The 56695-nt window shown below is 68.0% G+C and carries 50 protein-coding genes (2 of these 50 only partly in view); 11 read left to right on the forward strand and 39 right to left on the reverse strand.

Features of this window, described 5'->3' with window-relative positions; translation table 11 throughout:
* From AC06FD_RS18065 to AC06FD_RS18075, 3 genes are all read right to left on the reverse strand, one after another.
* Positions 1 to 394 carry the 5' portion of a response regulator gene (locus AC06FD_RS18065; protein WP_259207777.1) on the reverse strand. 47 nt of this gene lie to the left of the window's left edge, so only the first 394 of its 441 coding nucleotides appear in the window; its start codon is at positions 392 to 394; its stop codon lies beyond the left edge, outside the window.
* Positions 391 to 2211: a sensor histidine kinase gene (locus AC06FD_RS18070; protein ID WP_259207779.1), complete on the reverse strand. Its 1821-nt coding sequence runs from the start codon at positions 2209 to 2211 to the stop codon at positions 391 to 393. Before AC06FD_RS18070 ends, AC06FD_RS18065 begins: the two co-directional genes overlap by 4 nt.
* Positions 2212 to 2417: 206 nt before the next feature.
* Entirely contained in the window at positions 2418 to 2804 is a 387-nt protein-coding gene (locus AC06FD_RS18075) for a BON domain-containing protein (RefSeq protein WP_259207781.1), read from the reverse strand.
* A gap of 168 nt (positions 2805 to 2972) precedes the next feature.
* Between AC06FD_RS18075 and AC06FD_RS18080 the strand changes: the two genes are divergently transcribed.
* Positions 2973 to 4028 (forward strand): oxidoreductase, encoded by a 1056-nt coding sequence (locus AC06FD_RS18080; RefSeq protein WP_478078543.1) that lies wholly within the window; start codon positions 2973 to 2975, stop codon positions 4026 to 4028.
* A gap of 66 nt (positions 4029 to 4094) precedes the next feature.
* Here the strand turns inward: AC06FD_RS18080 and gnd are convergent, their stop codons facing one another.
* The 7 genes from gnd to AC06FD_RS18115 form a co-directional block, all read right to left on the reverse strand.
* The gene (gene gnd / locus AC06FD_RS18085) at positions 4095 to 5000 is read right to left on the reverse strand and encodes a phosphogluconate dehydrogenase (NAD(+)-dependent, decarboxylating) (protein WP_259207785.1); all 906 of its coding nucleotides are present in this window, start codon (positions 4998 to 5000) and stop codon (positions 4095 to 4097) included.
* Between the two features lie 18 nt (positions 5001 to 5018).
* Positions 5019 to 6242, reverse strand: coding sequence for a hypothetical protein (locus AC06FD_RS18090; protein ID WP_478078572.1), 1224 nt, complete (start codon positions 6240 to 6242; stop codon positions 5019 to 5021).
* A gap of 70 nt (positions 6243 to 6312) precedes the next feature.
* Entirely contained in the window at positions 6313 to 7002 is a 690-nt protein-coding gene (locus tag AC06FD_RS18095) for a DUF2242 domain-containing protein (RefSeq protein ID WP_478078544.1), read from the reverse strand.
* Positions 7003 to 7311: 309 nt separating this feature from the next.
* Positions 7312 to 9489 carry a carboxy terminal-processing peptidase gene (locus AC06FD_RS18100; protein ID WP_259207789.1) on the reverse strand — a complete coding sequence of 726 codons (2178 nt, stop codon included), beginning with the start codon at positions 9487 to 9489 and terminating at the stop codon, positions 7312 to 7314.
* A 380-nt stretch (positions 9490 to 9869) separates the two neighbouring features.
* A complete protein-coding gene (lipA, locus tag AC06FD_RS18105) occupies positions 9870 to 10886 on the reverse strand; it encodes a lipoyl synthase (RefSeq protein WP_394164941.1) in 1017 nt (338 codons plus the stop codon).
* An 18-nt stretch (positions 10887 to 10904) separates the two neighbouring features.
* Positions 10905 to 11612, reverse strand: a complete 708-nt coding sequence (gene lipB / locus AC06FD_RS18110) for a lipoyl(octanoyl) transferase LipB (protein ID WP_259207793.1) — start codon at positions 11610 to 11612, stop codon at positions 10905 to 10907.
* The gene (locus AC06FD_RS18115; protein ID WP_259207795.1) at positions 11600 to 11878 is read right to left on the reverse strand and encodes a DUF493 family protein; all 279 of its coding nucleotides are present in this window, start codon (positions 11876 to 11878) and stop codon (positions 11600 to 11602) included. The genes lipB and AC06FD_RS18115 overlap by 13 nt, the downstream gene beginning before the upstream one ends.
* A 193-nt stretch (positions 11879 to 12071) precedes the next feature.
* On the opposite strand from AC06FD_RS18115, the gene AC06FD_RS18120 reads away from it, so the two are divergent.
* Positions 12072 to 13136, forward strand: a complete 1065-nt coding sequence (locus tag AC06FD_RS18120) for a lipid A deacylase LpxR family protein (RefSeq protein ID WP_394164942.1) — start codon at positions 12072 to 12074, stop codon at positions 13134 to 13136.
* Between the two features lie 563 nt (positions 13137 to 13699).
* Here AC06FD_RS18120 and AC06FD_RS18125 read toward each other — a convergent pair.
* From AC06FD_RS18125 to AC06FD_RS18160, 8 genes are all read right to left on the reverse strand, one after another.
* Positions 13700 to 14914: a D-alanyl-D-alanine carboxypeptidase family protein gene (locus AC06FD_RS18125; RefSeq protein ID WP_259210243.1), complete on the reverse strand. Its 1215-nt coding sequence runs from the start codon at positions 14912 to 14914 to the stop codon at positions 13700 to 13702.
* A 75-nt stretch (positions 14915 to 14989) separates the two neighbouring features.
* Entirely contained in the window at positions 14990 to 16228 is a 1239-nt protein-coding gene (locus tag AC06FD_RS18130; RefSeq protein ID WP_259210245.1) for a septal ring lytic transglycosylase RlpA family protein, read from the reverse strand.
* A complete protein-coding gene (gene mltB / locus AC06FD_RS18135) occupies positions 16225 to 17370 on the reverse strand; it encodes a lytic murein transglycosylase B (protein ID WP_449336382.1) in 1146 nt (381 codons plus the stop codon). Before mltB ends, AC06FD_RS18130 begins: the two co-directional genes overlap by 4 nt.
* Positions 17371 to 18886: 1516 nt before the next feature.
* The gene (rodA, locus tag AC06FD_RS18140) at positions 18887 to 19999 is read right to left on the reverse strand and encodes a rod shape-determining protein RodA (RefSeq protein WP_259210249.1); all 1113 of its coding nucleotides are present in this window, start codon (positions 19997 to 19999) and stop codon (positions 18887 to 18889) included.
* Positions 19996 to 22068 carry a penicillin-binding protein 2 gene (gene mrdA, locus AC06FD_RS18145; RefSeq protein ID WP_478078545.1) on the reverse strand — a complete coding sequence of 691 codons (2073 nt, stop codon included), beginning with the start codon at positions 22066 to 22068 and terminating at the stop codon, positions 19996 to 19998. Before mrdA ends, rodA begins: the two co-directional genes overlap by 4 nt.
* A gap of 1 nt (position 22069) precedes the next feature.
* On the reverse strand, positions 22070 to 22555 hold the full coding sequence (mreD, locus tag AC06FD_RS18150; protein ID WP_259210253.1) for a rod shape-determining protein MreD: 486 nt from the start codon (positions 22553 to 22555) through the stop codon (positions 22070 to 22072).
* On the reverse strand, positions 22552 to 23706 hold the full coding sequence (gene mreC, locus AC06FD_RS18155; RefSeq protein ID WP_478078546.1) for a rod shape-determining protein MreC: 1155 nt from the start codon (positions 23704 to 23706) through the stop codon (positions 22552 to 22554). The genes mreD and mreC overlap by 4 nt, the downstream gene beginning before the upstream one ends.
* Positions 23707 to 23835: 129 nt before the next feature.
* Positions 23836 to 24882 carry a rod shape-determining protein gene (locus AC06FD_RS18160; protein ID WP_038686189.1) on the reverse strand — a complete coding sequence of 349 codons (1047 nt, stop codon included), beginning with the start codon at positions 24880 to 24882 and terminating at the stop codon, positions 23836 to 23838.
* A gap of 284 nt (positions 24883 to 25166) precedes the next feature.
* Between AC06FD_RS18160 and AC06FD_RS18165 the strand changes: the two genes are divergently transcribed.
* Entirely contained in the window at positions 25167 to 26105 is a 939-nt protein-coding gene (locus tag AC06FD_RS18165) for a carbohydrate kinase family protein (RefSeq protein ID WP_259210255.1), read from the forward strand.
* Between the two features lie 292 nt (positions 26106 to 26397).
* Here AC06FD_RS18165 and AC06FD_RS18170 read toward each other — a convergent pair whose 3' ends face one another.
* From AC06FD_RS18170 to ubiE, 4 genes are all read right to left on the reverse strand, one after another.
* Complete coding sequence (locus AC06FD_RS18170) at positions 26398 to 27036, reverse strand: HAD family hydrolase (RefSeq protein WP_478078573.1); 639 nt, start codon at positions 27034 to 27036, stop codon at positions 26398 to 26400.
* Positions 27033 to 27764, reverse strand: coding sequence for a hypothetical protein (locus AC06FD_RS18175; protein WP_478078547.1), 732 nt, complete (start codon positions 27762 to 27764; stop codon positions 27033 to 27035). The genes AC06FD_RS18170 and AC06FD_RS18175 overlap by 4 nt, the downstream gene beginning before the upstream one ends.
* A gap of 412 nt (positions 27765 to 28176) precedes the next feature.
* Positions 28177 to 30105 (reverse strand): M1 family metallopeptidase, encoded by a 1929-nt coding sequence (locus tag AC06FD_RS18180; RefSeq protein WP_478078574.1) that lies wholly within the window; start codon positions 30103 to 30105, stop codon positions 28177 to 28179.
* Positions 30106 to 30266: 161 nt separating this feature from the next.
* Positions 30267 to 31028, reverse strand: coding sequence for a bifunctional demethylmenaquinone methyltransferase/2-methoxy-6-polyprenyl-1,4-benzoquinol methylase UbiE (ubiE, locus tag AC06FD_RS18185; protein WP_259210257.1), 762 nt, complete (start codon positions 31026 to 31028; stop codon positions 30267 to 30269).
* A gap of 135 nt (positions 31029 to 31163) precedes the next feature.
* On the opposite strand from ubiE, the gene AC06FD_RS18190 reads away from it, so the two are divergent.
* From AC06FD_RS18190 to AC06FD_RS18205, 4 genes are all read left to right on the forward strand, one after another.
* Entirely contained in the window at positions 31164 to 31616 is a 453-nt protein-coding gene (locus AC06FD_RS18190) for a nucleoside deaminase (protein WP_259210258.1), read from the forward strand.
* Between the two features lie 243 nt (positions 31617 to 31859).
* On the forward strand, positions 31860 to 32147 hold the full coding sequence (locus AC06FD_RS18195; RefSeq protein WP_259210259.1) for a hypothetical protein: 288 nt from the start codon (positions 31860 to 31862) through the stop codon (positions 32145 to 32147).
* Positions 32148 to 32209: 62 nt separating this feature from the next.
* Positions 32210 to 32551, forward strand: a complete 342-nt coding sequence (locus AC06FD_RS18200) for a hypothetical protein (protein ID WP_259210260.1) — start codon at positions 32210 to 32212, stop codon at positions 32549 to 32551.
* Between the two features lie 74 nt (positions 32552 to 32625).
* A complete protein-coding gene (locus AC06FD_RS18205; protein ID WP_478078548.1) occupies positions 32626 to 33075 on the forward strand; it encodes a low affinity iron permease family protein in 450 nt (149 codons plus the stop codon).
* 435 nt (positions 33076 to 33510) lie between these two features.
* Here AC06FD_RS18205 and AC06FD_RS18210 read toward each other — a convergent pair whose 3' ends face one another.
* From AC06FD_RS18210 to smeD, 3 genes are read right to left on the reverse strand one after another with little or no spacing between them, the layout of a single operon-like run.
* Positions 33511 to 34902 (reverse strand): efflux transporter outer membrane subunit, encoded by a 1392-nt coding sequence (locus AC06FD_RS18210; protein WP_394164255.1) that lies wholly within the window; start codon positions 34900 to 34902, stop codon positions 33511 to 33513.
* A complete protein-coding gene (gene smeE / locus AC06FD_RS18215; RefSeq protein ID WP_478078549.1) occupies positions 34895 to 38083 on the reverse strand; it encodes a multidrug efflux RND transporter permease subunit SmeE in 3189 nt (1062 codons plus the stop codon). Before smeE ends, AC06FD_RS18210 begins: the two co-directional genes overlap by 8 nt.
* Positions 38084 to 38095: 12 nt before the next feature.
* The gene (gene smeD / locus AC06FD_RS18220) at positions 38096 to 39283 is read right to left on the reverse strand and encodes a multidrug efflux RND transporter periplasmic adaptor subunit SmeD (RefSeq protein WP_478078550.1); all 1188 of its coding nucleotides are present in this window, start codon (positions 39281 to 39283) and stop codon (positions 38096 to 38098) included.
* Positions 39284 to 39514: 231 nt separating this feature from the next.
* Between smeD and AC06FD_RS18225 the strand changes: the two genes are divergently transcribed.
* Positions 39515 to 40183: a TetR family transcriptional regulator gene (locus AC06FD_RS18225; RefSeq protein WP_259210265.1), complete on the forward strand. Its 669-nt coding sequence runs from the start codon at positions 39515 to 39517 to the stop codon at positions 40181 to 40183.
* Between the two features lie 200 nt (positions 40184 to 40383).
* Here the strand turns inward: AC06FD_RS18225 and hslU are convergent, their stop codons facing one another.
* The 8 genes from hslU to AC06FD_RS18265 all read right to left on the reverse strand — a co-directional run bounded on the left by hslU (position 40384) and on the right by AC06FD_RS18265 (position 47918).
* A complete protein-coding gene (hslU, locus tag AC06FD_RS18230; RefSeq protein ID WP_259210267.1) occupies positions 40384 to 41757 on the reverse strand; it encodes an ATP-dependent protease ATPase subunit HslU in 1374 nt (457 codons plus the stop codon).
* Positions 41758 to 41905: 148 nt separating this feature from the next.
* Positions 41906 to 42457: an ATP-dependent protease subunit HslV gene (gene hslV, locus AC06FD_RS18235; RefSeq protein ID WP_017356659.1), complete on the reverse strand. Its 552-nt coding sequence runs from the start codon at positions 42455 to 42457 to the stop codon at positions 41906 to 41908.
* A 91-nt stretch (positions 42458 to 42548) separates the two neighbouring features.
* Positions 42549 to 43439: a tyrosine recombinase XerC gene (xerC, locus tag AC06FD_RS18240; RefSeq protein WP_478078551.1), complete on the reverse strand. Its 891-nt coding sequence runs from the start codon at positions 43437 to 43439 to the stop codon at positions 42549 to 42551.
* Positions 43440 to 43461: 22 nt separating this feature from the next.
* A complete protein-coding gene (locus AC06FD_RS18245; protein ID WP_259210269.1) occupies positions 43462 to 44139 on the reverse strand; it encodes a DUF484 family protein in 678 nt (225 codons plus the stop codon).
* Entirely contained in the window at positions 44136 to 44987 is an 852-nt protein-coding gene (gene dapF, locus AC06FD_RS18250) for a diaminopimelate epimerase (protein WP_478078552.1), read from the reverse strand. Before dapF ends, AC06FD_RS18245 begins: the two co-directional genes overlap by 4 nt.
* A complete protein-coding gene (gene lptM, locus AC06FD_RS18255; RefSeq protein WP_478078553.1) occupies positions 44980 to 45222 on the reverse strand; it encodes an LPS translocon maturation chaperone LptM in 243 nt (80 codons plus the stop codon). Before lptM ends, dapF begins: the two co-directional genes overlap by 8 nt.
* Before the next feature lie 92 nt (positions 45223 to 45314).
* On the reverse strand, positions 45315 to 45737 hold the full coding sequence (locus AC06FD_RS18260; protein ID WP_259210272.1) for a YbaN family protein: 423 nt from the start codon (positions 45735 to 45737) through the stop codon (positions 45315 to 45317).
* Positions 45738 to 45797: 60 nt separating this feature from the next.
* Positions 45798 to 47918 carry a S9 family peptidase gene (locus AC06FD_RS18265; protein WP_478078554.1) on the reverse strand — a complete coding sequence of 707 codons (2121 nt, stop codon included), beginning with the start codon at positions 47916 to 47918 and terminating at the stop codon, positions 45798 to 45800.
* Between the two features lie 112 nt (positions 47919 to 48030).
* On the opposite strand from AC06FD_RS18265, the gene AC06FD_RS18270 reads away from it, so the two are divergent.
* Positions 48031 to 49218 carry a pyridoxal phosphate-dependent aminotransferase gene (locus tag AC06FD_RS18270; RefSeq protein ID WP_478078555.1) on the forward strand — a complete coding sequence of 396 codons (1188 nt, stop codon included), beginning with the start codon at positions 48031 to 48033 and terminating at the stop codon, positions 49216 to 49218.
* A gap of 675 nt (positions 49219 to 49893) precedes the next feature.
* Here AC06FD_RS18270 and AC06FD_RS18275 read toward each other — a convergent pair.
* The gene (locus AC06FD_RS18275) at positions 49894 to 51987 is read right to left on the reverse strand and encodes a prolyl oligopeptidase family serine peptidase (RefSeq protein WP_259209566.1); all 2094 of its coding nucleotides are present in this window, start codon (positions 51985 to 51987) and stop codon (positions 49894 to 49896) included.
* Between the two features lie 34 nt (positions 51988 to 52021).
* Entirely contained in the window at positions 52022 to 52381 is a 360-nt protein-coding gene (locus AC06FD_RS18280; RefSeq protein ID WP_478078556.1) for a hypothetical protein, read from the reverse strand.
* 161 nt (positions 52382 to 52542) lie between these two features.
* Here AC06FD_RS18280 and AC06FD_RS18285 point away from each other — a divergent pair, with 161 nt between their 5' ends.
* Entirely contained in the window at positions 52543 to 53148 is a 606-nt protein-coding gene (locus tag AC06FD_RS18285) for a lipocalin family protein (protein ID WP_259209569.1), read from the forward strand.
* A gap of 9 nt (positions 53149 to 53157) precedes the next feature.
* Here AC06FD_RS18285 and AC06FD_RS18290 read toward each other — a convergent pair whose 3' ends face one another.
* From AC06FD_RS18290 to AC06FD_RS18305, 4 genes are all read right to left on the reverse strand, one after another.
* Positions 53158 to 53382, reverse strand: coding sequence for a HigA family addiction module antitoxin (locus AC06FD_RS18290; RefSeq protein ID WP_478078557.1), 225 nt, complete (start codon positions 53380 to 53382; stop codon positions 53158 to 53160).
* Positions 53383 to 53413: 31 nt separating this feature from the next.
* Positions 53414 to 54103 (reverse strand): methionine ABC transporter permease, encoded by a 690-nt coding sequence (locus tag AC06FD_RS18295; RefSeq protein ID WP_259209575.1) that lies wholly within the window; start codon positions 54101 to 54103, stop codon positions 53414 to 53416.
* Positions 54100 to 55107 carry a methionine ABC transporter ATP-binding protein gene (locus tag AC06FD_RS18300; protein ID WP_259209576.1) on the reverse strand — a complete coding sequence of 336 codons (1008 nt, stop codon included), beginning with the start codon at positions 55105 to 55107 and terminating at the stop codon, positions 54100 to 54102. The genes AC06FD_RS18295 and AC06FD_RS18300 overlap by 4 nt, the downstream gene beginning before the upstream one ends.
* Before the next feature lie 141 nt (positions 55108 to 55248).
* Positions 55249 to 56145 (reverse strand): DMT family transporter, encoded by an 897-nt coding sequence (locus tag AC06FD_RS18305; RefSeq protein WP_478078558.1) that lies wholly within the window; start codon positions 56143 to 56145, stop codon positions 55249 to 55251.
* A gap of 79 nt (positions 56146 to 56224) precedes the next feature.
* Between AC06FD_RS18305 and AC06FD_RS18310 the strand changes: the two genes are divergently transcribed.
* Positions 56225 to 56695, forward strand: partial view of a YajQ family cyclic di-GMP-binding protein gene (locus tag AC06FD_RS18310; RefSeq protein WP_259209580.1) — the 5' portion only. 12 nt of this gene lie beyond the right edge of the window; the window shows 471 of its 483 coding nt (coding positions 1–471); it begins with the start codon at positions 56225 to 56227; the stop codon falls past the right edge of the window.

Raw genomic sequence — 56695 nt, forward strand, 5'->3', positions numbered from 1 at the left:
GGGTCTGCACCGCACCAAAGAACTGGTCCACGTCCACCGGCTTGACCACGTAGGCATTGACGCCCATGTCCCAGCTGCGGGCCAGGTCGCTTTCTTCGCGCGAGGACGACAGGATCACCACCGGCAGGCGCTTGAGCTCCTCGGTGTTGCGGATCTCGCGCAGCACTTCCAGGCCGTCCATGCGCGGCATCTTGATGTCCAGCAGCAGCACCGCCGGCAGGCCTTCCTCGCGGTTGGCGTAGGCACCGCGGCGAAGCAGGTAGTCCATCGTTTCCACGCCGTCTTCGACGTGCACGATCGGGTTGGCCAGGCGAGCCTCTTTCAGGGCGTCGACAGCCATCTCGGCGTCGGCAGGGCTGTCCTCGGCGAGGAGGATGGTACGAAGTGCGGTCATGCGGCAGGGCCCTTGTTGATTGCGTCGAGCGCAGGGGGAAGCAGGAAATGGAAGGTGGCGCCCGCATCGACGGCCGACTCGGCCCAGATGCGGCCGCCGTGCCGGGTCAGCACGCGGCGCACGCTGGCCAAGCCGATGCCGGTGCCGGGGTAGTCGCTGGCCTTGTGCAGGCGCTGGAACACGCCGAACAGCTTGCCGGCGTACGCCATGTCGAAGCCGGCGCCGTTGTCGCGCACGGTGAACAGGTGGCCACCGTCGGGTTGTTGCTGGTACTCGACCTCGATCCGGGCCGGGTCGCGGTTGGAAGAATATTTGAGCGCGTTGCCAAGCAGGTTCAACCACACCTGCCGCATCATGTTCTCGTCCGAGACCAGGATCGGCAGCGGGGCCACCGTCCACTCCACCTGGCGATGCACGCCGGTCTCTTCGGCCTCGCTCTGCAGGTTGGCCATCAGCATGGCGCGGGTATCGGCCACCAACGACTGCATGTCCACCGCCTGCATGCGCATCGCCGCGCGACCCAGCCGCGAGTAGACCAGCAGGTCATCGATCAGCGCCGCCATGCGCCGCGCCGAATTGGAGATGACGCCCAGGTAGTGCAGGGATTTTTCATCGGCCTGGTCGCCCAGGTGCCGAGCCAGCTTGTCCGAGAACCCGCCGATGTGGCGCAGCGGCGCGCGCAGGTCGTGGGACACCGAGTAGCTGAAGGCTTCCAGCTCGCGGTTCACCTCGGAGACCTGCTCCACCTTGCCCTCCAGCTGGCGGTTCAGTTCTTCCACGCGCTGCTGCACGGCGCGCTGCACGGTGACGTCGCTGACGGTCATCAGCACCACTTCGTCGTCCTTGTCCGGCAGCGGCATGCGCCGGGCATTGATCAACATCGTGCGCACCTGCTCGTCGGCGGTGCGCTGTTCGTGCTCGTAATCCCACAGCTCGCGGCCGCGCAGCAGCACGTCGATCAGGCGCTGGCGCACCACCGCATCGTTCCACGCGCCATCGCCGATGCCGTCAAGGCGCAGCCCTTCCGCCGGCTGCTCCTCGTCCAGGCCGTACAGTTCGGCGAACGCCGGATTGTGCAGCTGCACCTTGAGCTCGCGGTCGAGCAGCACGATCGGCTCGCGCACGGTGTGGAGCACCGAGGCCGCACGCGCGGCCGAGCGCAGCGAGGCACGCTCGGCCGTGGCGCGATGGGCGATCTGGCGGTGCAGCAGCCACAGCACCAGCCCCAGCAGCGCCAACTGCACCGCCAGCGCGGACCAGGAGACGAGCTCGGTCTGCCGCTGCTGCTTCTGGAAGGCCAGGCTGCGCTCGTTCAGCAGCGTTTCCTCGGTGGCCTGCAGTTCTTCGATCAGGCCGCGGATCGGGTAACGGGTGGTCAGGTCCTGGACCAGCTCGCGCTGGTCCGAATCCGGTGTGCTGCGGGCCAGTTGCCGGGCGAGCTCCATGCGCCGCTCCACCATCGACTGGATGCGACCGATGCGGATCAGCTGGTCGGGGTTGTCGCGGGTCAGTTCGGCCAGTCGCGCCAGCCGCCTCGGGATGTCCTTGGCCTGGCCCAGGCGCTCGCGCAGACCCGGCGCATCGACGCCCTTGGACATCGTAAGCGCGGCCGATTCCACATCGCGCACGTCGGCCTGGAGCTGGTACACCGCCACGCCCACGTCCTGGGTATGGCTCACCCAGCGCATGGCTTCGACGTTGTCATCGGCCAGCTTGCGCAAGGTCAGCCACGGCACCACGATGATGGCCACCGCGGCCAGTGCCAGTGCCGGCAAGCGCCAGCGATCCCAGACGTCGTCACTGAAAACCAGCGCCATATTCCCTCTTCAGCTCGCGGTGCCGTTGCCGGCGGTGACCCCATCGCGGCCGCCTCGGCCTCACTGGCGCGCCGGCGCAGGTGAAGCCCTGAATATACCGCAGCGCATTGTGAATAGGGCTGCTGTTTTTTTCTGAACCATTCAAACAGGACGAGGGCGCGCCAGTCGGCGCGCCCTCGTGCAAAACGATCAAACAATCCGCTGGATCAGCGCTTGGCGGCCTTGGCGGCGCCGCCAGCGACCTTCAGGCCGGTGGAGTCGACGCTCTTGACGCCCTTGATACCCTTGGTCACGCGCAGGGCCTTGTCATACTCGGCCTGCGTGGCCACGGTGCCCTTCAGGGTCACCACGCCGTTCACGGTTTCCACCATGACTTCGGTGCCCGGGACATTCTTGCTGGTCAGCAGATCGGTCTTGACCTTGGTGGTGATCCAGCTGTCGGTCACCGGCTCGGCCGAATCATGCGTGTCGGCGTGGGTCATCGCCGCGTGGTCGGTGGTCTTCGGCGGATCCTTGGCCATGGCGGAGGAGGTACCCAGCACCATGCCGAGGGCCAGCGAAGCAGCAAGCAGAGTGCGCGTAGTGTTGGTCATGTTCGGTGTCTCCTTGGGTGTGTGGCCAGTGTCCGGGGAAGCCCGTGTTCGCCACGTGCGCGGAACATAACGCCGCCGTGAACCACTCAGCTTCCTGCACAACCGTTCATGTTCCGCCCTGCGCGCTCAGCCGCTACGCTGGTTGCCCCCGTCTTGATGGAGCTCGCCATGACCACGCCCCTGCAGGTGGGATTGATCGGCTACGGGCTGGCCGGCAGCGTGTTCCATGCGCCGCTGATCCAGCACACCCCCGGCCTGGTGCTGCACAGCATCGTCAGTTCGCAGCGCGACCGGCTGCTGCGCAGCTTCACCGACGTGCGCATCTGCGCCACGCCGCAGCAGCTGTTCGAGGATCCGGCCCTGGACGCGGTGGTGATCGCCACGCCCAACCGCGACCACGCGCCGCTGGCGATCGCAGCGTTGCAGGCCGGCAAGCATGTGCTGGTGGACAAGCCCTTCACCCTGGACGTGGCCGAGGCCGAGGCGGTGGTGCAGGCCGCGCAGGCGGCCGAACGGGTGGTCAGCGTGTTCCAGAACCGCCGCTTCGATGCGGACTTCCTTACCCTGCGCCGCCTGCTCGATGATGGCGTGCTGGGCGAGGTCGCCGAGTGCCACTCGCACTTCGACCGTTATCGCCCGCAGGTACGCGATCGCTGGCGCGAGAGCGATGCCCCTGGTGCCGGCCTGTGGATGGACCTGGGGCCGCACCTGCTCGACCAGATGCTGCAGCTGTTCGGCTGGCCCGAGGCGATCAGCGCCGACCTGGCCGCGCAGCGCGGGGATGCGCGCAGCGATGATTATTTCCACGCGGTGCTGCACTACCCGCGGCATCGCGCGATCGTGCACGCCGGCTCGCTGGTGGCCGCGTCCGGGCCGCGCTTCCGCGTGCACGGCAGCCTCGGCAGCTACCTCAAGGACGGCCGCGATGTGCAGGAAGAGCAGCTGCGCGACGGCGTAGCGCCCGGCGCGCCAGGCTGGGGCCTGGACCCGTTGCATGGCCAGCACGTGGTCGTGGATGCGGAGGACCGCCTGCAGCGCAGCAGCGTGGACAACGTGCCGGGCGACTACCGCCGCCTGTATGCCGCCTTCCGCGATGCCATGCAGGGCGTGGGCGCGCCCACGGTGAGCGCGGTGGAAGCGCTGCAGGTAATGCGCCTGCTGGAGGCCGGGGCCGCCAGCGCGCGTAGCGGGCGACGCATCGAACTGGATGCGCCGCCTGCCTGAGCCGATGGCTCGAGGTTGAAGCGGCCAGGGCGAGCCGGCCACCGGCCGGCGCGCCCTGGGGCGGGCTCAGCGGGTCTTGATCGCGTGGCCGCCAAACTCGTTGCGCATCGCCGCCAGCAGGCGGTCGCTGAAGGAGTTCTTCTCGCGCGAGCGCAGCCGCTCCAGCAGCGACAGGGTGATCACCGGTGCCGGCACGTCCAGGTCGATCGCCTCGGCCACCGTCCAGCGGCCTTCGCCGGAATCTTCCACGTACGGGGCGATGCCATCGAGCTGCGGATTGCGGCCGAGCGCATCGGCGCTGAGGTCCAGCAGCCACGAACGCACCACGCTGCCGTGCTGCCAGGCCTTGGCGACCTGGGCGAGATCGAGGTTGAACGCGGTCTTGTGCTGCATCAGCGCGAAGCCTTCGGCGTAGGCCTGCATCATCCCGTACTCGATGCCGTTGTGGACCATCTTGCAGAAGTGGCCCGCCCCGCTGGGCCCCACGTGCGCCCAGCCGCGATCCTCGCCCGGGGCCAGCGTGCGGAAGATCGCGCCCACCCGCTCCACCGCGGCCGTCTCGCCGCCGATCATCAGGCTGTAGCCTTCCTGCAGGCCCCACACGCCCCCGCTGGTGCCGCAGTCGATGTAGCTCACGTCCTCGCCCTTGACCTGTTCGGCGCGGCGCATCGAATCCTTGTAATACGAGTTGCCGCCATCGATCACCACGTCGCCTTCGGACAGGTGCGGCGACAGCGCGGCAAGGGTCTGGTCGACCACTTCGCCGGCGGGCACCATCAGCCACACCACGCGCGGCACCGGCAGCTGCGCCAGTGCGTCGGCAATCGAGGCACTCACCTCGAAACCGCGGGTGGCGGCGCTGTCACGGGCCGCCTCGCCGGGATCGACGCCGATCACCCGATGGCCGCCGCGATGCAGGCGCTCGGCCATGTTGGCGCCCATCTTTCCCAAGCCGATCATTGCAATATCCATCCATCACCTTCCAGCGTGTCAGTTGTTGTGTTGCGGAGATGCTGCCGGCGGGGAATCGCACTGGCGAAGGCGTGCGTCGATCCAGCGCCGGAACAGCGTGGTATGCAGGTTGTGCAGGCCCAGTTCGAACGCAAACGGCGTGCGCGGGTTGCGGTCGAGCAGGCGTGCGATGTGGTATCCGACAGGACGTATACCGCGAGGATGCACGTAAATCACGAACCCCTGGTAGAACGGATCGTCCAGCAAGGCGTCGAGCTCGGCCAGCAACGGTCGCTGCTCCGGCGGCAGGCCGTTGCGCCAGACCGGGTCGCGCTCCACCAGCAGGCGTTCGAAGCGCCGCGGCCCGGGGCCGGGCATGCGCTGGGCCAGCGCCCAGATGCGCCGGTTGATCGCATCGTAATGGGCGAAACCGCCGTGGGTGCGCAGCGCTTGCGCAGCGGCGTCGCTCACATCGACCACCACGAAGTTCTCGGCCTGGTTGTTGATGTCGTCCAGGTAGCGTTTGTCGAACACGTGTTCGATGAAGCCGGGCGCGCCGACGAAGGCCTGGCGGCCGAGCTGCGCGGTCTTGACCGCCTTGCCGTCGGCAAGGAAGGTGCCCGCGTGGCGACCGAGCAGGATGCTGTCGGTGTCGTGCAGGGTGAGGAAGGTGCCGATCGACACCTCGCCCGGGCTGAACTCGGCATCGAAGGCGGCATCGCCATAGAGTTCGCGCTGGGTCGCCAGCTGCGCCACCTGCCGCCCCACCCCGCATTCGGAGCGCACGCGGCCATCATAGAAGTGCTGCAACGCGGCGCTGTTGGCGCCCGCCGGCTGGTAGCCACGCCCGAAGCTGCGGAAGCGCTGCCAGCCCTGCGCCTGTGCGCCGCGCGCGCCGAACCCGATCCAGCCCAGCTGCAGTGCCGAGAAGCGGTAGCCGGGGTTGTCCTGCAGCTGCGTGGTCGCCCGGCGCGTGGCCTGGCCCAGTTTGAACGTGTAGGCACACAGCGTGGCCGGGTCATCCAGCAGGTCGGTCATGAACGCCGCGCGCTGCGCGGCCGTCCACGCCTGCGGCAGCTGCACGCGCAGGTCGCCGGCACGCTGCGCCTGCTGCAACGTGGCGCGGGTGCAGACCGGGCCACCGTGGATGACCGGCGTACTGACTGGCGCATCGACGAAGCGCCAGCCGAGCGCTTCCAGCAGTCCCTGCGTGCAGGCCGGCACCGGCGCGGCGGCGGCGCTGCCCACGGCGATGCCGAGCAAGGCGGCCAGCACCTGCGGCCAACGGCGCGGCCGACGCGTTACGGTTGCCGAGTGCACCCTGCCCGCCTGCTCAGTGCGCAGGCACCGGGGAATCGGCCGAGGGCGCCGGGCCCGGCTCGGGCACCGCGGCGGGTGCGGCGGTAGCCGGTGACGCGGCCGGGGCCGGCTCGGGCACCGCGGCGGGTGCGGCGTTAGGCGGTGACGCGGCCGGGGCCGGTTCGACCGGCGCGGGGGCCGGCGCGGCCGGCACTACCGGCAGGTACTGCTGCAGGCGATCGAAGAAGCGCCGGTAGAAATCCGCGTCCTGCACGGTGCTGCTGGCCACCTTCACCAGCGAATCATCGTTGCTGCCGAACGGCAGCGACACCGACCCCAACGCGCCCACGCCGACACTGGCCGAGGTGGGGCTTTTCTTCAGCGCGTAACGGTCCTGCACCGCGCTGACGAACACCAGCGCCTGTTCGCCGCGCGGTGCGCAGGAAATGCGCAGCACCAGCTGCTCGTGTTCGTCATCGCGCGGTTGGAAATTCTTGTTGCCTTCCACCGCCGCCGTGTCGGCCCGGGCGATGGCATAGCCCTGGCTGAGCAGCGTGCGGCGTGCCGCCTCGCACGCCTGCGCCGGTGCACCCGGCACGGTGCGCGAATAGGTGTCGCCGGAGTCGAACGACTCGCGGATCAGGGTGCTGTCGGCGGCGCGGCCACCGCAGGCGCTGAGGGAGACGGCCAGCAGGCCCGCCGGGATTGCTTGGGACAGGCGCATGGGCGCTCCTGCAAGGACAGACTTCGCCCAGCTTAGCCCCGTCGGCGTATGCGCCGGGTTTAAACGGCGAAGGGCCGGCGCACTGGCCGGCCCCTCGTTGGTCTGGTGTTCACCGAAACCGCCTCCTCCGCCCCGGGAAGAGGTAGAGCCGAGCCATGCTCGGCTGCTTTGGCTTTGCCTTGCTTTACTTGCCTTGCCTTGCCTTGCCTTGGTCTTGGCCTTGGCTTGGCAAGACTTGCCTATCCATCCATGGCGCGGTCGGTGAGCCAAGCCGAGCATGGCTCGGCTCTACCCCCCTTCAACGCCCGGTCAGTCGGCCCAGCGACCGGCACCGGTCGACTGCGGCAGCACCTGCGCCGACAGCGGACGGTCCTTCTCCAGCAGGTTCACCGCATCGGCCAGGATCGCGGCCGACTCGCGCAGCAACGGGTCCGGACGCTTTTCGGCGGCCTTTTCGCGGGCAGTATCCTTGACGATGTCACGCTCGTTGCCGGTCAGGCCATCGTCGTTGCTGTCATCGGCCAGCGGGTCCAGGTCCAGGCCAAGCTGCTTGCGGATCGCCTGGCGATCGGTGCGCTGCTTGTCCTGCTTTTCACGCTCGGCGCGACGCTCGGTCTCGTTGAGCGAAATGTACTTCTTGGCCTTCTCGGCGCGGAACTGCTCGACGTCCTCGTTCCACCACTGGAACTCCCTGTCGGCGGCGATGCGCGCGGTGTGGCGGCCTTCCAGCTTGGGCAGCAGCGGGCCGAAGTTGCCGTACTGGGTGTGCGGCACGGCGGCGATGCGGGTCCACGGCAACGCGTTGTCGTAGGTGCTCTCGCCATATTCGCTGGCGTCCACGCTGGCCGGGAAGGCCAGGTCGGGCACCACGCCCTTGTGCTGGGTGCTGCTGCCGCTGACGCGGAAGAACTGCGCGATGGTCAGCTTGACCTGCCCGTAGCGCTGGGTCTCCCCGCTCGGCCACCGGTCCAGGTCCACGATGTTCTGCACGGTACCCTTGCCGAAGGTGGTTTCACCGATCACCAGGCCACGGCCGTAGTCCTGGATGGCACCGGCGAAGATCTCCGACGCCGATGCCGAACCGCGGTTGATCAGCACCGCCAACGGGCCGTCCCACGCCACCGCTTCGCTGCGATCGCTGTTGACGGTGACCCGCCCACCGGACTCGCGCACCTGCACCACCGGCCCCTGTTCAATGAACAGGCCGGTCAGCTCGATCGCTTCGTCCAGCGAACCACCGCCGTTGTTGCGCAGGTCCAGCACCACGCCGTCCAGCTTGTCGGCCTTGAACCCGGCCAGCAGCTTGGCCACGTCGCGGGTGGCCGAGGCGTAGTCGGCCGCGTTGCGGCGACGGCCTTCGAAGTCCTGGTAGAAGGTGGGCAGCTTGATCACGCCGACCTTGCGTGCCGGCTCCCCATCCTTGGCCGGGATGCTCAGGGTTTCGCCCTTGGCGGCCTGTTCGGCCAGGCGCACCTTCTGCCGGGTCAGCACCAGCATGTGGTGCTTGCCATCCACGCCCTCTTCGGCCGGGATGAATTCCAGTCGCACCTGGGTATCGGCCTTGCCGCGGATCTTGGCCACCACGTCATCGATGCGCCAGCCGATCACATCCTCCACCGGCCCGGACTTGCCCTGGCCAACGCCGACGATGCGGTCGCCCGCCTTGAGGGTGCCGTTGACCGCGACCGGGCCGCCGGCGATGACCTCGCGGATCACCACCATGTCGTCCTGGCGCTGCAACTGCGCGCCGATGCCTTCCAGCGACAGCGACATGGCCTGGTTGAAGTTCTCGGCGGTGCGCGGGGTGAAGTAATCGGTGTGCGGATCGACCGCGCTGGTGTACGAATTGAGGAAGAACTGGAAGACGTCTTCGCCCTTCAACTCATTGACCGACTTTTCCAGCGTCGCGTAGCGCTTGTCCAGCGTCTTGCGGATCTCCGCCGGCTGCTTGCCCGCCAGCTTCAGACGCAGCCAGTCGTTCTTGACCGACTTGCGCCACAGATCGTCCAGCTCGGCGCTGCTGGCCGCCCACGGCACGTCCTTGCGGTCGTACTCGAACTTCTCGTCGCTGCTGAAATCGAAATCCTGCTTGAGCAGCTTGCGCGCATACCCGATGCGCTCGCCCACGCGCTGCTTGTACACCGCAAACACCTGGAACGCCGGCTCCAGCTCGCCGCCGCGGATGGCGGTGGCAATGTTGGCCTCGAACGGGGCGAAGCGGGTGATGTCGGCCTGGGTGAAGAACTGCTTGCTGCCGTCCAGCGCTTCCAGATAGCGCTTGAACACGTCCTTGGAGGTCGCCGCGTCAAGGGCGCGCGGCCGGTAGGCATAGCGGCTGTCCGACAGCAGTCCGTAGACCAGCTTGGACGTGGTCACCTGGTCGGCCGTCGCCGCCGACGGCAGGGCCGGCGAATCGGCGTAGGCGGCCAGCGCCAGCGGCGCGGTGAGCGCCAGGGCCATCAGGAATGCGGGGGCTTTGAATTTCATCAACTTGCTCATGGCACCTTGCCAAGGGGGAGACTGCGTGCGGATCAGACCACACGACAGTGCCGAAAGTTGCGGGGTTTGTCATCCATCCCCGCGCAACGTGGATTTCCAGCCTAAACCGGGGTCTGTAGCAAATTGTGAATGTGCGCGCAGCGCGGCCACGCCGGGGCGCCAGCGACCGGGGGTCGATGGAAACCGGCGGAACGTGGGGGCAGCATGGAGAAGGCGATCCGGTACCGACCTTCATCGGTACCTGCCGCGATGAGTGCACAGGCGGCGCCCCGGCGTCGCTGGGGGCGCCGGCCGGCGCGGTGCATGCGGCGATGGTGGGAGCGCCTGCGGTTTGCGCGGCAAACCGTGGGACGCGTAAGCACGATCGCTTACGCGACCGCGACCCCCGCGCCCTTGGCCTGCACGTCGGCGTGGTAGGACGAGCGCACCATCGGGCCAGAGGCCACGTGGCTGAAGCCCAGCTCGTAGCCGTAGACCTCCAGCGCCTTGTAGTCCTCGGGCGTCCAGTAGCGCAGCACCGGGTGGTGGTGCGGCGTCGGCTGCAGGTACTGGCCGATCGTGATCATGTCCACGTCATGCGCCCGCAGGTCGCGCATGGTGGCCCGGACCTGGTCCAGGTCCTCGCCCAGCCCGAGCATGATGCCGGACTTGGTGGCGATGGTCGGGTGCTGCGCCTTGAAGTTCTTCAGCAGCGTCAACGACCACTGGTAGTCCGCGCCCGGCCGCACGTTGCGGTACAGGTCCGGCACGGTCTCGATGTTGTGGTTGAACACGTCCGGCGGGTTGGTCGCCAGGATGTCCAGCGCGCGCTCCATCCGGCCCTTGCCGCGGAAGTCCGGGGTGAGCACCTCGATGCGGGTGCCCGGCGACTTCTCGCGGATGGCCCCGATGCAGTCGGCGAAGTGCTGTGCACCGCCGTCGCGCAGGTCGTCGCGGTCCACGCTGGTCACCACCACGTACTTCAGGCCCATGTCGGCCACGGTCTGGGCCAGGCTGGCCGGTTCATTGGCGTCCGGCGGCTTGGGTCGGCCGTGGGCCACGTCGCAGAACGAGCAGCGCCGGGTGCAGACCTCGCCCAGGATCATGAACGTGGCGGTGCCGTGGCTGAAGCACTCGTGGATATTGGGGCAGCTGGCCTCTTCGCAGACGGTGACCAGGCGGTTCTCGCGCAGCTTGGCCTTCAGCGTCTGCACCGCGTTGCCGGAGGGAATCCGGACCCGGATCCAGGACGGCTTGCGCAGCACCGGCGCGTCGGCGAACTGCACCGGCGAGCGGCCGATCTTGTCACCGCCCAGCTGTTTGACCCCGGTCTGCAGCGGCGCGGCGGACGGCGTGTCGCCCTGCACGATCTGCAGGGGAATGATGCGAGCGGTGGTTTCAGTCATGGCCTTGGTCGACGGCGTTCACGCCGCCTCTGTCAGATCGGGCAATTCGGTGGTCGGCTGGAGGTCCAGGCCGAACTGGCGGGCCAGATGGCCCAACAGCACCGGCTTGGCGGCCGCCATGCCGGACGGTCCCCCCAAGTCTACCACCGAGGTCACCTGCAGCCCTTGGTAGCCGCAGGGGTTGATGCGGTGGAACGGTTCCAGGTCCATGGCCACGTTGAAGGCCAGGCCGTGGAAGGTGCAGCCGCGGCGGACCCGGATGCCCAGCGCGGCCACCTTGGCCCCGCCCACGTACACCCCGGGCGCCCCGTCCAGCCGTTCAGCGCCGATATTCCATTCGTCCAGCGTGTCGATGATCGCCTGCTCGATCCGGCACACGTAATCGCGCACCCCGATCCCCAGCCGGCGCAGCTGCAGCAACGGGTAGACCACGATCTGGCCGGGCCCGTGGTAGGTCACCTGGCCGCCGCGGTCCACGTGCAGCACCGGAATATCTCCCGGGGCTAGGACGTGCTCGTCCTTGCCGGCCTGGCCGAGGGTGAACACCGGATCGTGTTCGACCACCCACAGCTCGTCGGCGCTGGCGTCGGTGCGCGCGTCGGTGAAACGCTGCATCGCATGCCAGACCGGGGCATAGGCCTGCCGGCCGAGATCGCGCACGATCGCCGGCTGCGGTGCCCGCGCGCCGGGCTGGGGGGCGGTATCGCAGGCGCCTACAGCGTCCACTTCACTTCCGGGTGCTCGCGCAGCGCGGCGTGCGCGGCGTCGTACTGTTCGCGGTTGTCGGCCTTGAACACCAGCCGCACCGACACATACTTGCCGTTGGACGAGTGTTTCCAGCTGACCCGTTCGGTCAGTACTTCGACGCCGGCCTGCTCGAGCAGGCGCGGCAATTCGCGTTCAAGCTCCTGGCCGGCCGCGCCCATGGCGCTGAGTTCGAACTGGCCGGGGAACTGGAAGCCGTGGTCGGGGTTGTCAGACTTGATCTCCATGACCGCGATTATGGGGACGCCGGCGACCGAACCCAAGCCTTGCATGATCGTGCCCATAGCGGCGCCTAACGCTACGTGAAAATCGGTCTTCACCAACAAAACGCACCAGTGCGTGCGCGGGTCTGTTCACTGCATCACGCGCTCACTACGCTGCTTCGGCATAAAAACAGAACAAATCCTGAGCGGGAATTCCATGTCGTTGAAGCCCTATGCGTTGTCGGCCGCACTCGCCGGCGCCCTGGCGCTCGTCGCCCCCGCGGTCCAGGCCGCCAACCAGTGCGGGCCCGACGCGATGCGCGAGCACCCGCCGCAGGTCAATTTCCGGGTGGACAACGACCTGTTCGGCGGCGCCGACCAGGACCAGGGCTACACCAATGGCGCCCAGATCACCTTCGTCTCGCCCAACCTGGTGGACTACACTGACGACCCCTGCCTGCCGCGGCTGGCGCGCTGGGTCAACCGGCACCTGGAACGGCTGCACCCGGGCGAGTTCGAACAGCAGAACATGATCTTCAGCGTGGCCCAGGGGATCTTCACCCCCACCGATTTCACCCGCAAGGACCTGATCGAGGACGACCGCCCCTATGCGGGAGTGCTGATCGGCAGCTTCGGCTACAACGCGCGGCGCGGCGACCGGCTGCAGACCACGCAGCTGGCGCTGGGCGTGGTGGGGCCGTGGGCGCTGGGCAAGGAAGTGCAGGATGCGGTGCACGATGCGCTGGGCGACGAGAAATTCCAGGGCTGGGACAACCAGCTGCACAACGAGCCGGTGTTCATGCTCACCCACGAGCGCATGCGCCGCTGGCCGGCCGACGCCAGCGAGAACGCCGGCGGCTGGGGCTGGGATGCGATCAGCCACTACGGCGGTGCGGTGGGCAACCTGGCCACCCACCTCAATGCCGGTGGTGAAGTGCGTTTCGGCTGGAAGCTGCCGGACGATTTCGGCAGCACCCCGCTGCGTCCGGCCGGCGAGAACACCGCGCCCACCCGCGGCGGCCGCCCGGCCGGCTGGTCCTGGCACCTGTTCGCCACCACCGACGCGGCCTGGGTGATCCGCGACATCACCCTGGATGGCAATACCTTCCGCAACAGCCACAGCGTGGACAAACGCCACGTGGTGGGCCAGGCCGGCTACGGCGTGGCGGTGATGCGCGGCCGCTGGAAGTTCGCGCTGGCCCGCTACCACAGCACGCGCGAGTTCGACGGCCAGAAGGAAGCGCCGATCTTCGGCAGCTTCACCATCAGCCGGTCGCTGTAAGGCCGAGGCGGGCGTGCGTCAGACGCCGCAGGATGACGGCTGGCGAGGCAGGTAGTGCCGGCCGCTGGCTGGCTCCTCATCATCCCGGAAGCAGGTGCGGGGAGCCGGCGCGGTCGTCGGTGGATCGGGCGCTGGGCGCCCATGCCCTTGGAGGCGAAATAAAGGAGGAGGGGGCGGCCGCAGGCCGACGCCGGGGGACATTCGCCGGAAAGGGCATAGGCGCCCAGCGCCCGATCCACCGACAGCCAGAAGCCTCGCTTCCACCTGCTTACCGCAAGCCGAGCCGCGTCGCGGGCCGGTAGGCTCCCGGGCAAAATAAGGGAGGAGGTCGCCAGGCCGGGGGACACTACCCTGGGTCTACCGGCCGCGCGGGGGCCCTGACGCTGGCGACAAGCCCCACTGAAAAAGTGCCCCGATCCCCAAGCCGCCCGGACCATCCGATCACACGCGTACAGCCGTACGCCCTCTGCAACAGCCCCTGAAAAAAAACGCCCCTCCATCGGGGAAAAGAACCCAAAAAAAGACCGGCTTTCGCCGGTCTTTTTTGATTCAGTGGCGCCGGATCACTCCGATTCCCACCACATCCAGAAGCTGTCCCACAGACGCTTGAAGAAGCCGGCCTCTTCCACCGCGGCCACCGCCACCAGCGGCGCCTCGGCGACGGTCTTGCCGTCCAGGGTCACCTTCAGCGTGCCGATCTGCTGGCCCGCGGTGAACGGCGCCTCCAGCGTCTTGGGCACGTCGATGGTCGGCTTCAGGTCGTTGTAGCGGCCGCGCGGCACGCTCACCAGCAGCGGCTGGGCCACGCCCAGCTGCACCGTGTCGGCCTTGCCCTTCCACACCTTGTGCTCGGCCACGGCCTTGCCCGGCTCATACATGCGGTGGGTTTCGAAGAAGCGGAAGCCCCAGTTGAGCAGCGCCAGGCTGTCATCGGCGCGCTGCTTCTCCGAGCTGCCGCCCAGCACCACCGCGATCAGGCGCTGGTCGCCGCGCTGCGCCGAACTCATCAGGCAGTACCCGGCTTCGGACGTGTGGCCGGTCTTGATGCCGTCCACGCTGCCATCGCGCCACAACAGCAGGTTGCGGTTGGGCTGCTTGATGCTGCCCACCGTGAATTCCTTCACCTTGTTGTAGGCGTAGGTTTCCGGGTAGTCGCGCACCATCGCCCGGCCCAGCAGCGCCAGGTCGTAGGCGGTGCTGTGATGGCCCGGCGCGGTCAGGCCGTGCGCGTTGACGAAGTGCGAGTTCTTCATGCCGATCTTGGCGGCATAGCTGTTCATCAGCGAGGCGAAGGCTTCTTCGCTGCCGGCCACGTGCTCGGCCAGGGCGATCGCGGCATCGTTGCCGGACTGGATCGCCATGCCCTTTTCCATGTCTTCCAGGCGCGCGGTCTGGTTGACCGGGAAGCCGCTGTAGCTGCCATCGGTACCGGCGCCACCTTCGCGCCAGGCGCGCTCGCTCATCATCACCTGGTCGTCGGGACGGACCTTGCCGTTCTTGACCTCGGCGGCGACCACATAGGAGGTCATCACCTTGGTGATGCTGGCCGGGGCCAGCTGTTCATGCTCGTTTTCGCCTGCCAGGACCTGGCCGGTGGCGTAGTCCATGAGGACCCACGCCTTGGAAACGCTGGGCTTGGGCGCTGGCGGGGTGGCGACGGTGGCCGGGGCGGCGGCAGGCGCGGGCACCGGCTGCGGGGCCGGCTGCGGGGTCTGGGCGGAGACCATGCCCACGAACAGGGTCGTGGCCATGGCAGCAGCGGCAAAGCGGAATTTCATCGGACAGCAAGCTCCAGGGAGGGCGCCAAGGGTGGAGAGGTTGGGTATGGGCATTGTAGGCCCATGCGACGGCGGTCAGTCTTTCACGATCTGCGGCGAGCCAAAGCCCAGACCGGCGATGCGGCCGGCAAGTTCCGAGGCACTGGCGTGGTCGGCCGCCGGCACGCGCAGGCGCCACAGCGTGCGGCCGCCGCTGACGATGTCGCTGATGCTGGCCCCGACGATGCCGGCCGACGACAGCTGGCCGAGCGCACGGGTGGCGTTGTCGCGGCTGGCGAAGCTGGCCACCTGCAGGAACACGCTGCCCACCTGCTGGGACAGGCTTGCGGGTGCGGTTGCCGGCACGGGTGTCGGGCGGGCTACCGGGCGCGGCGGCACGACGGCAGCCACCAGCGGCGCGGCCGGCAGCGCACTGACGGTCACCGGCGCATCGTCGATCTGTGCGGCCTGGGTCGCGGCCGGGCGGCCACTGGCCACCGTGGCGCCCGTGTAGGCCGGGGCCGTGGTGGCCGGCAGCCGGCCGACCAGCTTGTCCATGTCGCTGGGCGAGCGCGTCGGCGCGGCGGCCGCCACGCTTGCGGCGGCACGACGCTCACGACGCGAGGGCTTGTCGGCCAGCAGGTTGTCTTCGCCCGGGGTCAGCGCGCGCACTTCGACGTTGCCGGTGCCGCGCTGGGTGATGCCCAGGCGGACCGCGGCGGCATAACTGAGGTCGACCACCCGGCCATCGTGGAACGGGCCACGGTCGTTGACGCGCACGATCACCGACTCGCCGTTGTCCAGGTTGGTGACCCGCGCAAAGCTCGGCAGCGGCAGGGTCTTGTGCGCCGCGGTGAAGGCGTACATGTCGTACACCTCGCGGTTGGAGGTCAGGCGACCATGGAACTTGGCCCCGTAATACGAGGCGGTGCCCTTCTCGGCATAGCCGCTGGTCTTGTCCAGCACCTGGTATTGCTTGCCCAGCACCACGTACGGCGACTTGTTGCCCACCGGTGAACGCGGCAGATCCACCACCTCCGGCTCGGGGATGCAGGCCACGTTGGGGATATAGGTGGGGGTGCTGTCGTTGACCCCCGGCTTGTACAGCCCACCGGCACGGTAGTCGCCGCGGGTGCTGGGGTCTTCGGTGGCGGCCTTGTACGGCGACCCTTCCGGGCAATGCGACGGGCGCCCGCCCTTGCCCTGCACCACCGTCCCGCTGCCGGGCTTGGCGCTGCCGGCGCTGGCCGGTTTCTTCGGCGCGCTGCTGCAGGCGGCGAGCGCCAGGATCAACAGACCGGGGACCAGCCATCTGCAACGTGCGCGTGCGTTCATGCCGGCGGCAGCTCCTGACCGGCGATGGCCTCGGACAACTGGTACACGGCCATCGCGTACATCTTGGAAAGGTTGTAACGGGTGATCGCGTAGTAATTCTGGAAGCCCAGCCAGTACTGCTTGCCGGTGCTGCCTTCGAGCGTGATCGGGGTGGCGGTCAGGCCCGCGGGCACCGCCACGCTGGGCTGGTAGCCGCGCTGGGCCAGATCGGACAGGGTCCAGGTCGGCGCCCATTCGGTGGGATCGAACGCCTCGCGCCCGGCAGCCAGCGTGGCCGGCACGGCGACCGGACCGCCGCGCACCCAGCCGCCCTTCTTGACGAAGTAATTGGCGATCGAGGAGAACACGTCGTCATAGCTGTTGAACAGGTCGCGACGGCCGTCGCCGTTGCCGTCCACCGCGAAATCCAGGTAGCTGGACGGCATGAACTGGCCCATGCCCATCGCGCCGGCGTAACTGCCCTTGATCGCGAGGATGTCCAGCTTCTCGTCGCGGGTCAGGGCGAACAGGCGCGCCAGTTCATCGCGGAAGTAAAGCTCGCGGCGCACTTCGCGTTCGAGCTTGGCCGGGTCGCCGCTGCGCGGGTAGTTGAAGGCCAGCGTGTACAACGCATCCAGCACGCGGTAGCTGCCGGCGTTGCGGCCGTAGCTGGTCTCCACGCCGATGATCGCCACGATCACCTCGGCCGGCACGCCGGTGCGCTGCTGCACGCGGGCGAGTTCGGCGCGGTGCTCGGCGAGGAACTTGCGGCCGCCATCGATCCGCGCCTGGCTGATGAACATCGGCCGGTATTCGTTCCACGGCTTGACCCGCTCGGCCGGCCGCGACATCGCCGCGATGATCGGATCGCGCACCTGCGCCTGGGCCAGCGTGGCCTCGATCTGCGCGGCGGGGATGCCGTAGCGTTGGGCGGTGTCGCGCACGAAATTGGCGCGGGCCACCGCGAACGGCACCGGGGTCAGGTCCACCGGCGTGGCGTTGGCCGCGGCGGCTTCCGGCGCGGCCTCGGCCGGCCCCTTGCTCGCATTGACCGGCTTGTTGGGCGCACCCGAGGCCTGCGGCGTCGGGGATGGAGAGGGCGGCTGGGTCGCGCAAGCGACCAAACCGAGCGTGAGCATGCAGGCCAGAGTGCGTCGAATCATCGCGGCAGGTTAGCAGGTCAAGGATGAATTAAAACCCCTAACACCATGAATCACAACGAATTGCCCGCGGAAAGGGACAATCGTTAACACCGCGTCTAGATTGATTGCAGTCACATTCCCTATTCAGTGGAGGATGGCGTAGGCGTGCCCGAACGCACCGGCGCCCATGGCCAGCGTCGAAGCGACGGCCAGGTAGATGGACGCTGATAGTGCCAAGGGTGGAGAACGTGCGGGAAGCGCAGCGACAGATGCGGGACGCAGGGCCCGGTGTATTGCCTGGATCGCTGACGCCGAGGGCGAAAGAGGTTCCGCCGGTTGCGTCCCCATCCCCATGGACGCAACCGGCCAAAACCGACCAGGTCGGTACCGGCGCGGCGCGCAACTCCCCAGCGCGCGCCTCGCCCCTGATACCCGTCAGGTCAACTGCTCCCCGCCAAGCTCCCCATGTGCGTCGCTTGGCTCGACACACCTCTGCTGGCGGGCCGCCATTGTGCCGGCCGTTTACGACAAGTCCATTGATCCGAATCAACTCACGTCATATTTGTGCGCCGCATCCCACTTTGCCGTCACTTTGTTGACGACACCTGCACCAAACCCGCCAAAAGCTGACGCGATCAGCCTGTTCATGCGCGAATCTGTCGCCCCGTAGAGCCACCCCATGGGTGGCGGCGAGGGATGCCCACCATCTCGTCCAGCCACCCCATGGGTGGCTGGACGCGGTGCCGGATCGAAGCGCGCGGTGCCGGATCGAAGAGCAGCCACGCATGGCGTGGCTCTACGGGTTGCCGATCTCGTAGAGCCACCCCACGGGTGGCTGCACGCGGTGCCCGATCGAAGCGCGCGGTGCCGGATCGCGGTGCCGAATCGAAGAGCAGCCACGCATGGCGTGGCTCTACGAGTTGCCGATCTCGTAGAGCCACCCCATGGGTGGCTGCACGCGATGCCCGATCAAAGCGCGCGGTGCCGGATCGCGGTGCCGAATCGAAGAGCAGCCACGCATGGCGTGGCTCTACGGGTTGCCGATCTCGTAGAGCCACCCCATGGGTGGCTGGACGCGGTGCCGGATCGAAGCGCGCGGTGCCGGATCGCGGTGCCGGATCGAAGAGCAGCCACGCACGGCGTGGCTCTACGGGTGATGCCGATCTCGTAGAGCCACCCCATGGGTGGCTGCACGCGATGCCCGATCGAAGCGCGCGGTGCCGGATCGAAGCCCGCGCGGTGCCGGGCCGAAGAGCAGCCACGCATGGCGTGGCTCTACGGGTTGCCGATCTCGTAGAGCCACCCCATGGGTGGCTGGACGCGGTGCCGGATCGAAGCGCGCGGTGCCGGATCGAAGCCCGCGCGGTGCCGGGCCGAAGAGCAGCCACGCATGGCGTGGCTCTACGGGTTGCCGGTCTCGTAGAGCCACCCCATGGGTGGCTGCGCGCGATGCCCGATCGAAGCGCGCGGTGCCAGATCGAAGCCCACGCGATGCCAAACCGACGCCCCCCCACGCATGGCGTGGCGCTACGGGACTTCAGCCGTAGCCGCCGTGCACCGGCTGGTGCTTGCGCGCGGCCATCACCAGGCCGAACCCGGCCAGCAACGATACCGCCGAGGTGCCGCCGTAGCTGATCAGCGGCATCGGCACGCCCACCACCGGCAGCAGGCCGGAAATCATGCCGCCGTTGACCAGCACGTATACAAAGAACGCCAGGCCGGTGGCGCCGGCCAGCAGCCGCGAATACGAATCGCGCGACTGCGAGGCGATCCACAGGCAGCGCCCGATCACCACCAGGTACAAGGCCAGCACGGTCGCCACGCCGATCCAGCCGAACTCCTCGCTGAGCACCGAGAACGCAAAGTCGGTGGTCTGCTCGGGAATGAAGTTCAGGTGCGACTGCGAGCCCTGGCCCCAGCCCTTGCCATCGAACCCGCCCGAGCCGATCGCGATCTTGGACTGGATGATGTTCCAGCCGGCGCCCAGCGCATCCATCTCCGGATCCAGGAACATCATGATGCGGTCCTTCTGGTAGGGCCGCAGCAGCCAGAACCACGCCACCGGCGCCGCCGCCGCCACGCCGCCGACCGCCACGCCCACCCACCACCACGGCAGGCCGGCCAGCAACAGCACGAACGCGCCGCTGGCCGCGATCAGCACACCGGTGCCGAAGTCCGGCTGCAGCATCACCAGCCCGGTCGGCACGCCGATGATCACCGCGCTGACCATCACCGTGGAGAAGCGCGGCGGCAGCGGCATGCGGTGCAGGTACCAGGCCACCATCATCGGCAGGCTCACCTTGAGCAGCTCGGCCGGCTGCAGGTAGAACAGCTTCAGGTCCAGCCACTGCCGCCCGTACTTGCCGGTGCCCAGCACGAACACCGCCAGCAGCGGGATCATCGAGATCGCATAGATCAGCGGGGTCGCCGAGCGGATGCGCAGGATCGAGGCGCGCGAAATCGCCCACATCGCGCCCAGCCCGACCACGAAGCGCGCGCCCTGCGCGAACACCAGGCCATCGCCGCCGGCGCTCTTGAGCACCGCCAGCCCGATCAGCATCAACGCGCCCAGGGCCAGGCACAGCACCCAGTCCAGCGAGCGGCTGAAGCGCACGACCATGTCGGTCGCCCAGCGCAGGAACACGTTCATCGGGCACGCTCCGGCGCGCCGGGCGCGGTCGGCGCCGGGGCGGCGGCAGGCAACGGCGCGCCCGGCAGCGGTGCCGGGGCCGGTGCAGGCGGCACGCCGACCACGATCGGCAGCGTCTCCAGCGCGGCGGCGGCCGCGTCGCCGGCGGCGCGCGCGTTGCTGTCGCTGCCGTCGAAGGCGGTGATCCCGATCGCGGTGGTGCCGCGCTCGCTGTCCAGCGGCTCCAGCCCTTCCGGCATCTTGCCCAGCAGCCACGCATCGAACAGCTTGCGCGCGATCGGCGCGGCGGCCGAACCGCCGTAGCCACCGCCTTCCACCGCGATCGCCACCGCGATCACCGGGTTCTCGGCCGGGGCGAAGCCGACGAACAGCGAACGGTGGCGCAGGTGCATGGGCAGGCTCTTCGGGTTCACCGCGGCGGTACCGCGGCGGCTGATCACCTGCGCCGTACCGGTCTTGCCGGCAATGGTGTACGGCGCGCCGGCGGCGGCGCGCGCGCCACTGCCACCCGGTCGCATCGTGCCCATCATGCCCTCGCGCACGGCCTGCAGGTTGCTGGCGCTGGGGCTGACCGGCTTGCTGTCGCCGACCGGCATCGCGGTCCAGTCGGCATCGAAACCGGCGCGCTGCTGCATCACCAGGTGCGGCGTGCGCAGCTGGCCGTTGCCGATCCCCGAGACGCCATGCACCAGCTGCAACGGCGTGACCTTCCAGTCGCCCTGGCCGATGCTCACGTTGACCGTGTCGCCCGGGTACCAGCGCTCCTTGCGGGTCTTGTACTTGTGCTGCGGCGAGGGCAGGATGCCGCCGATCTCGCCGGTCAGGTCGATCCCGGTCGGCTCGCCGAAGCCGTAATAGCCCATGTAGTGGTCGAAGCGGTCGATGCCCATGTCCAGGGCCAGCTTGTAGTAGTACGTGTTCACCGACTGGGTGATCGACTTGCGCAGGTCGGTCCAGCCGTGGCCGCCACGGTTGGCATCGCCCCAGCCGCGCGAAGTGCCCGGCAGGTAGAACATGCCGGTGGAGAGGATCTTGTCTTCCGGCTTGCGGGTGCCGCTGTCCAGGCCGGCCAGGCCGATCAACGGCTTGATGGTCGAGCCCGGCGCCACCCCGCCCAGCACCAGCCGGTTGAACTGCGGGCGCGAGGGGTTGCTGTTGAGCGCCTGGAAATCGGCGTGCGAGATGCCGTTCACGAACAGGTTCGGGTCGTAGGACGGCAGGCTGACCATGGCCAGGATCTCGCCGGTGCGGGGGTCCATCGCCACCGCCGCACCCTCGAACTCGCCGAACGCGGCCACCATCGCCCGCTGCAGATCGGCGTCGATGGACAGCCGCAGGTCGCTGCCGGACTGCGCCGCGACCCGGCCGATGGTGCGGATCGCGCGGCCCTGTACGTTGGTCTCGACCTGCTCGTAGCCCACTTTGCCGCGCAGCTGCTGCTCGTAGAAGCGCTCCAGCCCGGACTTGCCGATATGGGTCAGCGCCGCGTTGCCCTCGCCGAGGATCTCCAGGTCCTTGTCATCCACCCGGCCGACGTAGCCGATGATGTGCGCGAACAGGTCGCCGTAGGGATAGCGACGGGTCAGGTACGGCTCCAGTTCCACGCCCGGATAGCGCCAGCGGTCGACCGCGAAGCGGGCCATTTCCTCATCGCTGACGCGCAGCTTGAGCGTGACCGGCAGGAACTTGCGGCGGGCCTTGCGCGACTTGTTGAAGGTCTCGATGTCCTCCGGGCTGAGGTCGAGGATCCTGGCCAGCCCGGCCAGGGTGGCGTCCATGTCCTTGACCTTGTCGGGGGTGATGTCCAACCGGAACGCAGGCACGTTCTCGGCCAGCAGCCGCCCGTTGCGGTCGTAGATCATCCCGCGCCCGGGCACCACCGGCCGCGGCTTGATGCGGTTGGCTTCGGAGCGGGTGGCGTAGATGTCGTGGTCGAGCACCTGCAGCTTGAAGTACCAGCCGCCCAGGCCAAGCAGGCAGACCAGCACGCCCAGGAAGCCCAGCGCGGCACGGCGCCGGAACTGCTCGGCTTCGGCGTGGGGATTTTTGGCCTGGCGGCGCATGTACATGTCAGCGCCCGCGACGCCCGAAGCGGACGGCGTCGAGCAGCACGAACAACAGCGGCCACAGGGCCATGCCCAGCAGCGGCGCCCACCAGTACGACCACGGCAGGGTCGGCTCGCCGACCACGATATGCACCACCGCACTGACGATGCGGTCGTTGAACAGCAACCCGCCGATGGCCAGCATCTGCTGGGACATCGGGAAGAAACGGATGCGCGCGCGGAAGCGCTGCAGGATGAAGGTCAGCATGACCAGGCGCAGCGCCTGTTCGCCGAGCACCCCGCCATACAACAGGTCGGCCACCACGCCGCTGGCGAAGGCGATGCCCAGCCCGACCCGGTCCGGCGCTTCGATCACCCAATAGGCCAGCACCAGCGCCAGCCAGTACGGGCGCAGCGGCTGCAGCAGCGCCGGCAGCGGCAGCAACCCCAGCAGCAGCGCCAGCACCACGCTGACCGGCAGCACCCACGGTTTGTCGCGCAGGCGGCTCATTCGCGGTTCTCCACGGATTCGGCCGGCCGAGCGTGGTTCGGCACGACCGGAGAGGTCGCTGCGGCAGAGCCCCCGTGTTGTTGAAGGGGGCGCGCCGACGACGCGGGGTCTACGGAGGACGCGCGGGCCGGTTGCGCCGCAGGTGCGGTCGGCTCCAGCGGGCGCGCAGAAGGCGTCGGGTTGGCGGGAGATGCCCCGCCGGCAGCCGGATTCGCCGCAGACGGATCGGGCTGAGGCGGTTCGTGCGCCGCAGGCAACGGCGCTGCCGGCCCACCGGCCTCATCCTGCAGACGCAGGTTGGGCGGAATCCGGATCGCCGCGCCGGGGCGCAGCAGGAGCACGTCGCGGCCACGGTCCAGCTGCGCGGCCGGTTTCAGTTCGCCGACCAGGAAGGCGTGGCTGTCGTCGGGGCGCAGCGCGGTGATCTTGCCGACCGGGAAGCCGGCCGGGAACCGCCCGCCCAGGCCGGAGGTGACGATCTCATCGCCCACCTCCACGCCGGCGCTGAGCGGGATGTCGCGCAGCTCCAGGGTGTCGCCACGGCCATAGACGATCAGCCGCACGCCGTTGCGTGCCACCGTGACCGGCACCGCGTGGTCGGGGTCGGTGAGCAGCAGTACGGTGGCGTTGCTGCCGGTGGTGGCGATCACCTGCCCCATCAGCCCACCCGAGTCGATCACCGCCTGGCCGATGTGCACGCCATCGCGGCTGCCGGCGGCCAGCACCAGGCGCTGCCGGACCGGGTCCAGGTCGATGTCCAGGATCGGCGCCAGCTGGACGTCCAGGCCGCTGCGCTCGGCCACGTTGAGCAGTTCACGCAGCTGCGCGTTGTCCAGCGCCGCGGTCTGCAGGCGGGTCAGGCGGGCATTGGCGATCAGCAGCTGGTTGCGCAGTTCGCGGTTTTCATCGACCAGTTGGCCGTGGCTGGCCGCGTTGTCCTTGACCTGGGTGCCGAGCTTGCCGGGCAAGCCGGCCAGCGCCCACACCGGCTGCACCAGCACGTTGGCCTGGGCGCGCAGGCGCGACAGCCAGCCGGCCTGGTCGTCGAGCACGATCAGGGTGATGGCCAGGGCCAGGTAGGCGAGCAGCCGCAGCGGACTGGCGGCATCGCCCTGGCGGGAGGCTACGGGAGGACCGGCGTAGGGCGGCACGACTGGCTTCGACTGGAGGCAAACAGGAGGGGGATGCGACAACGCCCCGGCGCTGCGATGCCCGGCGTGCCAGGCACGCAGCGGGCATCACGCCGCAGGGGCGTGTCCATGGAGCAAGACGGGTGCCGCTTACTCCGGCGCAAAGAACTCGTTGCCGTGCATGTCCACCAGCTCCAGCGCACGACCGCCACCGCGGGCCACGCAGGTCAGCGGGTCGTCGGCCACCTGCACGTGCAGGCCGGTCTCTTCGGAGATCAGGCGGTCCAGGTCGCGCAGCAGGGCGCCACCGCCGGTGAGCACGATGCCGCGCTCGGCGACGTCGGCGCACAGTTCCGGCGGGGTCTGTTCCAGCGCCAGCTTGACCGCGCTGACGATGCCCGAGAGCGGCTCGTGCAGCGCTTCCAGCACCTCGTTGGAGTTGATCTTGATCATCTTCGGCACGCCCTCGGCGAGGTTGCGGCCGGAGATTTCCATCTCGATCACTTCCGCCTGCGGGTAGGCGCAGCCCAGTTCCACCTTGATGCGCTCGGCGGTGGCTTCACCGATCAGCATGCCGTGGTTGCGGCGCACGTAGTTGGTGATCGACTCGTCGAAGCGGTCGCCGCCGATGCGCACCGAGGCCGAGTAGACGATGCCGTTCAGCGAGATCACCGCCACTTCGGTGGTGCCGCCGCCGATGTCGATGACCATCGAGCCACGCGCCTCGGTCACCGGCATGCCGGCGCCGATCGCGGCGGCCATGGGTTCTTCGATCAGGAACACGTCACGCGCACCGGCCTCTTCGGCCGATTCCTTGATGGCGCGGCGCTCGACCTGGGTCGAGCCGGCCGGCACGCAGACCAGCACGCGCGGGCTCGGACGCAGGAAGCGCGACTTGTGCACCTTCTTGATGAAGTGCTTGAGCATCGCCTCGGTGTAGGTGAAATCGGCGATGACGCCGTCCTTCATCGGGCGGATGGTGGTGATATGGCCCGGGGTACGGCCCAGCATCTGCTTGGCTTCGGCGCCGACGGCAGCCACGGAACGGGTACCACCGATGGCGCGATCCTGGCGCACGGCCACCACGGACGGCTCGTTCAGCACGATTCCCTGCCCGCGCACATAGATGAGGGTGTTGGCCGTGCCCAGGTCGATGGACAGGTCATTGGAGAACATGCCGCGCAGTTTCTTGAACATCTGGGAGTTGATCCTGGGGGTGTCGCGCCCAACGCGGGATGGCGAAAAAATGGGCAGAATTCGAGGGCGACAAGCCTAGCAATCCCCCTGTGTGCGAGCAAGGACAAATCTGGTGCAACGCAAGCCTTCACGGCCATTCAGCCGATTTTTCATCTCGCCCGAGGGCCCCGGTTCTGGCCCAAAGCCGCCTCACCCGTTAACCTTTGCGCCGCAGGGCGCCTCACGGCGCCGTTTCGTTGCCCGCCCGGCGGGCCTCAAACTCCTTTCCGCATAGGCCTTAATCGATGTCCGCTTTGATCTGTGGTTCTCTTGCCTTCGACACCATCATGGTGTTCCCGGACCAGTTCAAGAATCACATCCTGCCGGACAAGGTGCACATCCTGAACGTGTCCTTCCTGGTGCCGCGGATGCGTCGTGAATTCGGGGGTTGCGCAGGCAACATCGCCTACAACCTGCACCTGCTGGGTGGCGATCCGATCCCGATGGGCACGGTGGGGTCGGACTTCGGGCCCTACCGCGAGTACTTCCAGGGCCTGGGCATCGACCTGACCCGGGTCAAGGTGATCGACGAGCTGTTCACCCCGCAGGCGTTCATCACCACCGACCACGACAACAACCAGATCACCGCCTTCCACCCGGGCGCGATGATGCGGTCCTACGAAAACCACGTGAAGGACGTGCCGGGCGTGACCCTGGGCCTGGTCGGCCCGGACGGGCGCGAGGGCATGATCCAGAACTCGCAGGAGTTCTTCGACGCGGGCGTGCCGTTCATCTTCGACCCGGGCCAGGCCATGCCGCTGTTCAACGGCCCGGAGCTGCGCACCTTCATCGAGCAGGCCGACTACGTGGTGGTCAACGACTACGAGTCCAACCTGCTGCAGGAGCGCACCGGCTGGGACGAAAAGGCGATCGTGAGCCGGGTCAAGGCCTACATCACCACCCGCGGCCCGAAGGGCGCGGTCATCCACACCCCGGAAAAGACCTACGACATCCCGCCGGCGCACGAACGCCGCGTGGTCGACCCGACCGGCTGCGGCGATGCGTTCCGCGCCGGGCTGATCTACGGCATCGAGAAGGGCTACGACTGGCTGACCATCGGCCGCATGGGCAACCTGATGGGCGCGCTGAAGGTCGAGCACCCGGGCACGCAGAACCAGCGGTTCACCTTCGATGAGTTCAACGAGCAGTTCAAGCAGCAGTTCGGTTACGCCCTGACGGCGTAACCGCACTGCCCGCGCATTCCGGCTGAACCCCGCGCCGTTGGCGCGCCCCCTTGGACACCAAGGGGGCTCTTCACCCAGACGGTGGATCGGGGACGTTTCAGCGCAGCGCCGGGCCATGCCCGGCGGCTTGCAGGTCCGTCGCCGCGGCACCGTGAATCGTTCCGTCCCCGGCGGTAGGCGTTGCAGATCACCGCTTCCGTCACCTCGATCACGGATGACGGCGGACGATCGGCATTCCGATCCTGCCGACGTCGCCGAGCCGGCATAGCGCCTGCCCCGCCGGGGGCCGCGATCAGGCCGAAGGGCCCTTCCCTGCCCACTCCGCCAGCACGGCGCCGCAGTCGGCGCGATGCCAGCACGCCAGGCCCGACCACGGGTTGTCCGGGGCGTTGACGAGCAGCGTGCGGGTGCCGGCGGCGCGGCCGCATTCCAGGTCGAACCGGTGGTCGCCGACCATCACGAGCTGCTGTGGGTGCGCCTGCCAGCGCCCCACGAAGTACTGCAGCCCGGCCGGCGACGGCTTGGGCGTGGTCTCGTCGCGGCCGACGATGTCACCGGCGCCGAACGCGTCAGCCAACCCGATGGCCTGCAGCGTCACCTGCGCCAGTTCGCGCGCGTTGCGGGTGAGGATGCCCAGCCGGCAGCCGGCACTGTGCAGCGCGCGCACCAGCGCCACCGCGCCAGGGGCTGCGCGTGCGCCCTCGGCGAGCTCGCGCTCATGGGCAAGCAGCCACGCGTGCTTGGCGTCGGCCTCGTCGGCCGGCAGCGCGGCCAGATGGGCGAGGATGTCCTCCCCCGACGGAATCGCCAGCGCGCGCTTGATCTGCTCGAAATCGTGCACCGCGACGGTCAGCGTGCCGTCCATGTCGAACACCCAGTGACGCATCGCCGACAACGGCGGTGCCGGCGACGCCAGCGCGGTGCCGGTCATTGCCACCACGTCGGCATGCGGTGGGTATCCACGCCACCGGTCTCGAACACCGCGGTACGCGTGCCACCGGCCTTGACCGGGAACTCGATGCTGATCACCTTGGCCTTGCGCGCCAGCGTCCACAGCGCCTTCTGGTCGGTGATGAACATCGCGATGGCTTCGTCGGTCTTGGGCCGCCACGCGGCCATCGCGATCGGCTTGCCGCCATCCACGCTCACCTGCACCTTGCACTGCGGGCAGCGGAAGTCGCCGGCCTGCAGCACCAGGTAGGCATGCCGCTTCCACTCGGGGTGGTCGCGGAACACCAGCTGCACCGGCTTGGCGCCGCTGCCATCCACGTCCACGCGTTCCTTGCTGTAGATCTGCGCCGAGACCTGGCTGCCCTTGCTGCCCACCGGGATCTGGTTGTACTGCCACAGCCCCTGCATGCGGCGCAGGTCGCGCGCCGCGTCGCCCTTGGCCTGGACCTCGGCGAAGCCCGGTTCGATGCGGGCGGCCGCGTCGGTGTCCTTGTACTGGTCCAGCAGGGCGCCGCCGTGGATGCGCGCACGCTCCCAGTCCTGCGACGCCACGGCCATGTCGTACTGCTTGGCCACGCCCTCGGCCTTTTCTTCCTGCTGCGCCTTGGCGGCCGCAGCGGCGGCTTCCTGCGCCTTGCGCGCTTCCTCGGGGTTGCTGCAGGCGGCCAGCGCGAACGCGCAGGCGGCGGCCAGGATCAGTCGTTTCATTGCGTACTCCGTGATTGGCAAGGCGCCCGATGGCGTCACCCAACTACTGTATCGTCTGAGGCGGCGAAGAGCAGCCGGGCATGGCCCGGCTCTACCCAATTGCATTGTGTCCCGACGCGTAGCCGGGCATGGGCCGGCTCTACCCACTTGCATGGTGTCCCGACGCGCAGCCGGGCATGGCCCGGCTCTACCCAATTGCTTGATGTCCCGAGGCGCAGCCGGGCATGCCATCGGTGCGCGGCGCATGCCCGACCGGCATCGCGCGCGTCTCGCACGGTACCGGCCCGGTAGTGCCGAGCCATGCTCGGCAGCGGCACCGCATGGACACAAAAAAACGGCGGGTTTCCCCGCCGTTTTCAGGCATTGCCTCGCACCGTAGCCACTGACCGGCCATGCCGGCCAGCGACGGGCATTATTTGGCGCTTGCCTTGTCCAGCATGTCCTGCACCGACGCGGTGGTGATCGGGTGGTAGCCCGGCTTGGCCTTCTCGAAGGCGGCCTTGGCGAACGCCAGGCCTTCCGGGGTCTTCACCAGTTCGGCGTAGATCGGCAGGATCAGCTTGCGGCGGCCGACGCGCTCGATGAACGCCGCGGCCGGTTCATTGGCCGCGGTGTAACCGCTGCGGATCGCCAGCGGATACCAGCGCATCGCGATTTCGCCGTTGGCGGTGCCGGTGAAGTGGTAGGCCTTGTCCAGCGCGGCCAGCTTCTCCACCGGCAGGGTCTTGCCCAGGCCGTCGATGAAGTGGACCCACTCCTGGGTGCCCCACTCGCTGCTGATCTGCACGTTCGGCAGCGTGTCGCTGCCCTGCCAGGCGATGCGCGCGGTGTCGACGATGGAGAAGTTGCGCGAGCGTGCCTTGGTGGCGAACGCCGGGATGCCCGGCTCGTCCAGCCACGCCTTCAGCTCGGCATCGGTGACCGCGCCAGGCTTCTTGGACAGCAGGTTCTTCTTCAGGTACACGACGAACTGGTCGGTGTTCGCGCTCTGGAAGGCATGGTCATCGAACCAGCCGCGCAGGAACGGATCAAAGGTCTCGCGGCCAAAACGCTGCTCCAGGAACTGCAGGAACCACGCGCCCTTGACGTAGGCCACCTGGCTCAGCGCATCGTCGGGGTCACGCTCGGTCAGCGGCGGCAGGGCCAGCGCCTGGTCGGCCGGGCTCATGTCCTTGACCTCGGCCAGCAGGTCGTTCTGGTCGATCTCGCGCTCCATCTCGGCCATTTCTTGGCCGTACAGCGCTTCGGTGATGCGGCCCTGCACGTAGGTGGTGAACCCTTCGTTGAGCCAGATGTCCTTCCAGCTGGCGTTGGTCACCAGGTTGCCCGACCAGCTGTGCGCCAGTTCATGGGCGACCAGCGAGACCAGCGACTTGTCGCCCACGATCACGGTCGGGGTGGCGAAGGTCAGGCGCGGGTTTTCCATGCCGCCGAACGGGAACGACGGCGGCAGCACCAGCATGTCGTAGCGGCCCCAGCGGTACTCGCCGTACAGCTTCTCGGCCGCGCCGATCATCTTCTCGGTGTCTTCGAACTCCTTGGCGGCCTTGCCGACCATGGTCGGTTCGGCCCACACGCCGGAGCGGCCGGAGATCGGCTCGAACACCAGGTCGCCGGCGGCGATGGCCAGCAGGTAGGACGGGATCGGCTGCGGCATCTTGAAGGTGTAGTCACCGTCACGCGCGGCCTTGGGATCGTTGTCGGCGCTCATCAGCACCATCACGTCCGGGCGCGAGACCACGTGCGCGCTGTAGGTGAAGCGCACGCTCGGGGTGTCCTGCAGCGGCACCCACGAACGCGCGTGGATGGCCTGGGACTGGCTGAACATGAAGGGCAGCTTCTTGCCCTCGGTCATCGACGGCTCCAGCCACTGCAGGCCCGAAGCGGTCGGGGCCGTGTGGTAGGTGATCACGACCTTGCCCGGCTGTTCCGGCGCGTCGATGCTCAGCTTGCTGCCGAACACCTTGTCGGCCGGGGCCAGCACGAACTGGAGCGGGGCGGCCTTGCCGTCCGCGCCGATCGCCTCGACCTTCTCCACGGTGAGTTCGCGGGTATCCAGCACCAGCTGTTTGGCCGCCTTGTCCTTCCACTCCAGGGTGTAGGTCGCGGTGCCGCCGATCTGCTTGGCGTCGAAGTCCAGCTTCAGGTCCAGCGCCAGGTCCTTGACCACCACCTTGTCCGGCTCGGCGTAGGAGCTTTCATCATGGCTGCGGCTGTCGGCTTTCATGGCAGTGCTCGCCGGTGCGGTGGCGGTGGGCGCGGCCGTCGGGGCGGCCGGTTCTTTGGAGCAGCCGGCGGCCAGCGCCACGGCCAGGGGAATCAACAGGAACGGAGATCGCATGGACATCGGGACCGATCAGGGTGAAACGACCAGTTTACCCCCTGGCCGCACCGCCCGGGCAGCGGTGCCGTCCCGCCTGCGCATTCAGCCTGATCGGTCCGCCGGCGCGGCGCAGGAGGCGCGCACCCCTGGCGCGCGCCTGCAGAACGCAGCGCGTGGGGTCAGATCTTGTAGCCGGAGTGGATCGACACGATGCCACCGGTCAGGTTCTTGTAATGGCAGCGCGCGAAGCCGGCCTCGCCCATCATGGTCTTGAGCTGTTCCTGCGGCGGGTGCTTGCGGATGCTCTCGGCCAGGTACTGGTAGCTGTCGCCATCGCGGGCGAACAACTGGCCCAGCTTGGGCAGGATCTTGAACGAGTGGAAGTCGTAGATCGGCTTGAACCAGTCCGCGGTGACTTCGGAGAACTCCAGCACGCGGGCCTGGCCGCCCACCTTGAGCACGCGGTACATCTCGCGCAGGCCGGCGTCCTTGTCGGTCACGTTGCGCAGGCCGAAGGCGATGGTCACCAGGTCGAAGCTGGCATCCGGGAACGGCAGCGCCTCGGCGTTGCACTGCACGTACTCCAGGCCCGAGACCAGGCCCCGGTTCATCAGCCGGTCGCGGCCGACCGAAAGCATGCCGGCGTTGATGTCGCCCAGCACCACCTCGCCGTCCTCGCCCACGCGCTCCTTGATCAGCGCGGCGATATCGCCGGTGCCACCGGCCAGGTCGAGCACGCGGTCGCCCGGCTTTACCTGCGCGGTGGCCACGTAGTAGCGCTTCCACGCCCGGTGGATGCCCAGGCTCATCAGGTCGTTCATCAGGTCGTAGCTGCGCGCGACCGAGGTGAACACTTCGCCCACCAGCTTCTGCTTGTCCTTGGCGGCGACATCGCGGAAGCCGAAATGGGTGGTGCCAGTCTTGTAGGGGGATTCGCTCATGGCCGGATTATCGCACCGCTGGGCACGCGGCGGCACCTCCGCGCTGCGACCCGGTGCCGCAGGGCCGCCACGCGGGCCGGTGCTGCAGCGGCGACAGGCCACTATCATGGCGGTCCAGATGCCTACGGATTGCCCATGATCAGCACCCCCGACTACGCCGCCCTGCTTGAAACCGCCATCGCCGAAGCCCGCCAGGGCCTGGCCGAGGGCGGCATCCCGATCGGCGCGGCGCTGTACCACACCGACGGCCGCCTGCTCGGCTGCGGCCACAACCGCCGCGTGCAGGAAGGCGATCCGTCGGTGCACGGCGAGACCGATGCCTTCCGCAAGGCCGGGCGCCAGCGTCGCTACCAGGACACCATCATGGTCACCACCCTGGCCCCGTGCTGGTACTGCAGCGGGCTGGTGCGCCAGTTCAACATCGGCACCGTGGTGGTGGGCGAATCGGTGACTTTCCAGGGCGGCATCGAGTGGCTGCGCGAGAACGGGGTCAAGGTGATCGACATGCAGAGCCAGGCCTGCATCGACCTGCTCGGCGGCTTCATCAGCGCCCACCCCGAGGTGTGGAACGAAGACATCGGCGAGTAATGCCCGCGGCGGCGCGCAATCGCGCCGTTGCCAGGCGCTGCGACCGCGTGTCGCAGCGCGCGCTGTTCTGAACGCTTCAGTTCCATACAGACAGGTGAACACGCTGTGCTGGCAGCGTATCAGGCATCCCAGCGGGCGCTGCGCGCACGGCTGGCGCACCTGCTGCATACGCTGCGCTAACAATCGCGCGGTGACCACGGCCTATGGTGGGTGCACAGGGGGCAGCAACGTCGAGGAGACGTCATGAATGCCCGAATAGCCCGCACCGCGCTGGATCCGGCGTTATCCAACGCCTGGACACAGTTGCAGGTGCTCCATGCCCAACACGACAACGGCGCCCCCTTCTGGAGCGCCTACCAGGCCATCCAGGCGGCGCTGACCGAGGCCCACCCGCACGAGCGCGTGGCGGTGTGCAACCAACTGGCCACGTTCGCCGAGCGCCTCGGTGCGGTCGAGCACGCGCACCTGCTCGGCGAGTCGCCGGCTGAACTTTTCAGGCTCCGCGGCCACGCCGACTCGACATCACCATGACGCTGCATGCACTGCGCTTTACGCACTCTGATCCAACCCCTTCCCTGCATATCGACACCACCATGTCTTCCGCCCAGCTTTCCATTCCCGCCGTGATCGACGTTGACGCGGAAGTCGCCTACTGGCGCCAGCGCCACGCCGACGGCACCCTTGGCAGCGGCACTGGCTCGTTCGGCCACTACGTGCCGTGGATCAAGTTCGCCTGCGATTCGCTGATCACCCAGCCGCGCGCCAGCGACGAGCAGCGCGACGAATCCTTCCAGACCCAGTACGCCCTGCAGATCATGCCGCGCCTCAGCGAAGACCAGGCGCGCGCCTTCGTCGAAGAGGTCTGGGAGCACGTCTACCTGAGCAGCCGCCACGACGTCGCCGCCCGCCCGCGCCTGGGTGCCGCCCGCGTCTGACGCGGCGCAGGCTGCACGGCGCGTACACGGCGCGCCGCCAATGATGTGGCACCGTCGCTACCCTGCCGTGCCGCATGAAACTCCGCAGTATGTTCAACCTGGTCGCCAAGAAGGCGGCCTATGCCGCCGGTACGCCCTGGACGTTCCTGGCCGCGCTGTCGATCGTGCTGCTGTGGGCGGTCAGTGGCCCGATCTTCAAGTTCAACGACACCTGGCAGCTGGTGATCAATACCGGCACCACCATCATCACCTTCCTGATGGTGTTCCTGATCCAGCACAGCCAGAACGCGGACGCCGCCGCGGTCCAGATCAAACTGGACGAACTGATCCGGGCGACCGCCGAGGCCAACAACGAACTGCTCGACCTGGAAGAACTGGACGAGGAGCGGCTGGAAGAGATCCGCAGCGAATACGAGCGCATGGCACGCGAAGCCGGCGATGCGCTGGAGCGCGCCCGCCGCTGCCATGGCGACGGGCGCAAGGACGACCCGCGTCAAGACCGGGCGGATGAACCGCGCTCATGAGCGCGTTGATGACCACGACGATGACCGGGGGAGCCGACGGGTAGAGCCGACGGGTAGAGCCGACTGTTAGTCGGCTGCTGTCCGCTCGTCGGCATGGCCAGCCGACCAACGGTCGGCTCTACCGCGGTGCATGGCCAGCCGACCAACGGTCGGCTCTACCGCGCTGCATGGCCAGCCGACCAACGGTCGGCTCTACCCGCTGCATGGCCAGCCGAGCAACGGTCGGCTCTACCGCGCTGCATGGCCAGCCGACCAACGGTCGGCTCTACCGCGCTGCGTGGCCAGCCGACCAACGGTCGGCTCTACCCGCTGCATGGCCAGCCGACCAACGGTCGGCTCTACCGCGCTGCATGGCCAGCCGCGACCAACGGTCGGCTCTACCGCGTTGCATGGCCAGCCGAGCAACGGTCGGCTCTACCGCGGTGCGCGCCTCGCTCAGCCGCGCTCGTGCCAACCGCCGCCCAGCACCTTGTACAACGCCACCTGGTTGGACTGCTGCGCCAGCTGCGTGCTGACCAGCGACTGCCGCGCGGTGTAGGCGGTGCGCCGCGCGTCGAGCAGGGTGAGGAAGCTGTCCAGGCCGGCATCGTAGCGGGCCTGCGATAGGCGCTGGGCCTGGTCGGCCGCGGCCACCAACGCCTGCTGCGAGGCCAACTGCGCATCCAGGCTGTCGTTGAGGGCCAGCGCATCGGCGGCCTCGCGGAAGCCGGACTGGATCGCCTTTTCGTACTGCGCCAGCGCGATGTCGCGGTCTGCGGTGGCCACGCCGAGGTTGGCGCGCAATTTGCCGCCCTGGAAGATCGGCACGGTGAGCTTGGGAATGAAACTCCACGCCCGCGTGCCGCCATCGAACAGGCCGGACAGCGCCGAAGAGGCCGAACCGACGCTGCCGGTGAGGCTGATCGAGGGGAAGAACGCCGCCCGCGCCGCGCCGATGTTGGCATTGGCCGAGAGCAGCGTGTGTTCGGCCGCCATCACGTCGGGGCGCCGCAGCAGCACCTCGCCCGGCACGTTGCCCGGCAGCGCGCGCACCGCGGCCACCTGGTTGATCTCGCCGCCGGGCAGCAGGCCGTCGTCGATCGGACCACCGGCCAGCAGCACCAGTGCATTGCGGTCCTGCGCGACCTGCCCGCTGAAGCGGGCCACGTCGGTACGCGCGGTTTCCACCAGCGTCCGGGTCTGGCTGAGTTCCAGCGAGGATGCATCGCCCAGCTGATGCCGGGCCTCGGTCAGCCGCAGCGAGTCTTCGTAGGTGGCCAGGGTCGCCCGGGCGATCGCCAGCTGTTCGCTGTCCGCGCCCAATGTCAGCCACGCATTGGCCACTTCGGCCACCAGGCTCAGCTGCGCGCTGCGCCGGTTGGCGGCCTGGGCGAAGTACTGCTGCAAGGCCGCTTGGCTGAGGTTGCGCACGCGCCCGAACAGGTCCAGCTCGAACTCGACCACGCCGAGATTGGCGCTGAACTGCTCGGTCACCGGGGTGTCGCCGCCACTGCGGGTCATCTGCCCCTGCGCAGCGATCGCCGGCACCCGGTCGGCACGCTGGATGCGGTACTGCGCACGCGCTTTCTCGACATTCAGCACGGCCACGCGCAGGTCGCGGTTGTTGGCCAGCGATTGGTCGATCAGCGACTGCAGGCGCGGGTCGCTGAAGAAATCGCGCCAGCCGATGTCGGCCACCTCGACGGTGGCCGCGCCGCTGTCGGCGCGGGTCGCCGGCCACTGCGCCGGGATCGCCGGGGCGACCTCGGTGCTGGCCGGCACCAGCGTGGCGCAGCTGGACAGTGCGATCGCCACCGCGGCGGCAAGCAGGCAGGAAGCCTTATTCATGGGTACCACCCTCCGGCGTGTCGCCGTTGTTGCGTGTATCGGCCACGGTGCCGGTGCCGCCCTTGCGCAGCGAACGGTTGAACACGCGCTGCACCACCACGAAGAACAGCGGGATGAAGAACACGCCCAGCAGGGTGCCCACCACCATGCCGCCGAGCACGCCCGTACCGATCGCGCGCTGCGCGCCGGAGCCGGCACCGGAGGCGATCGCCAGCGGCAGCACGCCGAGGCCGAAGGCCAGCGAGGTCATGATGATCGGGCGCAGGCGGTCGCGCACCGCGTGCATGGTGGCCTCGATCAGGCCGGCCCCCTTCTCCAGGTTTTCCTTGGCGAACTCCACGATCAGGATCGCGTTCTTGCTGGTCAGGCCCACCGTGGTCAGCATCGCCACCTGGAAGTAGATGTCCCGTTCCATGCCACGCATGCTGTTGGCCAGCACCGCACCGAGGATGCCCAACGGCGCCACCAGCAGCACCGAGGTCGGCACGCTCCAGCTCTCATACAGCGCCGCCAGGCACAGGAACACGATCAGCAGCGACAGCGTGTACAGCAGCGGGGTCTGCGAACCGGCCTGGCGTTCCTGGTAGGACAACGCGGTCCATTCGATCTCGAAGCCCGGCGGCAGGTCCTTGGCGATGCGCTCGATCTCGGCCATGGCATCGCCCGAGGCCACGCCCGGCGCGGGCTCACCCTGGATCTCCATCGCCGACACGCCGTTGTAGCGCTCCAGGCGCGGTGAACCATAGTCCCAGCGCTTGCTGGCGAAGGCACTGAACGGCACCATTTCGCCCTGGGTGTTCTTGACCGACCACAGGTTGAAGTCGTCCGGATTCATGCGGAAATCCGCATCGGACTGCACATACACGCGCTTGACCCGGCCACGGTCGATGAAGTCGTCGATGTAGCTGCTGCCCCACGCCGTGGCCAGGGTCTGGTTGACCGAGGCGACCGACAGCCCCAGGGCATTGGCCTTTTCCACGTCCACGTCGATGCGCAGCTGCGGCGTGTCTTCCTGGCCGTTGGGCCGCACGTTGGCCAGCAGCTTGCTCTGCCCGGCGCCGCCGAGCAGCTGGTTGCGCGCGTTGAGCAGGGCCTCGTGGCCCTGGCCGCTGTTGTCCTTCAGGAAGAAGGTGTAGCCCGAGCCGATGCCCAGTTCCGGCATCGCCGGCGGCGGGAAGGCGAAGATGAAGGCGTCCTTGATCTGCCCCAGCGCGCCCATCGCACGCCCGGTGATCGGGCCCACGCCCTGGTCGGCACCGCGCTCCTTCCAGTCCTTGAGCTTGATGAAGGACATGCCCGCGTTCTGGCCCATGCCGGCGAAGCTGAAGCCCTGCACCGAGAACACCGATTCGACCGCCTCGGTCTCGTTCTTCAGGAAGTGCTCTTCCAGCTTGTACATCGCCTCCAGGGTGCGCTCCTGGGTGGCGCCGACCGGCGTCTGCACCAGCGCCATCAGGATGCCCTGGTCTTCATTGGGCAGGAACGAGCTGGGCAGGCGCATGAACATCACGCCCATGATCAGCACGAGCGCGGCGAAGATCGACATGAACCGCCACGGCCGCGCCAGGATGCCCTTGACGCCCCGCTGGTAGGTGTCGCTGGAGCGGTCGAAGCCGCGGTTGAAGCCGTTGAAGAAGCGACCCAGCAGGCCCTTGTGCGCCACGTGGTGCTCGCCCTTTTTGAGCGGCTTGAGCATGGTGGCGCACAGCGCCGGGGTGAGCACGATGGCGACCAGCACCGACAATGCCATCGCCGACACGATCGTCGCCGAGAACTGCCGGTAGATGACGCCGGTGGAGCCGCTCATGAAGGCCATCGGCACGAACACCGCCGACAGCACCAGGCCGATGCCGACCAGTGCGCCGGTGATCTGGCCCATCGACTTGCGGGTGGCTTCCAGCGGCGACAGGCCCTCTTCGGACATGATGCGCTCGACGTTCTCCACCACCACGATGGCGTCATCCACCAGCAGGCCGATCGCCAGCACCATGGCGAACATGGTCAGCATGTTGATCGAGAAGCCCAGCGCGGCCAGGATGCCGAACGTCCCCAGCAACACCACCGGCACCGCGATCGTGGGGATCAGGGTGGCGCGGAAGTTCTGCAGGAACAGGTACATCACCACGAACACCAGCACGATCGCTTCGATCAGGGTCTTGATGACGCCCTTGATCGAGACCTGCACGAACGGGGTGGTGTCGTAGGGCACCACCGACTCCAGCCCGGCCGGGAAGTTGGCCTTCATCTCCTCCAGTGCGGCGCGCACGCCATTGGCCGTATCCAGCGCATTGGCGCCGGTGGCCAGGGTGATGGCGATACCGGTGGATGGCTTGCCGTTGTAGCGGGTGACGAAGTCGTAGCTCTCCGCGCCGAGCTCGACCCGGGCCACGTCGCCCAGGCGCAGCTCGCTGCCGTCGGTGCCGCCGCGGACCAGGATGTTGCGGAACTGTTCGGGGGTCTGCAGGCGATCCTGTGCATTGATGGTGGCGTTGAGCTGCTGGCCCTTGACCGACGGCGCGCCGCCGAGCTGGCCGATGGCGACCTGCGCGTTCTGCGCGGTGATCGCCGCGGTTACTTCATCCACCGACAGCTTGTAGGTGTGCAGCTTGTTGGGGTCCAGCCAGATGCGCATGGCGTACTTGCCGCCAAACACCTGGATGTTGCCCACGCCCGGCACGCGGCTGAGCGGATCGACGACATTGGAGCCGACGTAGTCGGAGATGTCGTTGGCATCCATGCTGCCGTCGTTGGAGACGAAGCCGATCACCTGCAGGAAGCCGCTGCTCGACTTGGCCACGTTGATGCCCTGCCGCTGGACTTCCTGCGGCAGCAGCGGCATGGCCAGCTGCAGCTTGTTCTGCACCTGCACCTGGGCGATGTCCGGGTTGGTCCCGCTCTCGAAGGTGAGGGTGATGGTGGCCTGGCCGTTGGCCGAGCTGTTGGAGGAGAAGTAGATCAGGCCATCGATGCCCTTCATGTTCTGCTCGATGATCTGGGTCACCGAGTCTTCGACCACCTTGGCCGAGGCGCCCGGGTAGGTGGCGCTGATCTCGACCGCGGGCGGGGCGACTTCGGGGTACATCGAGACCGGCAGCTTCACCACCGCCAGCGCGCCGGCCAGCATGATGATGATGGCGATCACCCACGCGAAGATGGGGCGATCAATAAAATAACGAGCCATGGGATTCTCCGCTTACTGCTTGTCGGCCGAGGCCGGGGCTGCAGCGGCCGGCGCGGCCGGCGTGGCCGGCGCGGCACCCCGCTCGGTGGCCTGCACGGGCATGCCCGGCTGGATCTTCTGCAGGCCTTCGACGATGACCTTGTCACCGGCCTTCAGGCCGTCCTCGACCAACCACGCGCTGCCCACCGCGCGGCTGACCTTGACCGGGCGCACGTCGACCTTGTTGTCCTTGCCGACCACCATCGCGGTGGTGTCGCCCTTGGGATCGCGGGCGATGCCCTGCATGGGCACCAGCAGGCCGTTCTCGCGCACGCCGCTGCCGACCTGCGCACGCACGTACATGCCGGGCATCAGCACCTGGTCGGGGTTGTCCACCTTGACCCGCAGCGCGTAGCTGCCGGTGGTGGGATCGACGCTGACTTCGGAGAACTCCAGGGTGCCCTTGTGGGCGAACTCGGTCCCGTCGTCGAGCAGGATGGTGACCGGCAGGGTCTGGTTGTCCTGCAGGCGGCCGCTGGCCAGTTCGCGGCGCATCTGCAGCAGTTCGCTGGCCGACTGGGTCAGGTCGACGTAGATCGGGTCGAGCTGCTGCACGGTGGCGAGCGCGTCGGCCTGGCCGGCGCTGACCAGCGCGCCCTGGGTGACCGAGGACTTGCCGATGCGGCCGCTGATCGGGGCGGTGATGCGCGCGTAGCCGAGGGTGACGTTGGCGGCGTCCAGCGCGGCCTTGGCGGCACCGACATCGGCCTCGGCCTGCTTCTGCGCGGCCACGGCGTTTTCCAGGTCCTGCTTGCTGACCGCATCGACCTTGGCCAGCTCGGTGATGCGCTTGGCGCTCAGGCGCGCCGCGTTGGCAGTGGCCTCGGCGCGGGCGAGCTGGGCGCGGGCGCTGTTGGCCTGGGCGCGGTAGCTGGCGTCGTCCACCTGGTACAGGGGCTGGCCGGCAGTGACCAGGCCGCCCTCGGTGAACAGACGCTTGGCGACGATGCCGCTGACCTGGGGGCGCACTTCGGCCACCAGGAAGGCGTTGGTGCGACCGGGCAGTTCGCGGGTGAGGCTGACCTGTTCGCTCTTGAGGGTGGCAACGGTGACCTGGCCCGGGCCGCCCTGCGGCCCCTCCTGCTCACCGCCGCCACAGGCGGACACGGTCAAGGCGATCGCGAGGGACAGCGCGAGAAGACGGTACGGGGATCGGGACATGGTGGGGGCTCACAGGAAACGAAAAGGGTCGCCTGCAGCACTACCCCGCCTTGAAAAGCGACGAATGACAGCCAACAGGTCGGCAAATACAGCAAATCTGACGACTCCGGCGCTGCCGCGGCTACGCGCGCACCTCGCCGAGGTTCAGTGGGACGGAAATATACATACATGCATGTTTGTTTGTAAAGCGGTACAATTCAGGTCGGTTTCATCCAGCAACTGCACAGCGCAATGGCCAGAAAAACCAAAGAAGAGGCGCAGGCCACCCGCGCGGGCATCCTTGATGCAGCGCAGGCCTGTTTCCATGAATACGGCGTGGCCGGGACCAGCCTGGCGATGATCGGTGCGCGCGCGGGTTACACTCGCGGCGCGGTGTACTGGCACTTCAAGAACAAGACCGAAGTGCTGACCGCGATGATCGACCGCGAGCGCATTCCGTTCATCGAGCGCCTGCGGCGGACGACCTCGTCCAAGCGCAACACGCCGGTGCTGGACCTGCGCTCGGCGCTGCTGGTGTCCTTCCAGGAGCTGGCCGACGACGAGCGGCTGCGCAACATGATGGAGATCATGCTGCGCAACGATCTGTCGGTGGAGAGCCAGGCGATGCAGGCGCTGCAACTGGAAGCATCGCGCGAGGAGCTGGCCATTTTCGCCGCCGCGTTCGAGCGCGCGCGCGAGTTGGGCCAGTTGCGCGAGGGGGTGGACGTGGACACGGTGGCGCGCATCGTGAGCACGAGCCTGACTGGCGTGCTGTACAGCGCGATGCTGGAGCCGGAACTGTTCGAGATCAAGCGCGATGGCCTGCAGACGCTGGATGCCATCCTGAGCGCGTTCGTGAAGCCGGGTGTGTTCACCCCGGGCGCGGCGCCGACGGCGTTGCCGACTGAGGACGAGGCGTAAAGCCTGACGCCAAGACTCGAACGCCAAAGGCGCTCATTGGCGTCGCTGGCCGGGCTGGGCAGGTGCGGCAGGAAAGGCGTCGTGCTTACCCTGCGACGGCCCTTGGCAAAAGACGCTTCCCTCCGACGGGAGAAGAGCCAAAAAAAAAGCGACGACGCTTTCGCGCCGCCGCTTTCCTACCACCCGACCGGTGTGATGCGTTACAGGATGTAGCGGCTCAGGTCCGGGTCCTGCACCAGCTCGCCCAGGTGCGCATCCACGTAAGCCTTGTCGATGCTGATGGTCTCGCCATCGCGGTCCGGGGCCTCGTAGCTGAGCGTGTCCAGCAGGCGCTCCAGCACCGTGTGCAGGCGGCGGGCGCCGATGTTTTCCTGGCGCTCGTTGACCTGGAAGGCAATCTCCGCGAGGCGGTCCACCGCATCGTCGGTGAACGTCATCGCCACGCCTTCGGTCTGCAGCAACGCTTCGTACTGCTTGGTCAGCGCCGCCTTCGGTTCGGTGAGGATGCGCACGAAATCCTGCTTGCTCAACGCGCCCAGCTCCACCCGGATCGGGAAGCGGCCCTGCAGCTCCGGGATCAGGTCGCTGGGCTTGGCCAGGTGGAACGCGCCGGAGGCAATGAACAGGATGTGGTCGGTCTTGATCGTGCCGTACTTGGTGGACACGTTGGAGCCCTCCACCAGCGGCAGCAGGTCGCGCTGCACGCCTTCGCGCGAGACGTCGCCGCCGCCCACGTTGTCGCCGCGCTTGGCCACCTTGTCGATCTCGTCGATGAACACGATGCCATGCTGCTCGCAGGCCTCGATCGCCGCGCTGCGGATGTCGTCTTCATTGACCAGCTTGCCGGCCTCTTCCTCGATCAGCAGCGGACGCGCCGCCTTGATGCTCAGCGTGCGCTTCTGCGCCTTGCCGCCGCCCATGCTGGAGAACATCTGGCGCAGCTGCTGGCCCATTTCCTCCATGCCCGGCGGGGTCATGATGTCCATGCTGACGTTGGCGGTGACTTCCAGCTCGATCTCGCGCTCGTCCAGCTCACCGTTGCGCAGCATGCGGCGGAACTTGATCCGGGTCTCGTTGTCCTGCGCCGATGGCTCGTTGCGCGCCGCCTCGGCATCGAAGCCGATGCCCACGCTGCGGCGCGGCAGCAGCGCATCCAGGATGCGGTCTTCGGCGCGCTCCTCGGCCTGGGTGCGCACGCGCACCTTGGCCTGCTCGCGATACAGCTTGACCGCGGTGTCGGCCAGGTCGCGGATGATCTGTTCCACGTCCTTGCCGACATAGCCGACTTCGGTGAAGCGGGTGGCTTCGACCTTCACGAACGGCGCGTTGGCCAGCGTGGCCAGGCGGCGCGCGATCTCGGTCTTGCCCACGCCGGTCGGGCCGATCATGAGGATGTTCTTGGGCATCACCTCGTTGCGCAGTTCGGCCGGCAACTGCATGCGGCGCCAGCGGTTGCGCAGCGCGATAGCGACCGCGCGCTTGGCATCGTGCTGGCCGACGATATGCCGGTCCAGCTCCTGCACGATCTCGCGCGGGGTCATGGTGGCGGAAGAGACTTCGATCTTGTGCGGCATGGATGTGCTCACGAGGATATGGGGTGGAATGACGTATCACCGGCCTGCCTGGCAGCGTCGTAACGCTGATGCAGCGCCACGCCATGCGTGGCTGACCGGAAACCGCAGCCACGCATGGCGGGGCTCTAGCGAGCGTTGACCCTGCGGGTCAAAGCTCCTCGACCACCACGTTGCGGTTGGTGTAGATGCAGATGTCGCCGGCGATGTTGATCGACTCGGTGGCGATGGTGCGGGCGTCCAGTTCGGTGTGCGCCAGCAGCGCGCGCGCGGCCGACAGCGCGTAGGAGCCACCGGAGCCGATGGCGATGATGCCGTCTTCGGGCTCGATCACATCGCCGGTGCCGCTGATGATCAGCGAGGTGTCCTTGTCGGCTACCGCGAGCAGCGCCTCGAGCTTGCCCAGGCGGCGCTCGGTGCGCCAGTCCTTGGCCAGTTCCACCGCGGCGCGCTGCAGCTGGCCATGCTTTTCCAGCTTGGCTTCGAACAGCTCGAACAGGGTGAACGCATCGGCGGCCGCGCCAGCGAAACCGGCCAGCACCTGGCCCTCACGACCCAGCCGGCGCACCTTGCGGGCGTTGCCCTTCATCACCGTGTGGCCGAGGGTGACCTGGCCATCGCCGGCAACCGCGACATGACCGTTGCGGCGCACCGAGATGATGGTGGTGGCGTGAAACACATTGGGATTCTGACTGGGGTCCATGGAGCCTCCGGGGTGACAGAGACTGAGGTGGGGTCGTTGCCGGGGGCTTCAACCCACCCTGCCCTGCGCCCGGGTGACGCAGCGGATCGATTCAGCTTTCGTTGCCGCTCTTGCGCCGCTTGGCACGCGGGTGCGCGGCGTCGTAGACCTTGGCCAGGTGCTGGAAATCCAGGTGGGTGTAGATCTGCGTGGTGGCGATGTCGGCGTGGCCAAGCAGCTCCTGCACGCCACGCAGGTCACCGGACGATTCCAGGATGTGGCTGGCGAAGCTGTGCCGCAGCATGTGCGGATGGACGTGCTTGAACAGGCCCTGGCGCTGGGCCAGCTGGCGGATGCGGATCTGGATGGCGCGCTGGGTGATCGGGCCGCCCTTGCGCCCGGGGAATACCGGCTGGCCTTCGCCCCCGCCGCTTTCGCCGCGCCAGCCTTCCAGCGCGGTGCGCGCGTGCGAGCCGAACGGTACGCGGCGCTGGCGGTTGCCCTTGCCCATCACGTTGACCAGACCGGTGGCGAAATCCAGGTCGCGCCAGATCAGCGCGCACAGTTCGCTCAGGCGTAGCCCGGAGGAATAGAACAGTTCCAGCAGCGCGCGGTCGCGCAGGCCCAGTGGACCATCGGTGGGCAGTTCCACCAGTTGCACCGCCTCGTCGGCATCGAGCACCTGCGGCAACTTGCGCGGTGCCTTGGGAGCCTTCAGGCCCGCCGCGGGGCTGGCATCGATGCGCTGGTGCTTGAGCAGCCAGGCGTAGAAACTGCGGTAGGCCGACAGCCGCCGCTGCAGTGACGTCGGCGACAGCCCGCGACGGTGCTCGGCCGCGATGAACTGGCGCAGCTGCTCGCCGTGCAGGGCCTCGATCACCGCGCCCTGCCCCTGCGACCAGTGCGTGAGCGCGTCGAGGTCACGCCGGTACGCGTCCAGCGTATGCGCCGACATGCGCCGCTCCACCTGCAGGTGCAAGAGGAACTCGGCGGCGGCGCTCATGGCAGCGGGGTCGCGACCGGGCTCAGCCCTGCGCGAAGCGCGTCAGCGCCACGCCCAGCGACTCGCCCATCATGCGCAGGAACAGCGTGCCCATGCCGGGATAGAAGCGGTTGGCATCGTGGCTGCCCACCGCGATCAGGCCCACGCCCGGCAACGGCAGCAGGGCGCTGGATTGCACCTCGCCGACGCGCTCGCCATAGAGCACGGCGTTCTTTTCCGGCTGCAGGCGGCCACAGATCGGTTCGCCATCCTGGAGGCAATCGCGGAACGCGGCCAGGGCCGGGCTGTCCGCGGCGATCACCTGCAGCCACGGTGCCTGCTCCAGTCCGGCCACCGGGTGCAGCAGCACCAGCCGCACCAGGTCACCGGCAAAGTCTTCTTCCAGCGAGGCGGCCATGGCACGCAGGGTATCGGCAGCCGAGGTCTGCTTCATCAACGCCAGGGTCAGCTGGTGGGTGCGCACTGCCAGGCGTTCGTTGACCTGCGCGTTGGCGGCCAGCTCGGCCAGCCGCCGCGACAGCTCGCGGTTCTTGTCGCGCAGCACCTCGAGCTGGTAGCTGGCCAGCGAGGCGGTCGGGCCGTCGTCGCGCGGGACTACCAGGGTGAGGGTGAGGTCGGGGAACTGCTTGAGGAAGGCAGGGTGCCGACGCAGCCAGGCGGCGACGTCATGCGCAGCGATCTTTTCGACGGTCTCGCTCATGGGTTCCACTCCCCTTCAAAGACGAACGCTGCCGGGCCGGACATCACCACCTGGGCGTCGTCGGCCGGCCAGCGCAGGCGCAGGTCGCCGCCCGGCAGCGACAGCGTGGCATCGCGCTCGAGCCGGCCGCGCTGCATCATCACCACCGCCGCGGCGCAGGCACCGCTGCCACAGGCCAGGGTTTCACCGACGCCGCGCTCGTACACGCGCAGGCGCGCATGCCGCGGGTCGATCACCTGCACGAAGCCGACATTGACCGACTGCGGGAACGTGGCGTGCTGCTGCAGCAACGCGCCCAACCGCTCCACCGGTGCCGCGTCGACCAGGCCGACCTCGATCACCGCATGCGGATTGCCCATCGATACCGCCCCGAAACGCACGGTGTCGCCCTGCAGGGGCAGCAGGTATTCATCGCGGGCGCGGGCGAAGCCGAGCAGCGGCACCTGCGCCGGTTCGAAGCGCGGCACGCCCATGGCCACCGCGTACTGGTCGCTGCCGAGGCGCTCGATGGTGTGGGTGGCCAGCGGGCTGTCGATGGCGAAGCGGTCGCCGCTGGCCGCGCCATCGCGGACCAGCCAGGCCGCCACACAGCGCGCGCCGTTGCCGCACTGCTCGGACTGCGAGCCGTCGGCGTTCCAGATCCGGTAGGACGCGACCGAGCCCTCGGCACGCGGCGGCTCGATGGTCAGGATCTGGTCGCACCCCACGCCGGTATGGCGGTCGGCCAGGTGCGTGGCCAGGGCCGGGGTGGGTTCGGGCGTACCGTCACGCAGGTCCAGCACCACGAAGTCATTGCCGGCACCGTGCATCTTGCTGAAGCGAAGCGCCGTGGACGCGGCCTTACTCATTACCGTCTTCGGACTTCAGCGGCGCATCGACCGGATCGGGTACCACCGGCGGGGTGTCGGTGTCATCCACGGCGGCCGGCGGCGGGGTGGCGTCGGTGGCCGGTTCGGCGACTTCCTCGACCGGCACCGGCTTCTGCGGCAGTACCAGCGGGCCCTTGTTGCCGCAGGCGGCAAGGAGAAGCAGCGAGGCCGCTGCCAACGGAATCAGGATTCGGTTGCGATGGGGGATGCTCATGCCCCGAGTATAGCCGTGCCCTCTTTGGCCGAGGGTATCGATTCAGTGAATGGGGTAAAGCCACCCCATGCAGGGCCTGGCGGTGCCACGCGTCATGAGGCCGGCGGCAGCGGCCGGCTCCACAGCCAGATCGCCACCACGGTCATGCTGCCGATGGACAGCCACTTCACCCAGGCGATCGGCACGCACCACAGCATGATGCCGGCGCACGCGGTCATGGTCAGGGTGGCCATCCATTTGGCGTAGCGGCTGACCGCACCGTGGGCCTGCCAGTTGACGATGGCCGGGCCGAAGCGCGGGTGCTGCAGCAGCCAGGTGTGCAGGCGCTCCGAGCCGCGCGAGGCGGCCCAGGCAGAGATCAGGATGAAGACGGTGGTGGGCAGGCCCGGCACGAAGATGCCGACGATGCCGGTGCCCAGGCTGGCATAGGCCAGCAGCCACCACGCCCAACGGAACCGCACCGGCGGCCGCGGGGCCGGGGCATCAGGAACGTCGGGGCGCTCGGGAAGAGTCATGCGCGCAGCATAGCGAGCCGGGGCGGCCACCGCGATGGTCGCCGCCCTGCCCGCCATGGGTCATTTCGCCGCAGGCGTCACCCCGAGCTGGTCGAGCACGAACGCGTACGCTTCGGCCAGCTCGTGATAGCGCTGGAAGCGGCCGGACTTGCCGCCGTGGCCGGCCTCCATGTTGGTGCGGAACACGATCGGATGCGTGCCGGTGTTGTCATCGCGCAGCTTGGCCACCCACTTGGCCGGCTCCCAGTACTGCACCTGCGAATCCCACAGGCCGGTGCCGACGAACAGCGCCGGGTAGGCCTGCTTCTTCACGTTGTCGTAGGGCGAGTAGCCGAGCATGTAGTCGTAATACTCGCGCTGCTCGGGATTGCCCCACTCGTCGTACTCGTTGGTGGTCAACGGGATGCTCGCATCGAGCATGGTGGTGACCACGTCCACGAACGGCACCTGCGCGACCATCACCCGGTAATCCTGCGCCGCCTGGTTGGCCACCGCGCCCATCAGCAGGCCGCCGGCACTGCCACCGGAGGCGGCCACCCGGTCCTTGGATGCATAGCCGAGGCGGACCAGTTCGCGGGTGACGTCGACGAAGTCGTTGAAGGTGTTCTGCTTCTTCAGCAGCTTGCCGTCCTCGTACCAGGCGCGCCCCATTTCCTCGCCGCCGCGGATATGCGCGATGGCATAGACCACGCCGCGATCGAGCAGGCTGACCACGGTCTGGCTGAAACCGGGGTCCATGGACATGCCGTAGCTGCCATAGGCGTACTGGTACAGCGCGGCACTGCCGTCCTTCTTGAAGCCGTTGCGGTAGACCAGCGAGACCGGCACCTTGACCCCGTCGCGCGCGGTCACCCAGACGCGCTCGGTGGTGTACTGCGAGGGGTCGTAGCCCAGCACCGGCTGCTGCTTGAGCTGGCGACGCTCACCGGTGACGGTGTTCAGTTCGAAGGTGGTGGTGGGGGTGGTCATCGAGTTGTAGGCGTAGCGCAGCCACGGGCTGTCCGGCTCCGGGTTGGCGGCCAGGCCCATCGAGTAGGCCGGCTCGTCGGCCTTGACGTATTCCTGGCGACCGTCCGGGTACAGCAGGCGGATCCGCTCCAGGCCGTTGGAACGCTCGGCGATCGCGCTGAAGCCATCGAACAGCTCGACGCCCTCCACCAGCACCGCGTCATCGTGCGCGACCCAGTCGGTCCACTGCGTGCGCGAGGTGGCATCGGTGGGGGCAGTGACGAGCTTGAAGTTCTTCGCACCGGCATCGTTGGTGCGGATCACCCAGCGACCGTTGAAGTGGTCGGCGTCGTACTCGACATCGCGCGCACGCGGGGCCAGCACGGTGAATGCCTGCGGGTCGGCGGCCGGGGCGTAGCGGGTCTCCGAGCTGACCGTGCTGTGCAGTTCGATGGTGAGGAATCTGTCGTCGCGGGTGCGGCCGACGCCCATGTAGAAGCTGTCGTCCTTTTCTTCGTAGACCAGCACGTCGCTGCTGGCCGGCGTCCCCAGCACGTGCTTTTTCACGCGCACGGTAAGCAGGGTGTCCGGATCGTTCTCGACGTAGAACAGGGTGCGGTTGTCGTCGGCCCAGACCACGTTCGGCGAGACGTTCTCGATGCGGTCCGGCAGTACCTGGCCGGTGCGCAGGTCCTTGAAGCGGATCACGTACTGGCGACGGCCGACATCGTCTTCGGCCCAGGCCAGCAGGTGGTTGTCCTGGCTGACGTCGGCATCGCCGACATCGAAGTAGTTCTTGCCCTCCGCCATCACGTTGACGTCGAGCAGGATCTCTTCAGGCGCGTCCATGCTGCCCTTGCGCCGTGCCTGGATCGGGTAGTCCTTGCCGGTCTCGAAACGGGTGTAGTACCAGTAGCCGCGATCGCGCGCGGGCACGCTGGCGTCGTCCTGCTTGATGCGCGCGACGATTTCCTTGTACAGGGTGTCCTCGAGCGGCTTGAGCGGCGCCATCACCTGGTCGGTGTACGCGTTCTCCGCGTTCAGGTAGGCCAGCATCTTCGGGTCTTCGCGCTTGTCGTCGCGCAGCCAGTAATAGTCGTCGCTGCGGGTGGCACCGAACGGCGCCTTGACCGTGTGCGGATGCTTCTCGGCGTCGGGCGGGGTCAGCGCGGGGGCGGCATGCACGTTGGAGGTCATCAGGCTGGCAACCAGTAAACAGAGGGCGGGCTTCACGAGATAAGGTTCCTTTCGGGGGAATGCAATGGCGTCCGTGTTCAGCCCAGTCTGGGCGGGCCCGGCGGCGCCGGCAAGCCTGCCGGTGGTCACAGCGCCTATCATCGACGGCATGAGCACTCCCACGTCCCCGCGCGGCTACAGCCGCCGCAGTCAGGAAATCGAACCCTTCCACGTGATGTCGCTGCTGGCCCGCGCGCAGGCGCTGGAGCAGGCCGGCCACGATGTCATCCACTTGGAGATCGGCGAGCCGGACTTCACCACCGCCGCGCCGATCGTGCGTGCCGGCCAGGCCGCACTGGCCGCCGGCCACACCCGTTACACCGCGGCGCGCGGCCTGCCGGCGCTGCGCCAGGCGATCGCGGGGTTCTACCGCGCGCGTTACCAGTGTGAGATCGATCCGGAACGGATCCTGGTCACCCCCGGCGGCTCGGGCGCGTTGCTGTTGACGAGCAGCCTGCTGGTGGACCCGGGCAGGCACTGGCTGCTGGCCGACCCGGGGTATCCCTGCAACCGGCACTTCCTGCGCCTGGTGGAAGGCGCGGCGCAACTGGTGCCGGTGGACCCGTCGACGGCCTACCAACTGACCCCGGACCTGGTGGCGCGGCACTGGAACGCCGACAGCGTGGGCGCGCTGGTGGCCTCGCCGGCCAACCCGACCGGCACGGTGTTGTCGGCGGCGCAGTTGGGCGGCCTGTCGCAGGCGCTGAAGTCGCGGGGCGGGCACCTGGTGGTGGACGAGATCTACCACGGACTCACCTATGGCATGGACGCAGCCAGCGTGCTGGAGGTGGACGACGAGGCGTTCGTGCTCAACAGTTTTTCCAAGTATTACGGGATGACCGGCTGGCGGCTGGGCTGGCTGGTGGCGCCACCGCAGGCGGTGCCCGAGCTGGAGAAGCTGGCGCAGAACCTGTACATCAGTGCGTCGAGCATCGCCCAGCACGCGGCGCTGGCCTGTTTCGAGCCGGACACGATCGCCGTGTTCGAGCAGCGCCGCGCGGCTTTCCGCGAGCGCCGCGACTACCTGCTGCCGGCGCTGCGCGCGCTGGGTTTCCGTATCGAGGTGGAGCCGGAAGGGGCGTTTTACCTGTACTGCGACGTGAGCGCGTTCACCGACGACGCGCAGGCGTTCTGCACGCACTTCCTGGAAACCCAGCACGTGGCGTTTACCCCGGGCCTGGATTTCGGGCACTACCGCGCGAACGAGCATGTGCGGCTGGCCTACACGCAGGAGGTGCCACGGCTGGAAGAGGCGGTGGCGCGTATCCGGCGCGGGCTGGAGACGTGGGTGCGGTGATGCGGCAGTGTTTTAGAAGCTTTAGAAGCTGAAAAGCTGCAAAAGCTGCAAAAGCTGAAACGGCGCAAAAGCCGCAAAGGCGGCGAACGGTCGCGCTGGGCGGGGATGTGTGGATTCGCGGGACACGCCGTAAATCCATCCGTGGAGGCTCGCGTACGCCATCCATGGCGTACGACGGTCCCGCGAATCCACACACCCCCACCCCCAGACAACGGGTCGGTGGCCATGGCACAACGCGAAAGCGCCAGCAGAAGGCATCGCCGGCTTCACCGCTCTTTGCTTCCCTGCTTCTTGGCTGAGCACCCGCACACTGTCAAGGGCGGGTAGGGGTGGGTTGGCGGGACCATCATGCGCCATGGATGGCGCATGCGAGCCTACAGGGATGTATTTACGGCGTGTCCCGCCAACCCGCCCGTACCCGCCCAAACCAGCGAAAGCACACACGAGCAGCGGTGGACGTTGACGTTGATCCTGCAGTTGCCTTCGGCACTTGAAAGCCCGCCGCAGGCGAAGGAAAAACCCCAAAAAAAACGCCACGCATTGCTGCGTGGCGTTGAAACTGGGGTGAGGCCAACCTGACGCCCCACCACCCGGAGGCGGGCCGAAGATGCCTTCGGCTATTCCCTGCGGCTACCGGGCCGATGGGCCATCCCAGCAGTCGAGCAACGCTCGACTCTACCGCAACTGCTCCCACAGGAAGCTATAGGCCAATGCCGACATGTGCGCGGCCTGCGCATTGTTGGCCGCCCCGCCGTGACCGCCCTCGATGTTCTCGTAATAGGTCACGTCCTTGCCCGCCGCGATCATCTTGGCCGCCATCTTGCGGGCATGGCCCGGATGCACGCGGTCGTCGCGGGTGGAGGTGGTGAACAGCACCGGCGGGTAGGTCTTGGCCGGATCGAACAGGTGGTACGGCGAGAACGTCTGGATGTAGGACCAGTCGGCCGTATCCGGATTGCCGTACTCGGCCATCCACGAGGCGCCCGCCAGCAGGTGGCTGTAGCGCTTCATGTCCAGCAGCGGCACCTGCACCACCACCGCCCCGAACAGCTCCGGGTACTGGGTGAGCATGTTGCCGGTGAGCAGGCCACCGTTGCTGCCGCCCTGCACGCCCAGGTGCTTGGCCGAGGTGATCTTGCGGGTCACCAGGTCGCGGGCGACCGCCGCCATGTCCTCATACGCCTTGTGCCGGTTCTGCTTCAGCGCGGCCTGGTGCCAGCGCGGACCGTATTCGCCACCACCACGGATGTTGGCCACCACGTACACGCCGCCCTTCTCCAGCCACGCCCGGCCCATGCCGCCGGAATACGACGGGGTCAGCGAGATTTCGAAGCCACCGTAGCCGTACAGCAGGGTCGGGTTGCTGCCATCGAGCTTCATGTCCTTGGCATGCACCACGAAGTACGGCACGCGGGTGCCGTCCTTGCTGGTGGCGAAGTGCTGCTCGATCACCTTGCCGTCGGCATTGAAGAACGCCGGCATGGTCTTGAGCACTTCCGGCTGCTTGCCGATCTCGGCCAGTGCGAGCGTGGTCGGGGTCAGGTAGTCGGTGACCGTCATCCACACTGCGTCGCTGTCATCGGCATCCACCGCACCCACGGCCACGGTGCCGAAGGCCGGCGCGCCGGTGAAGGCGCTCTTCTTCCAGCCGCTGTCGGTCGGGGTCAGCACGCTCAGGCGGCTCTTGACGTCGTCCAGCACGTTCAGCACCAGGTGGTTCCGGGTCCAGCTGCTGCCGGCCAGCGAGGTGGTCTCGGTCGGCGCGAACAGCACCTCGAAATCACGCTTGCCGGCGATGAAATCGTCCAGCTTGGTCACCAGCAGCGAACCGGCGGTGTAGGTCTTGCCGCCCACCGTCCACGGCTCGCGCAGCTCCAGGGTCAGCCACTGCTTGCGCAGGCCCTTCTCGGCCGAGTTGGGTGCATCGATCTTGGTCAGCGTGCCGTCGTCGCCGCGCAGGTAGACCTCGTTGTTGTAGAAGGCCAGCGTGCGGCTGACCAGGTTGCGCTCGTAGCCGGGCGTGTCGTCGTGCATCGCCGCGATGTACATGTCATCCGGCTTGCCCTCGTAGACCACGCTCGCCGAGGCCATCGGAGTACCGCGCTTCCACAGCTTGGCCACCCGCGGATAGCCGGAGCTGGTCATCGTACCGTCGCCGAAATCGGTATAGACGAACACCGTGTCGCGATCGATCCAGTTCAGCCCGCCCTTGGATTCCGGACGGAAGAAGCCGTCCTTGATCCAGGACTTGTTGGCCAGGTCGAACTCACGGGTGACGTCGGCATCGGCACCGCCGCGCGACAGCGCGATCAGGCAGCGCGAGTAGTCCGGGCGCAGGCACTCGGCGCCATGCCATACCCAGTTCTCGCCTTCGGCCTTGTTCAGCGCGTCCAGGTCGAGCACGGTTTCCCACGTCGGCGACGCCTTGCGGTACTCGGCCAGCGTGGTGCGGCGCCAGAGGCCGCGCTCGTGCTGCTTGTCCTTCCAGAAGTTGTAGTAGTAGTCGCCGATCTTCTGCACGCCGGGGATCTTGGCGTCCGAATCGAGCACCTCGCGGATGCTGGCTTCCATCTGCTTGAACGCCGGGGTCTGGGCCAGGCGCCCTTCGGACTTGGCGTTCTGCTGCTTGACCCAGTCAAGCGACGCGTCGCCGGTGACGTCTTCCAGCCAGGCGTAAGGGTCGGCGGGGGCGTCAGCGGCCATGGCGGTGCCTGCCACGGTGGCGGACAGCAGGCCTGCCAACAGGCAGGCGGAAGCGATTCGGGACATTGGGGCTCCAGACAGTCATAGGCCCCGGACGCTATCACACGGGCTGGCCCGCGCCCCCGTGTCGAAGGTCAGGGCGCGCGGTGCGCGGGACGATGCGCGCCGTGCGGCGCCTGGCCTGCGGACCACGCCGGCGACGGCTGCGGCGTTGCAGCAGGGCCTGCGGCAAGCGGAAGCGGTACAGGCTCCACCAGGCCAGCCAGGGCATGCCGACCAGCCACATGGGCATCCAGCCCAGCCACTCGCTGCTGCCACGGGCTGCCGGCCACACCAGGACCAGCGCCAGGCCCGCCAAGGCCACCTGGCGTACGGCCCGCAGCACCTGCGGATCGGGGCAGGTGCCGGCACGCGCGGAGCGCTGTGAACGCGGGCAATGACGCGAAGACGACAAGGACATGACACGACTCCGTGCGAAAGTGATGCGTCACCTTGCCGTGCCACCATCTCACCGGCTGCGACCTGCCGACGCAGCGGCCACGGCAAGCGTGAACGCCACCATTGACGTTCTCCGCCGTCCCACCCACCATGCCCGTGCCAGCCACTGGAGCCTTCTGCCGCATGTCTCTGAACCGCCCGCTTCGCGCTCTCCTGTTGCTGTCGACGCTGTCGCTGCTGTCCGCCTGCGCCTTCCGCCACGAGGCCAAGCCGACCCCGGCGCCGGAGGCCGCCAACGCCATCGGCGCCCCGATCGACCTGCAGCGGTTCATGGGTACCTGGTACGTGATCGGCCGGGTGCCCAACCCGGTGGAGCGCGGCCACGTGGCCAGCGTCAACGAGTTCAGCCTGCGCGGCGACCAGAAGGTGAGCATCACCTACCGCTACCGCAACGGCTTCTCCGAACCGCTGCAGCAGCTGACCGTGCGCGCCTCGGTGGACGAGGACAGCGGCAACCACAACTGGCGCACCTGGTTCTACAAGATCGTGCCCACCCACACCCGCGTGCTGGAAGTGGCGCCGGACTATTCGTGGGCGATGCTTGGCTACCCGGGCCGCGAAATGGCCTGGATCTTCGCGCGCAAGCCGGACATGGACAAGGACCTGTACAAGGAACTGGCTACCCGCCTGCGTGACGAGTACGGGGTCAATACCGACAAGCTCAAGCGCGTGCCGCAGCACCCCGAGCAGGTGGACCGGCTGGGCTATGAGGTGCCGAACGTCCGGTAAGGGCGGCGGTCAGGCCGCCTCGCGCGGCTGCACCCTGCGCTCGATTTCCTGACGGGTCGGCAGCGTCTTCAGATCGTACTCGGCCTGGAGGGCCCGCCACGACGCGGCGTCGCCGCCGAAATGACGCGCCAGGCGCACTGCGGTATCCGCCGTTATGCCACGAGTTTCATGCACGATGGCGTGCAATCGCGTCGGCGGCACATCCTGAGGCCATGCCACGTCGCCCCTGGGCATGGCGTACCGACCAACGGTCGGTACCGACCGGTCATTTCCGGCTGTAGTGCGAGACCAGGCGGTCGCCGATCATCTGCAGCACCTGCACCAGCACCAGCAGCAGCACCACGGTGACCAGGGCCACGTCGGTGTGCGAGCGCTGGTAGCCATCGCGGAAGGCCAGATCGCCCAGGCCGCCGGAACCGATCGCACCGCCCATCGCCGTGAAGCCGATCAGCGCGATCACCGTCACGGTGGCGCCGGCGATCAGGCCGGGGCGCGCTTCGGGCAGCAGCACCCGGGTGACCAGCTGCCAGGTGGTGGCGCCCATCGCCTGGGTGGCTTCGATCACGCCACGGTCCACTTCGCGCAGGGCGGTTTCCACCAGCCGTGCATAGAACGGCGCCGCGCCGATCACCAGCGGCACGATCGCGCCGCGGACGCCGAGCGAGGTGCCCATCATCCACAGCGTGAGCGGGATCAGCACGATCATCAGGATGATGAAAGGCACCGAGCGCAGCAGGTTGACCAGCAGCGCCAGCGCGCCATACAGCACCGGCTTGCGATGCAGCTGCGGCGAACCGGTGAGGAACAGCAGCACGCCCAGCGGCAGGCCGATCAGCAGCGTCAGCGGCAGCGAGCCGCCGAGCATCAGCAGCGTATCCAGGGTGGCCTGGCCGATATCGGCCCACTTGCCTGCGTCCAGATGGCGGAAGAACCCGCCGGCGGTAGCCAGGATCATCGACGCAGCTCCTCGAGGTGGACACCGGCGGCAACGAAGCCGGCCTGTGCGGCCGCCACGTCACCGCCGACCAGCGATACCGTCAGCTGGCCATAAGGCGTGTCCTTGATCCGGTCGATGCGGCCGGACAGGATGTTGTAGTCCACGCCGGTCTCGCGCGCGATGCGCCCCAGCAGCGGTTCGTAAGTGTCGGCACCGAGGAAGGTCAGGCGCACGATGCGGCCGGCGACGGCGTCGAAATCTTTGTGCAGCTCGCCTTCGTCCACCTGCTCCGATTCGCTGACGAAGCGGCGGGTGGTGGGGTGCTGCGGGTGCAGGAACACCTGGGTGACCGGGCCGGTCTCGACCAGGTGGCCGGCATCGAGCACGGCAACGCGGTCGCAGACGCGGCGGATCACGTCCATCTCATGGGTGATCAGCACGATGGTCAGGCCGAGTTCGCGGTTGATCCTGCCCAGCAGCTTGAGCACCGAGGCGGTGGTCTGCGGGTCCAGCGCACTGGTGGCCTCGTCGCACAGCAGGATCTGCGGGCGGGTGGCCAGGGCGCGGGCGATGCCCACGCGCTGCTTCTGGCCGCCGGACAGCTGCGCCGGGTACTTGGTGGCGTGCGCTTCCAGGCCGACGGTGCGCAGCAGTTCGTCCACGCGCGCATCGATCTCCGCGCGCGGGGTGCCGGCCAGTTCCAGCGGGAAGGCGACGTTGGCGGCCACCGTGCGCGAGGACAGCAGGTTGAAGTGCTGGAAGATCATGCCGATCTTCCGGCGCAGCACGCGCAGGCCGTCGGCATCCAGCGCGGTGACGTCCTCGCCCCCGATCAGCAGCCGCCCACCGGTGGGTTCTTCGAGCCGGTTGATCAGGCGGATCAGGGTCGACTTGCCCGCACCGGAATGGCCGATGATGCCGAACACTTCGCCGGCCTCGATGGTCAGGTCCAGCGGCTGCAGCGCGGCAATCGCGCGGCCGCCGACGGCATAGGATTTGTGCAGGCGCTGGAACTCGATCACTTCGCGGTCAACCGGGGCATCGACGGGAGGGGGCGTGCAGCCTACCAGCGCGGGGCGGCCCTGGCCCGTGCGGCAGCGCGCAATGATATTCCGTTTGGTTCTAAGCCGACGTGATCGGGCCCGCTGCGGGCCCGGCACGGCTCACGGATGGTCCAGCGGGCTGGGCGGCTGGACTTGGCGGACCCGCTCGCGGTGCAGCAGGTACAGGCCGGAGGCGACGATGATCGCCGCGCCCAGCCAGGTCGCCCCGTCCGGCAGCGCGCCCCAGAACAGCAGGTCCCAGCCGATCACCCAGACCAGCCCGGTGTATTCCAGCGGCGCGATCAGCGAGGCCTCGCCCAGCTGGAAGGCCCGGGTCAGCGCAACCTGCCCGCCGGCCCCGGCCAGGCCCATGCCGGCGATCAGCGCGGCGTGGCCGAGCTGCAACGGCTGCCAGTCGGGGATGGCCAACAGCCCGGCACCCACGGCCATGATCACCAGGAACCACACCACCATCGACTGCGGGGTATCGGTGCGGGTGAGCATGCTGACGGTGATCGCGGCCACCGCGTAGGCGGTCGCCGCCAGCAGCACCATCAACCCGGGCACCGAGATGAAGCCGCCCACGCCCGGGCGCAGCACCACCAGCACCCCGATCAGGCCGATGCCGATGGCGATCCAGCGGCGCGGGCCGACGTGCTCGCCCAGCAACGGCACCGACAGCGCGGCGATCAGCAGCGGGGCGACGAAGTATATCGTGTAGGCGGTGGACAGCGGCAGGCTGCGCAGGGCGTAGACGAAGCAGCCGATCATGGCCATGCCGAGCACGCCGCGCAGCAGGTGCAGGGCCCAGCGCCGGGGCACCAGCGAGCGCGGGCCGGCGGTGGCCAGCACCCAGACCAGCACGAACGGCAGCGAGGCCGCGCCGCGCAGGAAGGTGACCTGCAGGGTGGGATAGCTGGCCGAGAGTTGCTTCATGCCGGCGTCCATCAGCGAGAAGCAGGCGACCGCCATCAGCATCCAGGCGACGGCACGGGTGGGGGATTTCTGCATGTTCATGGCCCATTATCACCGGCATGGCCGGGGCGTCCACGGTGGCTTGATAGAATGTGGGCATTCACCCGCTGGAGTTTCGCCCATGCCCTCTTTTGACGTTGTTTCCGAAGTCGACATCCACGAGTTGACCAATGCGGTCGACCAGGCCAACCGCGAGCTGTCCACGCGCTTCGATTTCAAGGGGGTGGAGGCGAAGTTCGTGCTGGAAGACAGCGTGATCACCCAGTCCGCGCCGAGTGACTTCCAGTTGCAGCAGATGACCGACATCCTGCGCCAGCGGCTGACCGCGCGGAAGATCGACGCGGCGTGCCTGGAGTTTGGCGATATCGAATCCAATCTGGCCGGTGCGCGCCAGAAGATCACGGTCAAGCAGGGTATCGAGCAGAAGGTGGCCAAGAAGATCGCGGCGAAGATCAAGGAAGCCAAGCTGAAGGTGGACAGCCAGATCAACGGCGACAAGCTGCGGGTGACCGGCAAGAAGCGCGATGACCTGCAGGACGCGATGGCGCTGCTGAGGAAGGAGACCTTCGAGGTTCCGCTGCAGTTCGATAAT

The organism is Stenotrophomonas sp. Steno-Z1, from assembly GCF_056393175.1.

Coding starts and splice junctions, on each gene's coding strand:
- AC06FD_RS18070 (WP_259207779.1), bottom strand. CDS start 2,211: ATGGCGCTGGTTTTCAGTGACGACGTCTGGGATCGCTGGCGCTTGCCG.
- AC06FD_RS18075 (WP_259207781.1), bottom strand. CDS start 2,804: ATGACCAACACTACGCGCACTCTGCTTGCTGCTTCGCTGGCCCTCGGC.
- AC06FD_RS18080 (WP_478078543.1), top strand. CDS start 2,973: ATGACCACGCCCCTGCAGGTGGGATTGATCGGCTACGGGCTGGCCGGC.
- gnd (WP_259207785.1), bottom strand. CDS start 5,000: ATGGATATTGCAATGATCGGCTTGGGAAAGATGGGCGCCAACATGGCC.
- AC06FD_RS18095 (WP_478078544.1), bottom strand. CDS start 7,002: ATGCGCCTGTCCCAAGCAATCCCGGCGGGCCTGCTGGCCGTCTCCCTC.
- AC06FD_RS18100 (WP_259207789.1), bottom strand. CDS start 9,489: ATGAAATTCAAAGCCCCCGCATTCCTGATGGCCCTGGCGCTCACCGCG.
- lipA (WP_394164941.1), bottom strand. CDS start 10,886: ATGACTGAAACCACCGCTCGCATCATTCCCCTGCAGATCGTGCAGGGC.
- AC06FD_RS18115 (WP_259207795.1), bottom strand. CDS start 11,878: ATGGAGATCAAGTCTGACAACCCCGACCACGGCTTCCAGTTCCCCGGC.
- AC06FD_RS18120 (WP_394164942.1), top strand. CDS start 12,072: ATGTCGTTGAAGCCCTATGCGTTGTCGGCCGCACTCGCCGGCGCCCTG.
- AC06FD_RS18125 (WP_259210243.1), bottom strand. CDS start 14,914: ATGAAATTCCGCTTTGCCGCTGCTGCCATGGCCACGACCCTGTTCGTG.
- AC06FD_RS18130 (WP_259210245.1), bottom strand. CDS start 16,228: ATGAACGCACGCGCACGTTGCAGATGGCTGGTCCCCGGTCTGTTGATC.
- mltB (WP_449336382.1), bottom strand. CDS start 17,370: ATGATTCGACGCACTCTGGCCTGCATGCTCACGCTCGGTTTGGTCGCT.
- rodA (WP_259210249.1), bottom strand. CDS start 19,999: ATGAACGTGTTCCTGCGCTGGGCGACCGACATGGTCGTGCGCTTCAGC.
- mrdA (WP_478078545.1), bottom strand. CDS start 22,068: ATGTACATGCGCCGCCAGGCCAAAAATCCCCACGCCGAAGCCGAGCAG.
- mreD (WP_259210253.1), bottom strand. CDS start 22,555: ATGAGCCGCCTGCGCGACAAACCGTGGGTGCTGCCGGTCAGCGTGGTG.
- AC06FD_RS18160 (WP_038686189.1), bottom strand. CDS start 24,882: ATGTTCAAGAAACTGCGCGGCATGTTCTCCAATGACCTGTCCATCGAC.
- AC06FD_RS18165 (WP_259210255.1), top strand. CDS start 25,167: ATGTCCGCTTTGATCTGTGGTTCTCTTGCCTTCGACACCATCATGGTG.
- AC06FD_RS18170 (WP_478078573.1), bottom strand. CDS start 27,036: ATGACCGGCACCGCGCTGGCGTCGCCGGCACCGCCGTTGTCGGCGATG.
- AC06FD_RS18175 (WP_478078547.1), bottom strand. CDS start 27,764: ATGAAACGACTGATCCTGGCCGCCGCCTGCGCGTTCGCGCTGGCCGCC.
- AC06FD_RS18180 (WP_478078574.1), bottom strand. CDS start 30,105: ATGCGATCTCCGTTCCTGTTGATTCCCCTGGCCGTGGCGCTGGCCGCC.
- ubiE (WP_259210257.1), bottom strand. CDS start 31,028: ATGAGCGAATCCCCCTACAAGACTGGCACCACCCATTTCGGCTTCCGC.
- AC06FD_RS18190 (WP_259210258.1), top strand. CDS start 31,164: ATGATCAGCACCCCCGACTACGCCGCCCTGCTTGAAACCGCCATCGCC.
- AC06FD_RS18195 (WP_259210259.1), top strand. CDS start 31,860: ATGAATGCCCGAATAGCCCGCACCGCGCTGGATCCGGCGTTATCCAAC.
- AC06FD_RS18200 (WP_259210260.1), top strand. CDS start 32,210: ATGTCTTCCGCCCAGCTTTCCATTCCCGCCGTGATCGACGTTGACGCG.
- AC06FD_RS18205 (WP_478078548.1), top strand. CDS start 32,626: ATGAAACTCCGCAGTATGTTCAACCTGGTCGCCAAGAAGGCGGCCTAT.
- AC06FD_RS18210 (WP_394164255.1), bottom strand. CDS start 34,902: ATGAATAAGGCTTCCTGCCTGCTTGCCGCCGCGGTGGCGATCGCACTG.
- smeE (WP_478078549.1), bottom strand. CDS start 38,083: ATGGCTCGTTATTTTATTGATCGCCCCATCTTCGCGTGGGTGATCGCC.
- smeD (WP_478078550.1), bottom strand. CDS start 39,283: ATGTCCCGATCCCCGTACCGTCTTCTCGCGCTGTCCCTCGCGATCGCC.
- AC06FD_RS18225 (WP_259210265.1), top strand. CDS start 39,515: ATGGCCAGAAAAACCAAAGAAGAGGCGCAGGCCACCCGCGCGGGCATC.
- hslU (WP_259210267.1), bottom strand. CDS start 41,757: ATGCCGCACAAGATCGAAGTCTCTTCCGCCACCATGACCCCGCGCGAG.
- hslV (WP_017356659.1), bottom strand. CDS start 42,457: ATGGACCCCAGTCAGAATCCCAATGTGTTTCACGCCACCACCATCATC.
- xerC (WP_478078551.1), bottom strand. CDS start 43,439: ATGAGCGCCGCCGCCGAGTTCCTCTTGCACCTGCAGGTGGAGCGGCGC.
- AC06FD_RS18245 (WP_259210269.1), bottom strand. CDS start 44,139: ATGAGCGAGACCGTCGAAAAGATCGCTGCGCATGACGTCGCCGCCTGG.
- dapF (WP_478078552.1), bottom strand. CDS start 44,987: ATGAGTAAGGCCGCGTCCACGGCGCTTCGCTTCAGCAAGATGCACGGT.
- lptM (WP_478078553.1), bottom strand. CDS start 45,222: ATGAGCATCCCCCATCGCAACCGAATCCTGATTCCGTTGGCAGCGGCC.
- AC06FD_RS18260 (WP_259210272.1), bottom strand. CDS start 45,737: ATGACTCTTCCCGAGCGCCCCGACGTTCCTGATGCCCCGGCCCCGCGG.
- AC06FD_RS18270 (WP_478078555.1), top strand. CDS start 48,031: ATGAGCACTCCCACGTCCCCGCGCGGCTACAGCCGCCGCAGTCAGGAA.
- AC06FD_RS18275 (WP_259209566.1), bottom strand. CDS start 51,987: ATGTCCCGAATCGCTTCCGCCTGCCTGTTGGCAGGCCTGCTGTCCGCC.
- AC06FD_RS18280 (WP_478078556.1), bottom strand. CDS start 52,381: ATGTCCTTGTCGTCTTCGCGTCATTGCCCGCGTTCACAGCGCTCCGCG.
- AC06FD_RS18285 (WP_259209569.1), top strand. CDS start 52,543: ATGTCTCTGAACCGCCCGCTTCGCGCTCTCCTGTTGCTGTCGACGCTG.
- AC06FD_RS18290 (WP_478078557.1), bottom strand. CDS start 53,382: ATGCCCAGGGGCGACGTGGCATGGCCTCAGGATGTGCCGCCGACGCGA.
- AC06FD_RS18295 (WP_259209575.1), bottom strand. CDS start 54,103: ATGATCCTGGCTACCGCCGGCGGGTTCTTCCGCCATCTGGACGCAGGC.
- AC06FD_RS18305 (WP_478078558.1), bottom strand. CDS start 56,145: ATGAACATGCAGAAATCCCCCACCCGTGCCGTCGCCTGGATGCTGATG.